40 protein-coding genes and 3 pseudogenes are annotated in these 42,922 nt (G+C 38.9%); 3 read left to right on the top strand and 40 right to left on the bottom strand.

Annotated features, from left to right (window positions below):
• Positions 1 to 156: 156 nt before the first annotated feature.
• From P7J49_RS08720 to P7J49_RS08640, 17 genes and pseudogenes are all read right to left on the bottom strand, one after another.
• Positions 157 to 1,497 (bottom strand): dipeptidase, encoded by a 1,341-nt coding sequence (locus P7J49_RS08720; RefSeq protein ID WP_408570451.1) that lies wholly within the window; start codon positions 1,495 to 1,497, stop codon positions 157 to 159.
• A 116-nt stretch (positions 1,498 to 1,613) separates the two neighbouring features.
• On the bottom strand, positions 1,614 to 3,119 hold the full coding sequence (locus P7J49_RS08715) for a YfcC family protein (RefSeq protein ID WP_408570450.1): 1,506 nt from the start codon (positions 3,117 to 3,119) through the stop codon (positions 1,614 to 1,616).
• 488 nt (positions 3,120 to 3,607) lie between these two features.
• Positions 3,608 to 4,555: a carbamate kinase gene (gene arcC, locus P7J49_RS08710; protein WP_408570449.1), complete on the bottom strand. Its 948-nt coding sequence runs from the start codon at positions 4,553 to 4,555 to the stop codon at positions 3,608 to 3,610.
• Positions 4,556 to 4,868: 313 nt separating this feature from the next.
• Positions 4,869 to 5,882: an ornithine carbamoyltransferase gene (gene argF, locus P7J49_RS08705; RefSeq protein WP_002941720.1), complete on the bottom strand. Its 1,014-nt coding sequence runs from the start codon at positions 5,880 to 5,882 to the stop codon at positions 4,869 to 4,871.
• A gap of 18 nt (positions 5,883 to 5,900) precedes the next feature.
• On the bottom strand, positions 5,901 to 6,341 hold the full coding sequence (locus P7J49_RS08700) for a GNAT family N-acetyltransferase (RefSeq protein ID WP_408570448.1): 441 nt from the start codon (positions 6,339 to 6,341) through the stop codon (positions 5,901 to 5,903).
• Positions 6,341 to 7,573: an arginine deiminase gene (gene arcA, locus P7J49_RS08695; protein ID WP_408570453.1), complete on the bottom strand. Its 1,233-nt coding sequence runs from the start codon at positions 7,571 to 7,573 to the stop codon at positions 6,341 to 6,343. The genes P7J49_RS08700 and arcA overlap by 1 nt, the downstream gene beginning before the upstream one ends.
• A 257-nt stretch (positions 7,574 to 7,830) precedes the next feature.
• Positions 7,831 to 8,526, bottom strand: coding sequence for a Crp/Fnr family transcriptional regulator (locus tag P7J49_RS08690; RefSeq protein ID WP_024379819.1), 696 nt, complete (start codon positions 8,524 to 8,526; stop codon positions 7,831 to 7,833).
• 410 nt (positions 8,527 to 8,936) lie between these two features.
• Entirely contained in the window at positions 8,937 to 9,854 is a 918-nt protein-coding gene (gene whiA / locus P7J49_RS08685; protein ID WP_408570447.1) for a DNA-binding protein WhiA, read from the bottom strand.
• Positions 9,851 to 10,825: a YvcK family protein gene (locus P7J49_RS08680; RefSeq protein WP_024400159.1), complete on the bottom strand. Its 975-nt coding sequence runs from the start codon at positions 10,823 to 10,825 to the stop codon at positions 9,851 to 9,853. Before P7J49_RS08680 ends, whiA begins: the two co-directional genes overlap by 4 nt.
• A complete protein-coding gene (gene rapZ / locus P7J49_RS08675; protein ID WP_105140787.1) occupies positions 10,822 to 11,709 on the bottom strand; it encodes an RNase adapter RapZ in 888 nt (295 codons plus the stop codon). The genes P7J49_RS08680 and rapZ overlap by 4 nt, the downstream gene beginning before the upstream one ends.
• Positions 11,710 to 11,730: 21 nt before the next feature.
• The gene (locus P7J49_RS08670) at positions 11,731 to 12,108 is read right to left on the bottom strand and encodes a RidA family protein (RefSeq protein ID WP_002941727.1); all 378 of its coding nucleotides are present in this window, start codon (positions 12,106 to 12,108) and stop codon (positions 11,731 to 11,733) included.
• A 50-nt stretch (positions 12,109 to 12,158) separates the two neighbouring features.
• Positions 12,159 to 13,482, bottom strand: a pseudogene (locus P7J49_RS08665) (MATE family efflux transporter).
• 405 nt (positions 13,483 to 13,887) lie between these two features.
• The gene (locus P7J49_RS08660; RefSeq protein WP_011922754.1) at positions 13,888 to 14,157 is read right to left on the bottom strand and encodes a type II toxin-antitoxin system RelE family toxin; all 270 of its coding nucleotides are present in this window, start codon (positions 14,155 to 14,157) and stop codon (positions 13,888 to 13,890) included.
• Positions 14,147 to 14,374: a type II toxin-antitoxin system RelB family antitoxin gene (relB, locus tag P7J49_RS08655; RefSeq protein ID WP_002938604.1), complete on the bottom strand. Its 228-nt coding sequence runs from the start codon at positions 14,372 to 14,374 to the stop codon at positions 14,147 to 14,149. The genes P7J49_RS08660 and relB overlap by 11 nt, the downstream gene beginning before the upstream one ends.
• Before the next feature lie 113 nt (positions 14,375 to 14,487).
• Positions 14,488 to 15,834, bottom strand: coding sequence for an asparagine--tRNA ligase (gene asnS / locus P7J49_RS08650; protein ID WP_408570446.1), 1,347 nt, complete (start codon positions 15,832 to 15,834; stop codon positions 14,488 to 14,490).
• Between the two features lie 14 nt (positions 15,835 to 15,848).
• Entirely contained in the window at positions 15,849 to 17,030 is a 1,182-nt protein-coding gene (locus tag P7J49_RS08645) for a pyridoxal phosphate-dependent aminotransferase (protein ID WP_408570445.1), read from the bottom strand.
• Positions 17,027 to 17,524 carry a DUF5590 domain-containing protein gene (locus P7J49_RS08640; RefSeq protein WP_408570444.1) on the bottom strand — a complete coding sequence of 166 codons (498 nt, stop codon included), beginning with the start codon at positions 17,522 to 17,524 and terminating at the stop codon, positions 17,027 to 17,029. Before P7J49_RS08640 ends, P7J49_RS08645 begins: the two co-directional genes overlap by 4 nt.
• 213 nt (positions 17,525 to 17,737) lie before the next feature.
• On the opposite strand from P7J49_RS08640, the gene P7J49_RS08635 reads away from it, so the two are divergent.
• Positions 17,738 to 18,187 carry a MarR family winged helix-turn-helix transcriptional regulator gene (locus tag P7J49_RS08635; protein WP_009909619.1) on the top strand — a complete coding sequence of 150 codons (450 nt, stop codon included), beginning with the start codon at positions 17,738 to 17,740 and terminating at the stop codon, positions 18,185 to 18,187.
• Positions 18,188 to 18,249: 62 nt separating this feature from the next.
• Positions 18,250 to 18,771: an NADPH-dependent FMN reductase gene (locus P7J49_RS08630; RefSeq protein WP_408570443.1), complete on the top strand. Its 522-nt coding sequence runs from the start codon at positions 18,250 to 18,252 to the stop codon at positions 18,769 to 18,771.
• A gap of 61 nt (positions 18,772 to 18,832) precedes the next feature.
• Here the strand turns inward: P7J49_RS08630 and tnpC are convergent.
• The 23 genes and pseudogenes from tnpC to yaaA all read right to left on the bottom strand — a co-directional run.
• Positions 18,833 to 20,080: pseudogene (gene tnpC, locus P7J49_RS08625) on the bottom strand (IS66 family transposase); the annotation flags it as partial.
• 148 nt (positions 20,081 to 20,228) lie between these two features.
• Positions 20,229 to 20,423 (bottom strand): annotated as a pseudogene (tnpB, locus tag P7J49_RS08620) (IS66 family insertion sequence element accessory protein TnpB); the annotation flags it as partial.
• 37 nt (positions 20,424 to 20,460) lie between these two features.
• Positions 20,461 to 20,646: a hypothetical protein gene (locus P7J49_RS08615; protein WP_408570442.1), complete on the bottom strand. Its 186-nt coding sequence runs from the start codon at positions 20,644 to 20,646 to the stop codon at positions 20,461 to 20,463.
• A 217-nt stretch (positions 20,647 to 20,863) separates the two neighbouring features.
• Entirely contained in the window at positions 20,864 to 21,976 is a 1,113-nt protein-coding gene (glf, locus tag P7J49_RS08610; protein WP_408570452.1) for a UDP-galactopyranose mutase, read from the bottom strand.
• A gap of 224 nt (positions 21,977 to 22,200) precedes the next feature.
• Positions 22,201 to 23,445: a nucleotide sugar dehydrogenase gene (locus P7J49_RS08605; RefSeq protein WP_408539646.1), complete on the bottom strand. Its 1,245-nt coding sequence runs from the start codon at positions 23,443 to 23,445 to the stop codon at positions 22,201 to 22,203.
• Positions 23,446 to 23,486: 41 nt separating this feature from the next.
• Entirely contained in the window at positions 23,487 to 24,527 is a 1,041-nt protein-coding gene (locus P7J49_RS08600) for an NAD-dependent epimerase/dehydratase family protein (protein ID WP_408570441.1), read from the bottom strand.
• 24 nt (positions 24,528 to 24,551) lie between these two features.
• On the bottom strand, positions 24,552 to 25,625 hold the full coding sequence (locus tag P7J49_RS08595; protein WP_222329920.1) for an acyltransferase family protein: 1,074 nt from the start codon (positions 25,623 to 25,625) through the stop codon (positions 24,552 to 24,554).
• Between the two features lies 1 nt (position 25,626).
• A complete protein-coding gene (locus tag P7J49_RS08590) occupies positions 25,627 to 27,126 on the bottom strand; it encodes a lipopolysaccharide biosynthesis protein (protein ID WP_105157668.1) in 1,500 nt (499 codons plus the stop codon).
• Positions 27,119 to 27,655: an acyltransferase gene (locus tag P7J49_RS08585; RefSeq protein WP_105157667.1), complete on the bottom strand. Its 537-nt coding sequence runs from the start codon at positions 27,653 to 27,655 to the stop codon at positions 27,119 to 27,121. The genes P7J49_RS08590 and P7J49_RS08585 overlap by 8 nt, the downstream gene beginning before the upstream one ends.
• The gene (locus P7J49_RS08580) at positions 27,652 to 28,887 is read right to left on the bottom strand and encodes an O-antigen ligase family protein (RefSeq protein WP_099807101.1); all 1,236 of its coding nucleotides are present in this window, start codon (positions 28,885 to 28,887) and stop codon (positions 27,652 to 27,654) included. The genes P7J49_RS08585 and P7J49_RS08580 overlap by 4 nt, the downstream gene beginning before the upstream one ends.
• The gene (locus tag P7J49_RS08575; protein WP_408564627.1) at positions 28,848 to 29,951 is read right to left on the bottom strand and encodes a glycosyltransferase; all 1,104 of its coding nucleotides are present in this window, start codon (positions 29,949 to 29,951) and stop codon (positions 28,848 to 28,850) included. The genes P7J49_RS08580 and P7J49_RS08575 overlap by 40 nt, the downstream gene beginning before the upstream one ends.
• Position 29,952: 1 nt before the next feature.
• On the bottom strand, positions 29,953 to 31,038 hold the full coding sequence (locus tag P7J49_RS08570) for a glycosyltransferase (RefSeq protein WP_408539650.1): 1,086 nt from the start codon (positions 31,036 to 31,038) through the stop codon (positions 29,953 to 29,955).
• Positions 31,035 to 31,343: an acyltransferase gene (locus P7J49_RS08565; protein ID WP_306542389.1), complete on the bottom strand. Its 309-nt coding sequence runs from the start codon at positions 31,341 to 31,343 to the stop codon at positions 31,035 to 31,037. Before P7J49_RS08565 ends, P7J49_RS08570 begins: the two co-directional genes overlap by 4 nt.
• Before the next feature lie 158 nt (positions 31,344 to 31,501).
• Positions 31,502 to 32,299, bottom strand: coding sequence for a glycosyltransferase (locus P7J49_RS08560; protein WP_408564629.1), 798 nt, complete (start codon positions 32,297 to 32,299; stop codon positions 31,502 to 31,504).
• A gap of 28 nt (positions 32,300 to 32,327) precedes the next feature.
• Entirely contained in the window at positions 32,328 to 33,545 is a 1,218-nt protein-coding gene (locus P7J49_RS08555; RefSeq protein ID WP_408570440.1) for a DegT/DnrJ/EryC1/StrS family aminotransferase, read from the bottom strand.
• Between the two features lie 9 nt (positions 33,546 to 33,554).
• Entirely contained in the window at positions 33,555 to 34,253 is a 699-nt protein-coding gene (locus P7J49_RS08550) for a sugar transferase (RefSeq protein WP_408570439.1), read from the bottom strand.
• A gap of 36 nt (positions 34,254 to 34,289) precedes the next feature.
• Positions 34,290 to 35,006: a Fic family protein gene (locus P7J49_RS08545; protein WP_408570438.1), complete on the bottom strand. Its 717-nt coding sequence runs from the start codon at positions 35,004 to 35,006 to the stop codon at positions 34,290 to 34,292.
• Between the two features lie 85 nt (positions 35,007 to 35,091).
• Positions 35,092 to 36,918, bottom strand: coding sequence for a polysaccharide biosynthesis protein (locus P7J49_RS08540; RefSeq protein WP_408570437.1), 1,827 nt, complete (start codon positions 36,916 to 36,918; stop codon positions 35,092 to 35,094).
• Between the two features lie 28 nt (positions 36,919 to 36,946).
• The gene (gene cps4B / locus P7J49_RS08535; protein ID WP_408570436.1) at positions 36,947 to 37,678 is read right to left on the bottom strand and encodes a capsular polysaccharide biosynthesis protein Cps4B; all 732 of its coding nucleotides are present in this window, start codon (positions 37,676 to 37,678) and stop codon (positions 36,947 to 36,949) included.
• A gap of 38 nt (positions 37,679 to 37,716) precedes the next feature.
• Complete coding sequence (locus P7J49_RS08530) at positions 37,717 to 38,403, bottom strand: tyrosine-protein kinase (protein ID WP_024377020.1); 687 nt, start codon at positions 38,401 to 38,403, stop codon at positions 37,717 to 37,719.
• A gap of 9 nt (positions 38,404 to 38,412) precedes the next feature.
• On the bottom strand, positions 38,413 to 39,102 hold the full coding sequence (locus P7J49_RS08525) for a Wzz/FepE/Etk N-terminal domain-containing protein (protein ID WP_398582259.1): 690 nt from the start codon (positions 39,100 to 39,102) through the stop codon (positions 38,413 to 38,415).
• A gap of 15 nt (positions 39,103 to 39,117) precedes the next feature.
• Positions 39,118 to 40,557, bottom strand: a complete 1,440-nt coding sequence (locus P7J49_RS08520; protein ID WP_408570435.1) for an LCP family protein — start codon at positions 40,555 to 40,557, stop codon at positions 39,118 to 39,120.
• A 97-nt stretch (positions 40,558 to 40,654) separates the two neighbouring features.
• The gene (gene yaaA / locus P7J49_RS08515) at positions 40,655 to 41,389 is read right to left on the bottom strand and encodes a peroxide stress protein YaaA (protein WP_408570434.1); all 735 of its coding nucleotides are present in this window, start codon (positions 41,387 to 41,389) and stop codon (positions 40,655 to 40,657) included.
• Between the two features lie 122 nt (positions 41,390 to 41,511).
• Here yaaA and P7J49_RS08510 point away from each other — a divergent pair, with 122 nt between their 5' ends.
• Positions 41,512 to 42,774 (top strand): PLP-dependent aminotransferase family protein, encoded by a 1,263-nt coding sequence (locus tag P7J49_RS08510; protein WP_408570433.1) that lies wholly within the window; start codon positions 41,512 to 41,514, stop codon positions 42,772 to 42,774.
• The last annotated feature ends 148 nt before the right edge of the window (positions 42,775 to 42,922 follow it).

Genomic DNA, 42,922 nt, shown 5'->3' with positions numbered 1-42,922 from the left:
TGGGACTTTTTGTATATACTTAAAAAGGCTCCATAATCTCCACGGTGGTTTTACCCACTACAGAAATTATAGAGCCGTTATTCTTCATAAGAAAAGCTCTTAGATATTTCACTAAGAGCTTTTAAACTGTAATTTACTATTCAATACTGATAATGGCTATTCCGCAGCTAGGCGATAGACTGCCTCAGCATAAATATCCATTGTTTTATATAAGTCTTCTAATGGCATGCGTTCATTTTCCTGATGCTCTGTTTGTTCTGTATCTGGGAAACATGCACCAAAGGCCACACAGTTTGGCATGGTACGAGCAAAGGTAGCCCCACCTGACGAGATTGGCTCGCTTGTTAAATCTCCTGTCTTATCTTGATAAACAGACATGAGCGTAGATACCAGCTGGCTGTCTAATGGCACATACAAGGAAGCAAGGTAGTCGTACTCTTCATAGGTCAAGCCACATGATTGCGCTTTGGCTTGTAAAGTAGAAACTAGGGCTTCTTTATCCGCAGTGACAGGAATACGAATGTCCAAGCGAATTTCTGATTTTTTTGCGCTAATGGTTAGACCTGCAATATTGAAACTGAGTGTCCCTGATGGTTCATCAGTCACATCACCAAAAAGCTTGAATCCTGTGGCATCTTCACCAACTGCATTGACGATAAAGTCCAAGGCTGGATGACTTTCGAAATGTTCCAAAGCCTTTGCCAAACGAACGATGGCATTGACCCCCTCGGCAGCATCCTTGGCGTGCCGCGAAATACCAAGAACCGTTACTTGATCATCTTTAGTTTCATAATCAAAGCCTAATTGATCTAATTCCGCAATAACTCCTGCTAATAAATGACCGGAATAGCTTGCCTTGGCAGGTACTACGTTATAGGCAGTTCCCGCTTCGATACTCAGACAAGGGTGACCTGGACCACGCAATTTGGCCTGCAGCAATCCTTTTTCAGCATAAGTCAAAGGGAAGGAAGAATCTGGCGCAAAGCCCATAGTTGCTACTTCTTCCAACTGATTGTAGCGGTTCATACACCGCCATAAGGTCTCTTCATCTGTTCCAAAAATGAAACGAATCCGTTTGTTAAATTGGACTCCCGCATCAAGAAGTGCTTTTACTGCAAATAAGGCTGCCATAGATGGTCCCTTATCGTCTTGAACTCCTCGACCAATAATGTAATCTCCCTCTACCACAGCCTCAAAAGGCGGCGTCTGCCATTGACTAAGATCACCAGCAGGTACCACATCTAAGTGGCAAAGGATTGCTAATAATTCTTCGCCTTGCCCAATTTCAGCATAGCCATAATAGCCAGCAGGGTCTAAATAAGTTTTAAAACCCATTTTTTCCGTCAAAGCCAACGTGTGCTCCAGAACATCCTGAATCGCTTGACCAAATGGCGTATCTGCTTGATGTTCGTGCAGGACAGACGGAAAAGCCACCAATTCTTTAATAGCCTGGACACACTCTTCCTGATGAGTGGATTGAATAAAACTTGTATTCATTGTTACTCCTTTCAACAGATTAAAATATTGCTCTTACTAATTCCATTCTATCACAAAAGGAAAAACTGAGCCAGATTTCATCTGCTTCAAAGATAGAATCTGACCCAGATTTTCGATTAGAAGAATGTCGCAATGACAAGAATAGCAATTGAGGCAAGGACAATACCTGCAATCAATTTACCAACAAACTTATACCAAGTACCGATTTCAACTCGACCTAAAGCCAAGGCACCCATTACAATACCTGAGGTTGGTGCCACTAAGTTCAGCACACCTGAAGCCGCTTGGAAGGCTGTGATAATCAAGTGAGCTGGTACATTGACAAACTCACCGAGAGGTGCCATGATACCCATGGATGCCCCTGCAAGACCAGATGTGGATGGAATCAAGAAGGACATTGGCAGGTAGAAGAGATAGGTCAAGATGATGAAGACTTGTGAAGACAGACCTTGCAAGCCAACTTCACCCCAATGCAGAATAGTCGCTGTAATCATACCGTCATTCATGATGACTTGAATACCACGCGCCACCGCACAGATAAGGGCAACACTGAGCAAGTCTGCCGCACCATTCATAAAGGCTTTTACCAGACGTGCTTCATCCATGCCATAGACAATACCGACCAAGACACCAGCAAAGGCAAAGAGCATAGCTCCTTCAGGGAAATACCACCAGCCAAATGGATAGGCTGAACTACCAATGACTTGACCGATTCCTGGCAAGCCAAGCAACCAAGTATTGAAATCAGCAAAGACAGAAACACCCAAGTCTTCCCAAGGAATAAAGCTACAAATCATGACAACAAAGGTCAAGACAAATACCCAAAGAACACGTTTTTGAGCAGGTGTCAAGACAGCATTGACTTCTTCACTTGATGTGTTGACATTAAAGTGAGCCATATCTGCTTCACGTTGTTTGTAAACGAGAGATTTAGTCGGGTCGTTTTTCACTTTTTCAGCATAGCTAGCAACAAACCAAACGCCCAAGCCTAAAATGACGATAAAGAAGATAATCCGCCATATCATACCATCTGCCAAAGACACGCCTGCTGCATCGGAAGCAACACCTGTCGCAAATGGGTTTACAGTAGAGGCCAAACAGCCAATTTGAGAACCAAGTAAGATAATAGCCACACCAGTGATACTGTCAAAACCAACTGCCATCATAACAGGAACAAGGAGCGGGAAGAAAGCCATGGTTTCCTCACCCATACCGTAGGTAGAACCGCCCAAGGCAAACAAAGGCATGAGAATGTAAATCAACATTTTCTCGCGACCCTTGAAGCGTTTCACAATGGAGGCAATCCCCACATCAAGCGCACCAGTTTCATTGACCACGCCTAAGAAGGAACCAACCATCAGAATAAAGAAGGCAACGTCAATAGCCTTACTAGTGTCGCCATGACCCAACATAGCACGGACAGGTGCCATCAGAATATCCCAAATTCCCTGCGGATTTTGAGCCACTGCTTGATAGGTGCCTGTGATAAATTTTCCAGCTTCGTCTTTTTCATACTGACCTGCTGGAATAACCCATGTCATCACTGCCATAAAGGCAATAATGAGCATCAAAATAGAATACGATGAAGGCATTTTAAAGCCTTTTTTCACTTTTTCGCTCATCGCAAAAACCTCCTATAATATTTTTTGAACGCAACCTGGATTGACAAGTAAAGTACTTTATATAAGAAATAGTTTTTCGCTCATCAAGGTAGTTTTTAAAGAAATACTGAAAAACTAACGATGAATAGCTCAACAACTAGTCTTAGATGAAAGTCCTGAACTGGGAATACAGGTTCTAAATCCCCTATTTAAGGGAAATTGTATCCGTAATAACCGTATCAAATATCCACCTATCTTCAAGAGATGTCTATCTCCTTCAGTCTATTATCTGAAATCATTGCTTATAGATAGATACTTGATAGGAAATGGATGAGAGGGGAGGGAGCTTAGACGCCCAGACCTTCATGTTTAGATTAAAGGGAACCCTTGTAGGACTATCAACATTCCCACTCCCCTAACTCCATCAATAAATAACCCGTCTAGTTTAAAAACTATATTTGCATGTAGAGTACATCAATAAAGAGAAGTCTCAACGAACATACAGCTGCTTAGCCTTTGACAATGATAGTGCCGCTATCGGATTCAATCAAAGCGCCTAAGTTTTCTAATGAGGTAATGACTGCTTTTGATTGCGGCTTATTGTTTACAAAAGCAATAGCTGCTTCAACTTTCGGTAGCATGGAACCTGGTGCGAATTGATTTTGTTTGATATATTCTTCCAATTCAGCCACAGTAACTGTTTCTAATTTTTCTTGGTCTGGTTTGTTGTAGTTAACAAAGACATAGTCTACACCTGTCAAGACGATAAACAAGTCTGCATCAACCAATTCTGCCAAACATTGAGAAGCAAAGTCTTTATCGATAACTGCTTCCACACCGGTCAGGGTGCCATCTGCTTCTTGGACAACTGGAATACCTCCGCCACCAGCAGCTACGACTACCTCACCTGCATTGAGAAGGGTACGAATGGTACCTATTTCTTTGATTCCTACAGGTTTTGGCGAAGCAACGACTTTGCGCCAGCCACGACCGGCATCTTCTTTGAAGGTTGCACCAGTCTTTTCTGCTTCTGCTTTCGCTTCTTCTTCTGTATAGAATGGTCCAATCGGCTTGGTCAAATTTTCGAAGGCGGGATCATACTTATCCACGATAACCTGGGTCACAACAGATGCTACATCTTTTTCAATGCCTTCCTTGAGCAATTCATTTTCCAAGGCATTTTGCAACCAGAAACCAATCGAACCTTCTGTCATGGCTACCAAACTGTCTAGTGGAAAAGCTGGGTTCTTTTCCGAATCAGCAGCAAGGTTCTGAAGAAGTAAGTTTCCAACCTGAGGACCATTACCATGCGTGATAATAAGGTCATCCCCATTTTTTATCAATTTTACAAGGTGCTTGGCTGTTTGTACCAAGGCCTCTTTTTGTGCTTTAGCCGATGGGTCGGACGATAAAATGGCATTGCCACCCAAGGCTACTACAATTTTACGATTTGCCATATCTCTTGCTTTTTCCTCACTTTCGCGAAATAGTAATCGCTTACACATCCATCCTCAAAATAAGGGGGCTGGGTGCCAGCCCCCGGAGGTTGCGATGACTAGAGAATATACTCAATGAAAATCAAAATCAGACTTGCTTCAAAGGTTCGGGGAACCTTTAGAGGTTGGAAATAGAGCAAGCGAAGTTCGCTTCACATATGAAGATAGAACTCCGTTCCTTTCATACTTCAAGGGAACAGGCTGAAAACCTCCACTGGAGCTTTTCAGTCATCAAATCGAGGCAACAACGTATGAGTTTGATTTTCGAAGAGTATTACACACGTGGAACAAATGGATCCCCTAAAGTAGCCGCCATCACTGCTTTAATAGTGTGCATACGGTTTTCAGCTTGGTCGAAGTGACGAGCATATTTGCTACGGAATACTTCGTCTGTTACTTCCATTTCTTCTACACCGAATTTTTCAGCGACATCTTTACCATAAACAGTGTTTGTATCATGGAAGGCAGGCAAGCAGTGCAAGAAGATGAGATTTTCATTTTCTGCTTTTTTCACCAATTCCATATTCACTTGGTATGGTTTCAAGAGGGCAACGCGTTCAGCAAATTTATCTTCTTCACCCATGGATACCCAAACGTCTGTATAGAGAACATCTGCGCCTTTGACTGCTTCGTCAGCATTGTCAGTAATGAGAACACGTGCTCCACTTTCTTTGGCAAAGCCTTCTGCCAATGCCACAACAGTTTCATCAGGGAAGAGTTCTTTTGGAGAGAAGATATGGACATTGACACCAAGGATAGCACCTGTCACCAAGAGAGAGTTGGCAACGTTGTTACGGCCATCACCACAGTAAACCAGAGTCAAGCCTTCCAACTTGCCAAAGTTTTCTTTAACAGTCAAGTAGTCAGCCAACATTTGAGTTGGGTGCCATGCATCTGTCAAACCATTCCATACTGGCACACCAGAGAATTCTGCCAATTCTTCCACCATTTTTTGGCTGAAACCACGGAATTCAATACCATCGAACATGCGTCCCAAAACCTTAGCAGTATCTTCTGTAGATTCCTTCTTGCCAAGCTGGATGTCATTTGCACCAAGGTATTCTGGATGAGCACCAAGGTCAATGGAGGCTACTGTGAAGGCAGCACGAGTACGTGTTGATGTTTTTTCAAACAAGAGAGCAATATTTTTACCTTCCAAATAACGGTGTGGAATATTGCGTTTTTTCAAATCTTTCAAATGAGCTGAGAAATCAATCAACCATTCCAATTCTGCGCGTGTGAAATCTTTCTCTGCAAGGAAATGTCTGCCTTTAAATACGTTTGTCATTGTCTCTTCTCCTAATGTTTAAATAAATTTTGTCAATGTCTGGCACCATTCTCCATCTTCTTGATAAACTTCAGAAGTTGCTTGGTAGCCAACTGACTCATAAAAAGTCTTTGCAGTTAACTCCGAATGTATATTCAACTGATGAAAGCCTGCTTCACGTGCATAAGCTTCCAAAGAGCTGATAATCATTTTTCCATAGCCTTTTCCACGAAAATTCGGTAGAGTGGCTATTCGGGTTAGACGAGCTTGACCAGGACCGACAGGAAGAAAACGTCCCGTTGAAACAGGCCCTTCACCAATAAAGAGATTGGCGTAAACTCTTCCTTCCGTATCATTCTGGTCAAATTCATCTTCCTTTGCAATACCACGCTCAAGGACAAATACCTTATAGCGGACATAGATAGAGGCTGCGCGTTGCCATTCTTCCGAACCGATTGTTGTTCGTTCTATACTCGGCATTAGATGTCTTCCCGTTCAAACGGCATTGACATACAACGAGGTCCACCACGACCGCGAACCAATTCGCTTCCGCCAATCTTAATCAAACGAAGCCCTTTGGACTCGAGGATAGCATTGGTAATCGTATTGCGTTTGTAAACAACTACCACACCTGGTGCAATGGTCAATGTATTTGAACCATCATTCCATTGCTCACGACCAGCAGCAACCATATCACCGCCACCACAACGGATCAATTCTACTTTTTCAAGACCAAGGTTCGCAGCCAAAAGTTCTGCCAAGTCACCATGTTCTTCTTCAATATGAAGCGTATCATTTTCATAGGTTACAGAGAAGACACGAAGGTCACCTTCAATTTCTGGGTGGATAGTAAACTTATCATAGTCAACCATGGTAAATACTGTATCCAAGTGCATGAATTTACGGTTGTTAGCAAATTCGAATGCCAATACTTTCTTGAAGCCAACATGCTGTTCAAAGATATTTACCAATAGTTTTTCAATTGATGCAGCATCGGTACGTTGTGAAATACCTACTGCCAAAACATCTTTTGAAAGAACCAATTCGTCACCACCCTCGATACGAGTAGTTGCTTCACGATTGTAAACCAATGGAACTTTTCCACCATATTCTGGGTGATGGGTGAAGATGTATTTACCATACAAGGTTTCACGGTTCCGTGTTTCTGAATACATGTGGTTAAGAGAAACAGCATTACCAATCGTAGCAAATGGATCCCGTGTGAAGTAAAGGTTTGGCATTGGGTCTATTGCAAATGGGTAAGAGGATTCAACCAAATCTGTCAAACCTTTTTCTTCAGAAGGGATTTCTGGCAATTCTGCCTTTTGAACACCAGCCATCGTTTTCTCAACCAGTTCTTGATTATCTTCAATAGACATCAACAGTTTACGAATTGCATTCTTAGTCGCCCGACCACGAATGTTAGCTTCTTCGAGATATTCATCAATAAATTGTTCACGAATTTCAGGTGTAACAAGTGACTCAGCAGCTAATTTTTCCAAGTAGAGCACTTCTACACCTTCATCACGAAGAGCTTGAGCAAAGGCATCATGCTCTTTCTGTGCATCTTCTAAGAATGGAATATCATCGAAGAGTAGGCGTTCTAGGTAGTCAGGCATCAGGTTTTCAATTTCCTTACCTGGTCTGTGTAACATAACTTTTTTCAGCTTACCAATTTCTGAAAAAACATGAATTGGATGGTTTGACATGATCTGTCCTCCTTGTAGATTGATACATGATGGGAAACGAGGAGGACCGTACGCTTTCCTGCCTCTCATTTCCTCTTTACATCCATAGTTTAACAGAGCAAAAAAACAAAAACTTGGAAACGCTCACATTTATTTTGAGAAATTCTTCACATTTTCAACCTTATTTATAAATAATTATCGATTATATCGCCTATATTCTGCATAATTCTTTGCATTATATCGTTATATGAATTTTTATTTTTTATAAAAAAACAGAAACTTCAATGAGTTTCTGTCAAATTTTCTAAGAAATAATCAATATCTAAATAAGTTAACTGTTTATGGCTATAAGCAATTTTACCATCCTGCTTCAGTTGCTTCAAAACATAGCTAACCGTTTCCCGTGTCGTAGCTGCTAAACGCGAAATCTCTTGAATATGAATTTCAAATGGCAAGGTAGCAAACTGCTCTCGCTGGCACATATCCCAATAAAGAAGAGCCAAGGCTTGAACGACTCGATCTGATGCCTTGGAACGCATCGCATTTCGCAAGCGCAACTCTTGAAAACGAAGCACTTTGGATAATTTTTGACAGATATAAGTCATTTGACTCGGATTTATCTTCGACAAGGTTTCAAACAAGACCATCGGTACAATAAAATACTCTAGGTCCGTTATGGCAATGGCGGTATAATGATAAGGTTTGTCCTGAAACATATCTCCAAAAGGAAAGGCACCACCCTGCCGAATATAGTCCAAATACGTAAAACTATCCGTCTCATCATATTGCTCAATCCGAGCATAGCCCTTATACAATACAAATAGATAATCTCTAGGATCCTCTGCGTAAAAAAAGATTTGTCCCTTAGGAATCTTTCGAAAACGAATATGCTTAGCTAATTGATCAAAGCTATCACGTGTCAAACGTTCAAAAGTTGGATGTGCCCTTAGATAATCATATTGTTCGTTGCTTATCATCAAAACTCCTTTCTAGCTAAAGTATCCTTCTATCCATTTTAACATATATTAATGTTATATGCTAATCATTACTGAAAAATTCATAAAACAGGGTCATTCCTGTGAAGAGGAATACTATAGTAGTTTTAATTAGGAAAAGGACAGTTTTGAGTTATAGTGTTAATAACCCACTCCTAAAATAACTTTAGAGTTCTCAAATTGACAAACTTAGATATATCCTGTTTCTAATTCACTCTACTATATCACAACCAATACAAAAAACTGGTCCTCTCGAACCAGTCTTAGTATCGTCGAATGAATTAACTTTCAGACAAGGAACTGAGGTGCAAGCAATACTAGAGTACGGCAAGCCGAGAGTGACGAGGTATCAAAGTTAATTCAAATGACTATAACATTCTATGTATACCTATCTAGTCAGTCAATTCATCCGCAATCTTATTGATTTTCCGCAAACGATGGTTGACACCACTTTTAGTGATCGGTACCGTTAGACTATCCGCCAATTGCTGAATGGAATAGTCTGGATGCTGAATTCGCAACTGGGCAATCTCCTGCAAGTCACCTGACAACTGATCTAGACCGATAGTATCCATAATTTTGATAATATTATTGATTGTTTTCATACTAGCATTGACCGTCTTTGCAATATTAGCGGCTTCCGCATTTGTAGCTCGATTTAGGTCATTGCGAGCCTCACGAAGCAATTTAACATTCTCAAATTCTGTCTTTGTCTCTTCTGCTCCAATCACCAAAAGAAAATCCATAATGTCCTCTGCACGTTGCAGATAGGTAATAGTTCCCTTACTTCGCTCAATGACTTTGGCATCCAAAAGAAATTTCTGCATCAGATTGGCCAGGTCATTGGCATGGTCACTATAGACAGAAGCTATTTCAAGCTGGTATTTTCCTTTTTCAGGATTTTTAACAGAGCCTGCCGCTAAAAATGCTCCACGAAGATAGGCTTGACTCCATGAATCATTTTCCAAAACCAAGGGAGAAATCCCCGTCTCTAATCCAAAGAAACTATCAGCCAAATGCAAATCGTTCAATATCTCATTCACACCGTCTTCTATCAAAACTGCATACACACGATTCTTTTTGAGATTAGGTTTTTGATGATGGCGAATCTCAGCCTTAATCTGGTAGAAATGGAGTAACAGTTCATAAATGTGACGGGCAATCTTTGCATTTTCCGTGCTGATAGAAAGAGTCAAACCTGATGAAGCTAAGCCCAAACTCCCTGATAATTTGATAATAGCAGATAGCTCGCTCTTATTTTGGCTAGACTGAAGCAGCAATTCTTCCTTTACTTGTACTGTAAAACTCATGACCGCACCTGCAAAATCTTTAGCAACTCTTCTACCACCAAGTCACCATCATGGAAAGCCCCGCCATTTTCCAAACGAAGAAAATTCGAAGAAATCACACGATTAGCTTGTTTTTGCAAACCTGCAAAATCGTGTTTTACCTGTACCAAGTATTCATCAAACTGATTGCTATTCATATACTCTTGTGGAACTGGCTCAATATTGACCAAAACTGTATCAATGAATTGTTCAGCTAGGTGAGCATTGAGAACCGCCACATGGTCTGCATCTGAGAAAAACTCAGTCTCTCCCCGTTGGGTCATAATGTTGCACACATAGGTCACTTCAGCCTTGGTTTCTTTTAGGGCTTTGCCAATGTCAGAAATCATCAGATTCGGCAAGATTGAGGTAAAAAGAGAACCCGGTCCAAGTACAATCATGTCACTTTCCATAATCGTTTCAACTACCTGGCGACTGGCTTTCGGTTCATCATCATTATAAGAATTTGTCACATAGACATGATCAATCATCCCATTATGCTTGGAAATCTTGCTCTCACCTGCTACCTCGGTCCCGTCTGTAAAAATAGCATGAAGGGTCAAGGCCTGTTCGCTAGAGGGATAAATCCGCCCTGTCGTATGGAAAAAGCGCGTCAACAACCTCATCGCATTGTAGGTTGAACCCTGCATTTCTGAAATGCCAGCGATAATCAGATTACCTAGGGGGTGTCCAGCCAAGGGACCATCTGAATCCGCAAAACGATACTGGAAAATTTGTTCATAAAGTTTGGGCATATCCGACATAGCCAAAAGGACATTACGCAAATCACCTGGAGGGGTCACCTGCAAAGCCTGACGAATTTCCCCCGAAGATCCTCCGTCATCAGCTACCGTCACGATAGCGGTAATCTCTACATCCTTATCCCGCAAACTCTTCAAGATGACTGGAATACCAGTCCCGCCCCCGATAACTGTAATCTTTGGTTTTCTCATGAGCGGTTGACCGTCTCCTTCCGTCTGTCCTTATCACGATGACTACGATTGACATTCCAATTTTTCTCTAAATCGTCTGCCAAACGTTTAGCAAAGGCTACGCTTCTATGCTGACCACCCGTGCAACCAACAGCAATGGTCAGTACAGACTTCCCTTCCTTCTGATAACCTGGCAGAATTGGCTCAATCAAGCCGATAAGGTGGCTGTAAAATTCTTCAGATTCCTGGTGGTCCATAACATAATCAAAGACGGGAGCATCCAGACCAGTCAGATTTCGTAATTCTTTCTGATAATAAGGATTTGGTAAGAACCGAACGTCAAAAACCAAGTCTGCATCCAGAGGTAGTCCATATTTGAAACCAAAGGACATCACTTCTATGCGAAACGACGGCTGATTATCTTGACTAGCAAACTGCTCTGAGATTGCCTTACGCAGATTACGAGGAGTCAGCTCTGTCGTATCAATAACATTTTGACTCATATTTTTCAAGGGAGCCAAAAGTTCACGTTCTAGCTGAATCCCGTCCAAAACACGACCATCAGCCGCCAAAGGATGGGAACGACGAGTTTCTTTATAGCGAGCAACCAATTCACTATCCGTCGCATCCAAGAATAGGACTTTAAAATCTAAATCCTCTGCCCCCTCAATCTCATCCAACACCTCTCGAATCTCCGAGAAGAAGGAGCGACTCCGCATATCTACAACAAGAGCAATCTTATTGTTATCCTGGCTATGGCGAATCAACTCTAAAAACTTTGGCAAGAGAGTCGGTGGCATATTATCAATGGTAAAATAGCCCAAGTCTTCAAAAGACTGAATGGCTACCGTCTTACCAGCTCCCGACATCCCTGTCACAATAACTAAATGGAGTTTGTCCGACATGACATTCCCTCCTTTTCTCTTCTAATCAATAACTGCAATAACTTCAATCTCAACCTTAACATCACGTGGCAGGCGTGCAACTTCCACCGCTGAACGAGCTGGAAAATCTGCTGAGAAAGCTGTTTTATAAACTTCATTAAAAGCTACAAAATCATTCATATCTTTTAGGAAACAAGTCGTCTTCACCACATGATCAAAGTCTGTTCCTGCTTCTGATAAAATTGCTGCGATATTTTTCAAGACTTGCTCAGTCTGCTCTTGAATAGTCTCTCCCACAATTTCACCCGTTTCAGGTGACAAGGGAACCTGACCAGAGGCAAAGAGGAAATTTCCAACAACCTTCCCTTGAACGTATGGGCCAATTGCTGCAGGTGCCTTATCTGTGTGAATCGTTTTCATCTGATGATCTCCTTTTTATCTTTCTATTGATATTATACCAAAAAACTGACCTAATCGGCCAGTTTTCGTGTTTGTACAATAAATCTCCAAGTCAGAAAAATCGCTCGCAAGAGCAGGTCAATCAAAATCGACAGCCAGACGCCGGCAATTCCTAAACCGAACATCTGACCTAAGACGATAACACCTACGACGGACGCGCAGCCCCCACATTCCTATCATTGTGGAGTAGAGTGGCGACTTGGTATCCCCCAAGCCCTGCAGAGCGCCAGCCATGATCAAAGAAACCGCAAGGCCTGGCTGGTTGAAAGCATCGATCCGTAAAGCTGTGACGACTTGTTTGACGGCTTCTAGGTCTTTGGTAAATAGCAGAGCAAAACTTGGAACTCCGAAAAATAAGATGGTACCGAGCAGGGACATGATGGTAACACCATAGGCAGAGCTGAGAAATGCGACTCGTCTAACTGTGAGGAGGTCCCCCTTTCCCAAGGCTTGACCAATCAAAACCGCTGCCGCTGTCGCAAGACCATAGGCTGGCATATAGGTAAAACTCTCGATATTGCCTGCAATCATGTGGGAAGCATAGACAGTCGTCCCCAGCCCCACAATCAAACTGAAATAGACCACCTGTCCCAACCGCATGCCCAAGCGTTCCAAGGCTGCAGGTAGGGTCAAATCCACCATTTCCTTAGGACTTCCGAAATGGAACAATTGTTTGAGATCAACTGCCAAGTCAGTCTGCTGTACCTTACGATACAGCAAGACAGTACCAAGCAAGCGAGCTAAGACGGTTCCCAAGGCCGTCCCTACAATACCAAAACCTGACCAAGAGCAAATACCAAAAATCAAGAAATAGTCCAAGACCACATTAAAACCATTGGTCAGTAAGCTCATTTTCATAGGGGAAACTGTGTCGCCAGATGCCCGCAGGATTGTTCCCAAAATGGTCATCAGAGCTTGGAAAATCGTCAAGCCACCAACCCAGTAAAAAAATGCCTGGGCGCCAGCCAAACTCTCCGCATCTGCTCCCATCAAGACCAGCATCTGCCGCCCAAAAATAAGGGATAGGAAACCCAATAGCAGACCTACACCTACTGAAAGCACTAAGGCTTGACGGACATGAAAGGTAAGAGATTCCCTATCTCCCGCGCCAATAGACCGAGCAATCAAAGCTGTTGCCCCAACTCCCAAAGCCATATAGACCGCCAAATAGACATTCAAAATCGTATTGGCAAGACCAACTGCCGTCACCGCTACCAGCCCCAGCTGTGCAATCAAGAGGGTATCCATAAAACCAACTAAGGGCTGAAAAATATTTTCCACCGTCGCAGGAAAGGCCAAACGAATAATCTCTTTTCCTAAACTTTCTTGCTTCATTTTCCTCTCCACGGATTTATTTAGAATAATTATAAATAAAAACAGGTGAAAAAACAAGAAAACAGGGAGTGGGGAAGAACTCGATAAGTCAAAAAGGAGTTCGTCTCCCCACCCCCGCATAGCTCCAAAGGTTCGGGGAGCCTTTGGAGGTTGGAGATAAGGCGAACTCCGTTCGCTTCAGTCGTATAAGGAAGATTTGGAGTGGAAAACACGAATTGCTGAGATTTGCTTCGCAAATCTTATCTCCAACCTTTTTACCTCGCTTTTCTGTTTCAAGGCTCGGGCTGAAACAGTTCCCAGAACTGTTTCACTCCACTGGACTGTTAAACCCAATCAACCACTGCGCTGAGATGTTGACACGAGCTCTGAGAAGTGCACCGATACCGAGCCTAGTTTCCTAAAGCTTCACTTTTTATAGATTTCTTTCCGGTGCCCGATTTCAAGAGCTAGGATGACCATTTTGTTATCAATAATATCGCAAATCACACGGTAATTCCCCACTCTATACCGCCACAGCCCCTTATAGTCTCCTACCAAGGCCTTGCCAAACTGTCTTGGATTCTCCAAACCGTCCAAACGTTTTTTCAAATCCTTTGCAAGCATCATCCCCACATGCCTGTCCATTTTTTTCAACTGCTTCAAAGCATCATCGCTGAGAACAAGTTTATAAGCCATCTTCTAACTCCGCAAGAACATCATCAATCGAGTGTGTAACAGGATTTTCTTGGAATTTCTTCAAAGCCTTGATACCAATTTCATAGTCCAACTGGTCTTCTATCTGTTCTGCCAGTGCAGTTTTAAATAACTCAGACAGGCTTTTTCCTGTATGAATGGCATAGCTTCTGAAGATTTCTTCTTCTGCATCGTTTAACCGCAAGGATACAATTCCCATCATTCTACCTACTTTCTTCTTGTAATACATTGTATAACAATTCGTTCAAAATGTCAATGGACACCAGAAAAACAGACCACGTTTGTAGTCTGTTTGTATATCTATTGATTTGCTTATGGATGCAAGCGGTGCAACATACGTGGGAACGGAATGGCTTCACGGATGTGTTTTGTACCAGCGACGAAGGTTACCATACGTTCAATACCGATACCGAAACCACCGTGTGGCACAGAGCCGTATTTACGGAGGTCAAGGTAGAATTCGTATTCTGACTTGTCCATGCCGAGCTCGTCCATCTTGGCTACCAAGGCATCGTAATTGTCCTCACGCATAGAACCACCGATGATTTCACCGTAGCCTTCTGGCGCCAAGAGGTCCGCACAGAGCACTCGCTCTGGATTGCCAGGAACTGGTTTCATGTAGAAGGCCTTGAAGCTTGCTGGATAGTTAACAACGAAAGTCGGCACACCAAAGTAGTTTGAAATCCAAGTTTCATGTGGTGAGCCAAAGTCATCACCATACTCGATGTGTTCGTAGTCTGTATCTTCATCAGCCTCATGCTCTTGCAGAAGGGTAATGGCATCATCATAAGCCACACGTTTGAAGGGCTCCGCAATGTAGCGTTTAAGGGCATCCACATCACGCTCAAGAGTTTCCAAGGCTTGAGGAGCACGGTCAATAACACCTTGAATCAAGGCTTTGACATAAGCTTCTTGCAAGTCAAGTGACTCTTCATGGCTGAGGAATGAATACTCGGCATCCATCATCCAAAACTCTGTCAAGTGACGGCGAGTTTTTGATTTTTCCGCACGGAAAACAGGACCGAAGTCGAAAACACGACCAAGGGCCATAGCACCAGCTTCCAGATAAAGCTGACCTGATTGACTGAGATAAGCTGGTTGACCAAAGTAGTCTGTTTCGAACAATTCTGTTGAATCTTCTGCCGCATTTCCAGACAAGATTGGACTATCAAACTTGATAAAGCCATTCTTTTCAAAGAATTCATAAGTCGCATAGATGATCGCGTTACGGATTTGCTGGATAGCGACCTGTTTACGAGAACGCAACCAGAGATGACGGTTGTCCATCAGGAAGTCTGTACCATGTTCTTTAGGCGTAATTGGATAATCTTGTGACTCACCGATGACTTCAAGGTCTGTCACATCCAACTCATAGCCAAACTTAGAACGCTCATCTTCCTTGACAATCCCTGTCACATAGACAGAGGTCTCTTGGCTGAGGCGTTTTGCTACATCGAACTTCTCCGCACCTATTTCTTCACCAAATTTTTCAATGAAGTTTGGCTTGAAAGCAACGGCTTGGAAGAAGGCTGTTCCGTCACGCAACTGCAGGAAGGCTAACTTGCCCTTGCCTGATTTGTTGGCAACCCAGGCACCAATGGTCACTTCTTGACCGACATAATCTTTTACTTGGTTGATGGTAATCAATTTTCTAGACATTATTTTTCCTCTTTTTATTTTTTCATAAATGTGTGTAGTCGTGCCACTGCTTCTTTGAGCGTGTCCATATCTGTCGCATAGCTGAGGCGGATATTTTCAGGAGCTCCAAAACCAGCACCTGTCACCATTGCAACTCCCACTTCTTCCAAAATGGCTGTGGTAAATTCAGTCACATCTGTGTAGCCCTTCATTTCCATAGCCTTTTTGACATTTGGGAAGAGATAGAAGGCACCTTCTGGCTTAATCACTTCAAAACCAGGTACTTCTGCCAACAAAGGATAAATGGTATTGAGACGATCTTCAAAGGCCTGACGCATGGTTTCTACCGTATCTTGCGGACCTGTAAAGGCTTCAATAGCCGCATACTGAGCAACTGTTGTCAGGTTCGATGTCGTCTGTCCGACAATCTTGCTCATGGCCGCAATGATCTCAGGATTACCAACGGCAAATCCAACCCGCCAACCTGTCATGGCATAGGCCTTGGCCACCCCATTGACAACAATGGTCTGCTGGCGAATGCTTTCTGAAATGCTCGAAATCGGTGTGAAGGTATTTCCATTATAGACCAAACGACCGTAAATATCATCTGCCAAGATGAGAATATCGTGCTCCACAGCCCAGTTTCCAATAGCTTCCAATTCCTCACGACTGTAAATCATGCCCGTCGGATTGGACGGACTATTGAGCAAGAGAACCTTGGTCTTGTCTGTTCGAGCTGCTTCCAGCTGGTCAACTGTTACCTTGAAATTGTGTTCTTCCGTCGCAGTGACAAAGACAGGCACTCCTTCATTCATCTTGATTTGGTCGGCATAGGATACCCAGTAAGGTGTCGGAATAATCACCTCATCACCAGGATTGATGACCGCCGCAAAGAAGGCATAGAGGACAAACTTGGCACCTGTCGCAAGAACGACTTGATTGCGTTCGATGGAGTAGCCGTAGAAATTCTCAAAGTAGGTATTGACTGCGTCCTTCAATTCTGGAAGTCCTGAAGCTACCGTATAAAAACTCGCCTTACCATTTTCGATAGACTTGATGGCTGCTTCTTGGATATTTTTCGGTGTGACGAAGTCTGGCTCCCCCAAGGTCAGCTCTAAAATATCACGTCCTTCTGCCTTCAAGGCTTTTGCACGCGCACCTGCTGCCAGAGTTACACTTTCTTCCATCTCTAAGACTCGTCTTGATAACTTGCTCATAAGCCCTCCCGTTTGATAAAGTTCCCTGTTTCAAATTCAACTAAATAGTAGGCAGTACCTGACTTGACTTCCCAAATCGGCTTCGCCTCTCTGTAGCCAAGAACTATTTTATCTACATCGCCAGCCCCATTATTTTTAGCGACAGCTTGCGCTTCTTCTTGAGTAATGCCATTTGCCATTGGATAAACGTACACAGTATTTGTCTCTTCAGGAATGATAACTGCAACCATTTCCCCCTGACTCGTCTTTCCTTGCACGCTAAAGTATGTTTCTGCCCCATTATAGATAGAGACATCATCAACAACCTCTATATCCGCATAATCTCGAGCTACAGAAATAGCGTGATTCTGTACATCAGAAAAAGGCTTAGCTGCAAGGTCCCAAATAACGAATATCGAAAAAGTCATAACACTTAGGAGTATAAAGGAACCAGCTATCAGCTGTCCCTTCTTCGTTGCCAATACTTCCAAAAGTTGAAAAATCTTTTTTTCCATAGTAGTCCTATTATACTACAAGTTAAAGCATATTTCCATTTTTTCCGTAATTGAATTGTGAATAAACTTTCATTCTCCTTCAGACAGAGAACGGATATAAGAACTAGGCCCCACTGTTCAGCTCCTCCATTCCATAGAAGGCAATTTACCAATGAATATAGGATCTAACTTTTTTTGCTTGATAACCGAACTATTTATTGCTAAAATATTCTCATGAGAACTGTTGAACAATCTTTAAATGAGAACAAGCATGCACTTCACAGTCTAGTCGTCTTTCGCAGAGCAGCTAATACTATCGCAAAATCAGAATTAGAAACAATCAAAAAATACGGACTGACAGTTTGTCAGTTTGGAGTGATGGAGGCACTCTACAACAAAGGAAATCTGCGGATTCAAGACTTAATTGATAAATTATTAAGCACATCTGGCAACATGACTGTCGTTATAAAAAACATGATTCGAGATGGCTATATCTACAAGACGATCGATACAAATGACCGTCGTGCTTCCTTGATTGCTCTCACTCCACTTGGACGCGAAACCATTGAAAAAATCCTTCCAGAGCATTATGATCACGTTGGAGAGATTTTTTCTGTCCTTAGTTCAGAAGAACAAGACCAATTAGCCGAGATACTTAAAAAATTCAAGAATCAGCAGACCTAGGATTGCCAACAAAAGACAAATACGATATACTAAATTTATGTTTTTATGAAAAGGAGGCCATCATGGCGAACGTATTGTTTTTAGTTGGTTCACTACGTGACGGTTCTTTTAACCATCAAATGTCAAAAAAAGCCGAAGCGTTCTTAGCTGATAAGGCTCAAGTATCTTACATTGATCTTACAAAAATTCCCCTATTCAACCAAGACATCGAGACACCTATCCTTCCTGAAATTGCAGAGCTACGTGCACAAGTAGACGCTGCGGATGCTATCTGGATTTTCTCACCAGTATATAACTATGCAATCCCAGGCATCGTAAAAAATGCTCTCGATTGGCTCAGTCGTTCGCTCGATTTATCCAATCTAAAAGGACCATCTATCCTACAAGATAAAATCACAACTGTCTCTGCCGTCGCAAACAGTGGTCACGACCACCTATTCAAAGACTTCCAACACCTTCTTCCATTTATCCGCACTCAGATTGCTGGTGAATTTACAGGTTCAACCATCAATCCAGAAGCATGGGGAACAGGTGTATTGGAGTTATCTGACGAAACTCTAACAAAACTCGAGCAACAAGCGTAACCGCCCAATAATAAAGTATATTGAAAAGGCTCTAAAGTCCTGTCGACTCTGGAACCTTTTTCTATTTACACGCTCTCTTAATTGTTTCCTTCCATGGCAAATAAGCCTCTAGCACCTCCTTTTTTGCGAGCGTCTCCTCATTAGGTAAGTGTTCTAGAAGATAAGTCATATATTTCTTTGCATCAAGACCATGTCGTTTAGCAGTTTCCAAAAGACTCAGAATGACAGCTGTCGACTTGGCTCCTTCAAAGCTTTGAGAGAACAACCAATTTTTGCGACCCATAACCAAGGTCTTCATAGCCCTCTCAGCCATATTGTTAGACAGGACTAGGTCACCGTCCGAGAGAACGGTTCGGAAGGTGGTTTCGTATTTGAGTCTATACTCCATTGCAGTGCCCAATTTGGAGCCTGGCAAGACAGCCTGATTGTGACACCAATCAAAGAACTCGTCCATCAAGGGAGCCAACTCTGTCTGACGTTTATGTAGCCGTTCCTCAGTAGACAAGTCAGCCCAGTCATTCTTCAAGGCAAACAGGCGGTCACAATAGGCTAAGCCCTTGGCTCCTAAAGAAGTCCTGTCTGTCTTCTTAGGAGTCGCCTCAAAAAACTTTCTCCTGACATGAGCCCAACAGCCAACCAGCTGTGCCTTGTCTAACTGCCGATAGGCCGACCACATATCACAGTGTACATAACCCGCATAATCTCCAAGAAATTCCTCCACAACCAAGCCACTCCGTCGTTTGTCATGATGATAGAGGGTAATTCCATTTTTCTCATGTTTCCCAGACAAGAAAGTCCAGTAGAAGGTCAACTGGCTATCATTTTCTAAGACCTTGTAGGAGGTCTCATCCGCATGGAGAATAGGCTGCTCCAACAATTTCTCGTGCAACAGGTTATAAATCGGCTCGAAATAATACTGACTAGACTTGATATGCCAGTTGGCTATTTCCTTCCGACTGATGGGCAGACCAAGCTTGTGCCAGTCCTCTTCCTGACGGTAATTAGGCACCTTAAGATTGAACTTCTGATGAATAGTATGGGCGATGATAGAAGCTGAACCCAAGCTGTGTGCCAAAGGTGCCTTAGGAACTGGAGCCTTGATAATCTTATCGCTCAGATTCTTCTGACTACAAGCCTGACACTTGTATGCGTGTTGAACATGGTCAATCCGCTTTAATTGTGCAGGAATGAAGACCAATTCTTGTCGTTGAACAGTCGAGCCAATCTCTTTCAACTGTCCATGACAGTCTGGACAAGTGCAATCTTCGCCCTGCAATTCGTGATGAACAATCTCTGGAGTGAACTGGGAGTGGGAAAGAACTCGACTGGTCTAGAAAAGAGTTCGTCTGGTCGAGTTCTTTCCCACTCCCACGACTTTTTGAAACATTTATTTTTGGACTGATAGAAAATCCTTTCATGAGCCAGTCTACCTGCTCGGAAGTTAGAACCTTGACCTCTTCTTCATTGTTTGGCCAGGTCAATTTTCCATTTTCAAAACGTTTGTAAAGTAACCAAAATCCTTGTCCGTCCCAGTAAAGAGCTTTGAATCGGTCTTTTCGACCTCCGCAGAAGAGATAGACCTGACCTGAAAAGGGATCCAGATTGAATTGACTTTTGACAAGGTAGGCGAGAGAATCAATCCCTTGACGCATGTCCGTTTTACCGCAAACCAAGTAGACTTGACCTAAATCACTGAGTCGGATGGTCATAGTGCAGTACCTTATCCAAGATTGTTTCTAATATTTTTTGGTTGATAGAGTGAAAGAATGTGACTTCCACTTTTCCGAGATGAATTTTCATCAGAATATCATTTCTACTTTTCTTTTCAAAGCATCTAGATTTGGGAACAGTCAATGGGACGATGGGCTGTGACATAATAAATCCTCCAGTTTTGTTTTTTATAACAGTATACAGGAGGAGGGAGTGATTGGGTAGGTACTTTGTTATGGGGCGGTTACCAACAAGCAGCTGACCTGTTGGCAGCAATTCAATAATCAAAAAAAACCAGAAATTCTGGTTTTTTTTGATTAACATTTTAAGAGCATTCCGATTTCTGACAAGAATCAATTACTACTTTGATGACTTCTCAAAATCATTCCCAAACTTCACTTCTCACACACTGCAAGGCTGCTCCGATGACTTGGTGCATATCGTAGTAACGATAATGACCAAGACGCCCACCGAATATAACGTTCTCTTGTTGTTCTGCGAGGCGCTTATAAGCAGTATAGAGTTTGTTGTTACGATCATTGTTCACTGGATAATACGGCTCATCGCCTCGTTTCCAGGTCTTCGAATACTCACGTGTAATAATGGTTTTCGGTTGTGTACCAAATTCGAAATGTTTGTGTTCGATAATACGAGTAAATGGCGTTTCACTATCTGTGTAGTTCACAACTGCATTCCCTTGATAGTTTTCCATATCCAACACTTCTGTCTCAAATCGAAGGCTACGATATTCCAATTCACCAAGTTGGTAATCAAAGAACTCGTCAATCATTCCTGTAAAGACAATCTTCGGATAGGTAGCTAAATAGTCTTCCTTATTGGCAAAGAAATCAACATTTGTCTCAACATCAATATTCTCATGTTCCAACATTTTTTCAACAATCTGCGTGTAACCGCCGATTGGAATACCTTGGTAGCTATCGTTGAAATAGTTATTATCATAGGTCAAACGCACGGGTAAACGACGGATGATAAAGGCTGGTAACTCCGTACATGGTTTTTCCCATTGTTTCTCGGTGTATGACTTGATCAATTTTTCATAGATGTCTGTACCAACTAATGAGATGGCTTGTTCTTCCAAGTTCTCAGGCGTTTTTCCTCCCAAAACTGCTCGTTGCTCTGCAATCTTGGCTTCTGCTTCAGCAGGGGTCACCACGTCCCACAGTTTATTGAAAGTATTCATGTTGAATGGAAGATTGTAGATTTCACCTTTGTAATTGGCGACTGGTGTGTTTGTATAGCGATTGAACTCCGCAAACTGATTCACATAATCCCAAATTTCTTTTTCAGAAGTATGGAAAATATGTGCGCCATATTCATGGACTTGAATACCTTCTACTTCTTTTGTATAGATGTTACCTGCAATGTGATCTCGTTTTTCGATAACCTTTATTTTTTTACCCTTTTTAGCTGCCTCATGAGCAAAGACTGCACCGAACAGCCCTGCACCAACAACTAGATAATCGTACGACATTATTTACCTCTGAAAATTACATTTATATATTAACTAACAAGAAACAAAGTAAGTCTTTATTTCTGTTTATCAGCAATTATATCAATCTAACACACCTATTTCAATTACAATTAGTGACAGCTAGATTACCAGACTTATTGTTCATACAGTCAAAAAAGAAAGAGAAGAGCAACGAGCCTTCTCCCCTAGAAATCTAAATACACAATTAAAAATGTAGCTTTAGAAGGCTAGTCTCTTCTAAAAATATCACGCGTATACACTTTATCTAATACATCATCCAAGACAGAGTCGTATCTATTTGCAACAATTGCGTGACTTTTAGATTTAAACTGATTCAAATTATTAATCACTTTTGAACCAAAGAAGGTGGAACCATTCTCTAAAGTCGGTTCAAAAATAATCACTTTTGCCCCTTTGGCTTTTAGACGTTTCATAACTCCCTGAATAGAACTTTGACGGAAATTATCCGAATTACTCTTCATTGTCAAGCGATATACACCGATGATCACTTCTTTTTCTCCCAATTGAGAGTATTGATCATGTGACGAATAATCATAATAGCCAGCTATCTTCAAAATTTGATCAGCAATAAAATCCTTACGAGTCCTATTTGACTCTACAATAGCTGTCATCATGTTCTGTGGAATATCATTGTAATTAGCCAATAATTGCTTTGTATCTTTTGGCAAGCAATAGCCTCCATATCCGAAAGAGGGATTATTATAATGATCGCCGATACGAGGATCCAAACCAACTCCTCGAATAATCGATTCTGTATCTAATCCTTTTAGCTCAGCATAGGTATCCAATTCATTGAAGTAAGAAACACGCAAGGCCAAATAGGTATTGGCAAAAAGCTTAACCGCTTCAGCTTCTGTCGATCCCATATGTAATACATCGACATCCTCTTTCAAGGCACCTTCTTGTAGTAGCGAGGCAAATAGTCTTGAACCTTCTACTACCGAATCTGGAGCTCCTTCTTCACAAGACACAATAATCCGTGAAGGGTAGAGATTATCATAAAGTGCTTTTGACTCTCTAAGAAACTCTGGACTAAAAATAATATTTTCCGTAGCAAACTTTTCACGCATAGACTGGGTGAATCCAACAGGAATCGTTGATTTGATGACCATTAATGCCTTAGGATTGACCGACAATACTGTTTGAATCACAGATTCCACATGACTAGTATCAAAATAATTCTTAGCACTATCGTAATTAGTTGGAGCAGCAATTACAACTATTTCTGCCTCTTTGTAGGCTGTTTCAGCATCTAATGTTGCAAATATATTTAAGTCTTTTTCAGCTAGATATTTTTCAATATAATCATCCTGAATCGGAGACTTCTTAGAATTGATTAAGTCAACTTTTTCTTGGATAATATCCACAGCTGTAACCTGATGATGCTGTGCCAATAAGACTGCGATAGATAGACCGACATAGCCTGTTCCTGCGACGGCGATATTTTTCATTTCTTACTTCCTCTTTCCTTTACAAGACAAGAAAATAGTGCTTATGCATAATAATTTTTATACCATTGAGCAAAACGATGCAAACCTTCTCTAAGACTTGTAGACGGTTTAAAGCTAAAATCCCTTTCCAGTGCAGAAGTATCCGCAAATGTTACAGGAACATCTCCAGCTTGCATAGGCACCAGTTTCTTATGTGCTTCAATATCAAAATCTGCTGGTAATACTCCTGCCAAAACTAGTTCCTCACTCAATATGTGAACAAAATCCAATAAGTTTTCAGGATTGCTATTGCCAATATTGTAGATTGCATACGGCGGAATAGGGAGACCATCACTTCCACTTCTCTTCTGCGGTGCGCCAAACATGACACGCTTGACACCTTCCACAATATCATCTACATAGGTAAAATCACGTTTGCAATTTCCATAGTTGAAAATTTCAATCGTTTCACCTTTTAACAGCTTGTTAGTAAAACCGAAGTAAGCCATATCTGGACGACCTGCTGGACCGTAGACCGTAAAGAAACGTAGTCCCGTTGTTGGAATATCATAGAGCTTGCTGTAGGCATGAGCAAACAATTCATTTGACTTTTTAGTTGCTGCATAAAGCGATACTGGATTATCTACCTTATCATCCGTAGAAAATGGTACTTTCTCATTTCCACCATATACAGAAGATGAAGAAGCATATACTAAATGCTCAACTGGGTAGTGACGACAGGCTTCTAGGATATTCTGAAAACCAATAATATTGCTCTCTATATAAACATCTGGATTGGTAATCGAGTAGCGAACACCAGCCTGAGCGGCTAAATTAACGACAATATTCGGATGGTAATCTTCAAAAATTGAAGTGACCAAATCCTTGTCTGCCAAGTCTCCCTCTATGAAAGTCCACTTGCTTTTACTATGGATCAACTGTTGCTCAATCTGTTCAAGACGATATTGCTTGAGCGACACATCGTAGTAATCGTTCATATTATCAAGACCGATAATATGATATACTTCGTCACTCCTTAACAGTTCTAATACTAGGTTGCTGCCGATGAAACCAGCTGAACCCGTGATTAAAATTTTTTTCATGATAAACCATCCTCCCTAATTATATTATTCTGGAAAAAACTTACGAAAAATTAAATTACAATTTGTTGAAATCTTCTTAATCTTGTCTTCTAACAGCATCTCAAAGACTACCTCTCGTAAATTCTCTAGAATAACACCAATGAAAAATATCAACAATATACTAAAAATATAATGCCAAATAAAAATACTACTATGTCTATAGTTGCTTACTTTCAATAAATCTTTCCATAACCACTCTCTAATAAAATCATTATCATGAATTAAATATATTGCAAATGTTGCTTTCGCTACTTTATTTACCCAATAATTTGTAAAACTTTTGAGTGACAGCATCCCATTGAAAAAGAAAACTGTAAAAAAGAATGTCAAAATACTATGTGAATTAGTAAAAAAATAAATTTTAGTTTCAAAAAATTCACTTTGTAAAGAACATAATTTTAATAGCTGTATAGAAATAAAAATTAACAAATAAAAAACTAAAGATATTATAAACGACTTAGCTGTATCAACATATAAAAATTTATATTTTTTTATTCCAGATCCTAAAATATACAAAAAAATAAACCAAACAAAATTAGAAAAATTTAAGTCCTGATTAAAAAAAGTTGGAATAAAGCACCATAAAACAAACCCCAATAAAAGTAAGAACTCCAATTGTTTTTTATTCAAGATAGTAATTGCATAGTTTAAATAAGGCATAAACACTAGAATCAGAAAATATGTAGTAACAAACCAGTATCTATCAGTGATAATAGGAAAAAAGGACTTTATTATATCTATTACAGATATATCATTAAAAACTATCAATCCAAGTAATAAACCTATAGTTGAATAAAATAAAGTTATCAAAGCTGTTTTTAATAGTCTTTCGGTTTTATAAATACAGTCACATAACAGATAACCACTCAACATAATAAAAAGATTAGCCCCAATTTTACCACCAATATATAAAAAGTCTGACGTTAATCCATTAAAATCAAAACCTGTTACTTCGTTCACTATCCCGCCATGCAAAACATAGTGACTAGATACAATAAATAACATGCTAAAAATTCTAATTAACTCTAATTTTGAATCTCGTTCAATACTTTTTTTCATATTATAATTCATCCTTTAAAATTAATGACTTAAAGAATCCCAAAAGTAATCTCCTGTTAAATATTAAATTACTTAACAAAAGAGATAGAACAGATAAAAGGACATAACCCATTGTATAATAAACCAAATGCATAAAAGTGGTAATTTTAGGAGCTAAATAACTTCCCAGATAAAACATTGCTACAACATTACAACTCCCTGTAAAAATATATAAAATAGACCCAATAATACTAGCCCCAAGTTGAACTTTCTTTGAATAATTAAGTAAATATAGAAGTCTATATAGCATTGCAATTAATGTGCCTATCGCTAATCCAACCATTCCAAAAAGAGCTGTAAAAATAAAGGTAGATGCAATATTTAAAATTGCCTCAATAATAGCACTCATCTGAGTTTCTTTGTAATGACCAACAGATTGCACATAGATATTATAACTATATCTCATACAAAACATGTACTGTGATAAGCACATAAATAATGCAAATCCATACAAAATATAATCTGCATCGGTTATATTTTGAGTATACAACGTAATAAACGGAATAATTGAAGCTGCAACAACTGAAAATATTAACGTAATGAGCGTATTGAGACCCCATTCTAAATACCTAAATTTTTTTAAAACTCCTTGAGTTGACTCTTTTGAAACTACCCTACCAAAATAAGGAGTTAAACTTGTAACAAGTGCATAAATGATTCCCCTTATCCCAGAAAAAATCAGAGCATAGACGGAATATATTGAGATATTTTTCAAACTTGATAAAAGAGTTAAGACAATAATATCGGTATTTCCAAGAACAATACTTGAAAGATGATGATAAAAACCATTAAACTTTTGTTTTATTGGTTCCTCAGTATATCTAATATTATAATCGATATTATAACACTTCCTTACATAAATATCCATAGCTAAAGGCCGCGCTAAATAAATAAATGATGTTGAAAGAAAAACAATATGAACGTTTTTTGAATAATTAACTATCACTGCTGTAGCAAGAGTATTAAGTATAACAGTCACCATTGATAGCCCCTGAGGAATATAATTCTTCTGATCTGCTGTTAGTAAAAGTTGATTAACAATTCCAAAATAGTACTGACTATACAAATTTAATGAGAGTATCACCATAAGGATACTAACGTAAACAAAATTAAATTCTACAACAAATAATGGATAAGTAAAAACCAACACTACTAAAAAAAAGGTAAAGTATAAAACTAATTTATTAAAAAATCTCTTGGACGAAACAATTATTGCACTCACTTTTTCAGTATCTTGTTTAAAGAGCGGTTCATATAAGGAGCTTGAAATTACAACTCCAATTCCCATTTCTAAAAATGTTATAAAATTTAAAAATTGCCGAATTGAGGTCACTAAACCATTTACCGTTGAACCAAAGGATTCTAAAAGTACCCTTGGTAAAATAAAACCACAAACGATAATGACCAATTGGTTTAAAATTGAAATTAAAATATTCAAAGAAAGTTGCTTATTATTAGTCATTAATTACCTCTGGATACTTCTTCAATAGAAACTTCATTTTTTCATCGGAGGACATCGTCTTAGTCATTTCAAATTCTCCTCTATGCTTTAAAATATAATCATCTATTGTACTAATAAATCTAGCTGGTACCCCTCCCCAAATTTCATTACACGGAACCGAGTGCGTAACAACCGCCCCAGCCGCAATAATGCAATTATTTCCTATGGTTACTCCTGGCAGTATGATAGCATTGACACCGATATGAACATTAGAACCAATTTCAACTCTATCAAACAGGTCAATTTCCTGATTTCCCACTAAATGACGAGCGACCCAAACTCCGCCATCATGTGTAGTAATTTTTACATCCGCCGAAATTCTAACATTGTCACCAATAGTCACCAAATAAGGTTCACTTCCAAATGAAGCACTCTTATATATTTCACAGTTGTTTCCAATCACGATTCCTTGTTTTCTTAGATAATCTTGATATAATGATTGGGATGAAAATCTCTTTATCAATTTTTCAAAAAGATTTAAAAATCTCATTTTTCTACTCTTTCTTTAATAAACTGAATATAATATAACAGCATTGCAATGATGATTATTTTAAAATAAGGTAATAGCTGACCATAAAACGTAACTGTTGAAAAATCAATTAAAAGATTTGATACTATCAAAAGAATTGCAACTTCCTTTTCCTCACATTTGGGCAATGAAAACAACTGCAAAGACAACAATACGTAGATAAAATAATATGCAGTGCTAAATACAATCCCTCCTGATACTAGGCTTTCTATAAAATTATTATGAGAATAAACTCCAAAGCCAGATATCTGAGCAAATGCCCCAATCCCCCAGCCCAATATTGGTTTTTCCCATATCATATTTTCGGCAAATTCTATCATATGAATTCTCTTCAAAGTCGAGCCGGCATCAACTGGTACTGTGCCAATTCCAAATAACCCTAAAAAACTATTTAATCGTTTACCAATCAACGTATATAATACGGGATTATTTTGAACTTCATACCAAAAAATAAAACCCACCAACAGAATAACAATTACATTAGAAATTTTTGCCTTTCGTAAACTCTTAAAGAAAGCAAATATTACGGGGATAAAAGCAGTCAACAAACCTGCTTTAGAACCTGTAAATAATATACAAACTAGTTCTACTGCAAATAAGAAGACATACCTTATTTTTTTAGATTTTAACAGAAAATATAGGGTCAACATCGCAAAAAAACCATAGAGCCATGCAATACTGTTGGGGTTTATATTACTTGAAACTCCCAGTCTATAGCCAGAATTGGCATTTAAAAAATCTCTCCATCGAGATTGGATAATATCGATTTCTTTTAAAAAAATAACCGGTGTACAGAGTAAAACTCCGTATTGAACAACTAAATCAAGATACTTTAAAAGATAATTCACAAGTCTCGTGAGCCCGATCATAAAGAAAATCATGGTGATATTTGCAAACAATACTAAATTATAATAAAAGGAAAAAAAATCTTCATTGCCTGTCCGAATCATTCCTAAGATTAGAATTTGTAAAAAAATAAATATTAACCATATCAAAAAAATTATTAAATATTTGGAAATATGCCCTTTAAACTTCGGATTATAATAAAATAAATAACCTAAAAAAACAAAGGGGGTACAGAAAAGATACTTTCCGTTAAAAAACAATTCTATAAAGAATACTGCCACCGTAAGCAACGCTGCAAGATGATAACTTAATGTCCGTTCATCGTTTCTATCAAGAATCTTTCCCATTGATCTGTTATCTCCTCTATATTGTGTGTTTCAAATATCTTGATAGAGTTCCTAGAAACCTGCTCTACTAAGGACTCATCATCATACATTGTCATTTTTTCTATTAAATCAGACTCGGTGATATCACAGATTAAGCCATTTACGCCATGAACAATTAATTCTCTCACTGTTCCTGGGGAAAAATCTGTTGAAACTACTGGAACCCCTAATGCCAACGCCTCCATCAATACATTCGGCATTCCTTCATATTTTGAAGTAAGAACAAACATATCCGAACTGGCAATCTCTTCTAAAATTTGAGAAGTTGTTCCTCTAAGGATAATTTTATTTTCCATATTCAACATCTTAATCTGTTTCTTTAAATCTTGATATAGTGCACCTTCCCCGAATATTTCTAAGATAGAATCAGGGTGCGTCTCATTATATTTTGAAAACGCTCCAATCAACATGCTGTGATTTTTTTGTTCTGTTAATCTTCCTACCGAAATAATCCTCTTAAAATTTCTTACAACACGCTTTTTATTTGGGGTATCCTTTTTGGTAAATGATAGTGGATTATGAATTACTGTGCTATTTTTTATTGATTGCTTAGGAAAATATCGTTGAGCACCTTGATTTTGAAAAACATATCCGTTACAAAAATAAGATATAACTGTATGGAAGAGCTTGGCAATACCTGTATACTCTCTGCTAGGATCATTCCTCTCAGAATATATCATTTTTATTCTTTTTATTTTTGTAAATAGTAGTGCATAAAAAGTCGGATGAGGCCAAAAAGAAATAATTAGATCAGGTTGTACATTCCGGATACTTTTTATAGTATTGAAAAACATATCACCGTGCGTTTTTAACTTATTTTTATAACTTACTTCATTGGTCAGCAATTCAACATCACTATCTAATTGATAGGGTAAATGACTTCCTTCAACAGAGCACAGACAGATATCATAACCTCGCTCAGCTAGAGAATTGGCTAACATGGCCATATTCCGTTCCGCCCCTCCAAAACTTTTATTGCCTGTTTTGGATTGTGTTAAACACCCTAAAATCATTATTTTTTTCATTCTATCCCCTTTCAAATTTCTTCAATTCCTCATATGAAATCTGAGCAATCCTTTTCCAAGAATATTCAGAACTAACATGATTGACACAATTTGCAAAATACTCTTCCTGGCTAGTCAGGTAGTCATCATATGCTTTTAGCATAGCAGAAGCAATTGATTGTGAGTCTAAAGAACAAGCCCATCCTAAATTGTTCAGAACCACTTCATCAAGAACATTTGTTTCTTTTGTGACAATACATGGATTACCATAAGAAAGAGCTTCTAAAACGGTCATTGGAAAGCCCTCATGGCGTGAAGTTAAGACCATAATCTTTCCACACAAATGTTCAACCTTCTCTTTTCCAAGTAATGGCCCTCTATAAAATACATTTATATTCCTTAACCGGTGAATCCTATTTTCAATATACTTGACTTGACTATGATTTCCAACACCATAGAAAGAAAATGTAATCATCCGATCCTCGCTTAAATTATCCAACACCTCTAAAGCATCTATTAATATATCTAATCCTTTAGGTTTTATATCAAATCTACCTAAATAATAAAACTCAACACTAGAGCTACTCTTATATTTATAGCCATTCTTTCTCAAAGAATCTTCAATTGTAATTCCATTGGGAATAATCAGATTAGTTTCGCATTTGTACAGTGAATTTTTTTTTTCAGATTGATTTAAATAAATTATCCCCTCAGAGTTTCTTACAAATTTATCAAAAAATAAAGCTCTTGCAACAGTTTTCTTTATTTTTGATTTCTTCATTGACTCAATCATAAACGAACCATGAGGTTGAATAAAATATGGAATATTATTTTTTTTTAAAATTTTGTATAGCTTTATGTATTCCCAAAAATAGAAACTATGAAAAATAACTATATCCGGTGAAAAAAACTTTATATAATCTTCAAATAATCTATCACCCAAAAAGTCAAAGTATGCAGAATTGATATCTTTCACTGGTGATTTTATAGACAAAACTCGTGCTTCAAATCCTGTTAATGCATTCTGATGAGAAGCCAACTCACTTAAAACAACAGGTATACTTCCAGTAGGTTTTAAATGGGTAGCTGTAACATGTAACAATTTCATTCTTGATACTCCTTGATAAATTTAGCAGGATTTCCTGCATATAGGGAATTTTTTTTAGTCAAACATTTTGTGACGACTGACCCAGCGCCTACGATTACACCGTCAGCAATATTCACTCCTGGTAGAATTATGACATTTGCACCAATCCAAACATTATCCCCTATTTCAATTCTAGCACCTTTATGTAGCCGTTTCATATAGTTTTCTCTATTTGTAACATCATAGGACTCTGTAATTAAAGTTGCCCCATAAGACAATGTTGAATTTTTTCCAATAGCAATTCCATTTACAGCGTGTAAAAACACCTTGTCATTGATCCTTACATTTTCAGAAAATTCATTTTTTTCCCAAATAAAATCCTAGGTTTTCCGTATATTTGTACTCTCTTTGGAAAATACAACGAAAAATTAAAAAGATAATGTATGATTGATTCAATCTTAACCACAGCCCTACCTATCATTTTCTACCCTCTCAAAAAATGTTTATATAAAAATCGTTGGAAACTTTGAGGCAAGATGTAGACAGCAATTTGGGCAGCTGTTATCTCTAAAAACTCGCCCAAACTATTAAATCCTCGTTTCCAAGCATTGTATCGAATGTGAATAAGCGTTTTGGTGTTAAACCAGTTTTTTCGTTTTTCAAAAGTATTTTGTTCAAATCTGAATTTGAATACAATTTCATCAAGATTCTTAGTTTTTGCACCAGATTCTAGCATTCTTATCCAGAGATCGGTATCCTGATTTTTACGATAGTCTGAATATCCACCAATTTTATCTAAAAACGATTTACGATACATCACTGTCGGATGATTAAACGGATCCCTTTTTTTAGCAAACTTATAGATTTCATCATGAGTGGTTGGTACTATTCTACGTCCGACTATATTATCCAACTCAGAAATAAACTCCTCTACCGACGAACCAATAATATCTAGAGTACTGTCTTTTTCGAATTCTCTAAGTTGTAACTCACATCTTTGAGGAAGAGAATAATCATCCGCATCCATTCTTGCAATAAGTTCGTTTCGGCATTCTTTTAGACCCACATTTAATGCCTCTCCAAGTCCAACATTATTTGGTAGTTGAATTTCATTAAAGTAAATGTCACAACTGTTTTGTACATTAACAATGACCTGTTCTAATAGATTAGGAATCGGGCCGTCCTTTACGATAACGATTTCATCAGGTTTTATTGTTTGCTGAACCATACTATTCAATGCAATATAAAAATAATCAGCATTATCATTTTTATACACAGTCATTAAAACACTATATTTCACGAGAATTACCTCATTTTTTTATATAAACAATGCGTTTAATCGTTTCTATCACATACTCCACATCTTCATCACTCAAGTTGGTATGAAGAGGAAGTGTAATTTCATTTTCAAAATACTGATAGGCATTCGGAAAATCTTTCATATCAAAACCAATATTTTTATAGGCTGTAAGAAGAGGCAGTGGCTTGTAGTGAACATTACAAGCAATCCCTGCTTCAGCCATTTTTTGAATCACTTCATTTCGTTGTTCCAAAGTAAAGCCTTCCAGATGAGTGATATACAAGTGCATAGATGATTGTCTATCTTCGGTCTGATGTACCAACGGCTTAATCAATGTTCCTTCAAAGCCTGCATTGTATTTTTCGACAATTTCTTTTCGACGTTCCAACAGAGATGGGTAACGTTCCAACTGTACCAAACCGATACCAGCCATAATATCTGTCATATTACACTTGTAACCAGGAATAACAATGTCATATTCCCATGACCCTAATTGTGTCTTAGCTAATGCATCCTTTGTCTGACCATGAAGAGAGTAAATCTGAAACTCTTTATACATCTCTTCATCATCCAAACCAGGATGTGGTCTCCATGTCACACTACCTCCTTCAGCAGTTGTAAAATTCTTAACTGCATGGAAAGAAAATGAGGTAAAATCTGCTAGGGAACCCGCTGGTTTCCCCTTATAACTAGCTCCTAGAGAATGTGCACTATCCGATAGAATAATAACTCTGTCGAAAAGTTTCTGCCATTTATTATCAGAAGCAGCATACAAAGAGCGTTTGTTTTCTACGATGGTATAAATCTTATCATAATCACAAGGAATACCAGCTAGATCAACAGGAATGATAACTTTTGTTTTCGGAGTAATCGCTTTTTCCAAAGCATCATATTCCATCTCAAAGCTATTTTTTTGAATATCAACCATCACAGGAGTTGCTCCTACATGAGTAATGACACTACATGAGGCAGTATAGGTCATAGCAGGAACAATAACTTCATCTCCGGGTCCAACACCAAGAATTCGTAAGACTAGTTCCAATCCTGCAGTGGCAGAATTTAAACACACAGTTTTATTGGTTCCTGTAAATACTGATAACCGACGTTCTAGCTCTTTTGTCTTTGGTCCTGTTGTAATCCAACCAGATTTCAATGTATCGATTACTTCATTAATTTCAGCTTGAGTAATGTCTGGTGGTGAAAATGGAATATTTTGTCTTTTTGTCATTTCAATCTCCTATTTTATTACATTAATTACTGTATCTATCATTACCTTAAAATCAGAAACAATTCCAAAGTTTCTGATATATTCCAAATTGTATTTCATTTTTTCTGGTAACACTTTTTGAACATATGCTTCATCAGGACTATAGCCTTGAGAACAATATTCTTCTAAAACAGCATCTTCATCCTTATATGCAATACTTGCTGGTGAAGTAATTCCTGCTGGCAATAGCAAAGTCGCAAGCATTTCATCAGTGTAATGGTCAACATATTTTTGTACTTCTGGTCTTACGCCAACAAAACTCATATCCCCTGTCAAAACATTAAAGAGTTGAGGCACTTCATCCAGCCTATATTTTCTGATAATATGACCGACTTTTGTAATACGATTATCTTGACCGACTGTGACAAGACTTCCGACTTTATCCGCATCAGAAATCATCGTTCTAAACTTAAATATTCTAAAAATTCGACCATATCTGGTAACTCTCTCTTGACGGTAAAAAACGGGTCCCTTGCTATCTAGTTTTATCCAAATAGATAAAGCAATGATGACTGGCGATAATAATACTAATAGGATTAGTGCTAGTAACTTATCCGTAGTATATTTAAAAAATAATTCTAACTTTCTTGACCCAATTTTTTCAAAATATTGGGCTGTTATTTCATTCGCTTTTAGATATTCTTTTGTTATAGTTCTTCTGCTATACATTCATTCTCCTATTTGCAAGGTTAGCTGGTTTTGTCACTAATCCTCAATCCTAAAATACTCTAAATAGTCCTTAAATCGATCTTGTGCGGCTAAGCAAGTATCTAATAAGAAACCATTCTGTTCTCCCCACTCGGCTAAGCCACGATAGTAAAAATACTTCATGTCATCTCCGATGATAAAGGGGACATGGCCATGTTTGAGACATTCTTTAAACATAATCAATCGACCTACTCGCCCGTTACCATCTTGGAAGGGATGAATGCGTTCAAATCGAACATGAAAGTCAAGAATATCCTCAAAGGAAATCTCAGGCAAGCGATGATAGCTGTTTAGCAATTCTTGCATATCGGATTCTACTTTTTCTGGCAAAGTCGTTTCACGTCCGCCAACTTCATTTGGGTACGACTTATACTCTCCGACTTGAAACCATGACTTCCGCGAATCAGATGTTCCACTCTTTAAAATAGCATGAACATCCTTGATCCATATCTCGTTCAAGTCTTCTTGAAAGCTATCCAAAAGAAAATCAAAAGCTGTAAAATGATTGGTGGTTTCAATAATATCATCCACCCTTATAGTTGGACTTTCCTCGAAACCAATGATATTGGTCTCATAGATATACCGTGTCTGGTCATGCGTCAGTTGACTCCCCTCTATGTGGTTTGAGTTGAAAGCTAGCTCTATCTGAATCTTATGATAGAGACCACCTTTCGTTCTGTTTTCTTTCTCTCTTAATAACCTATGACCTAGCATATTTTACCTCAGGAAAGTATTTCAACCTTCCTAGAATCTAAATCCTATTTAGACTCTAGGAAAGTAAAAACAACTTTTACTTTCTTTATTCTTGTTTTGCAAATTCAATCAACACATCTTTTAATTCATTTCTATCTTTTTGGAGTAATCCATTGATAAATGAATTGACAATGTCCGATTGTTTATTTGTAACGCGACCTACAAATATTTTTTCATAAATCTGTTCGCTGACACGTTCTTCTGTTGATAGTAATTCCTCGTAGAGTTTTTCCCCAGGACGAATACCTGATTCAACAATTCCAATTTCTTCCTCAGTATGACCACTCAGCAGAATAACTTTTCTTGCCAATTCCAAAATTTGTACAGGCTCGCCCATATCCAAGACAAAGATTTCTCCGCCTTTTGCCAAATGTCCAGCTTGGATAACCAAACGACTTGCCTCAGGAATCGTCATGAAATAACGAGTCATTCTAAAATCAGTAACGGTAACAGGACCGCCTTTTTTGATTTGTTCTTTGAATAGCGGAACAACACTTCCACGACTACCTAGAACATTCCCGAACCGTACTGCAGCAAATTGAGTCTGACCTGGCTCGTTTAAACCTGTAACAATCATTTCTGCAACACGTTTAGTCGCTCCCATTACATTTGGCGGATTAACAGCTTTATCTGTTGAAACCATAACAAATTTGGCAACCTTTGCAGTTTTAGCCGCCTCAGCCACATTCTTTGTCCCAAAAATATTATTCTTTACTGCTTCATGAGGGTTATATTCCATCAAAGGAACATGCTTATGTGCTGCAGCATGATAAACAACATCGGGTTGATATTCAGCCATTATGCTAAAAATCAATTCTCTATCTTGAATATCTGCAATGAGCGGGACCAACTCAATCTTACCTTGGTACTTTTCCAGTAACTCTCGATGAATGAGATAGATTGAATTTTCTCCATGTCCAAGCAACAACAAGCGTTTAGGCGTAAACTTAGCAATTTGACGACATAGCTCTGAACCGATAGAGCCACCTGCTCCTGTGACAAGGATTGTTTTCCCTTTGAAAAACTGATTCAATTCATCCTGATCTAAAACAACCTCTGGTCGACCAAGAAGGTCTGCTACGTCAATTTCCTGAAAGGCACTGACAGACATGTTCCCCGCCATAATGTCTTCAATGCTCGGCATATTATTGACGGTCACTCCTGTAGTGTTACAGATTTCAACAATCTTCTCTCTCTCCTTACCATTTAAAGAAGGGATGGCAATCGTCACTTGGTCAACAGCTAATTCTTCTACCAATCGTGGAATATCATTACGATTCCCTAAAACTTTGGCAGTACGGATAAATGTTCCAAGTTTATTTGGATCACGATCAACTATACCGACAATTTCAAAATTCAATTTTCGATCTTCGACGGTATTGATAAAAATATTCCCACCATCTCCAGCACCTACTACTAAGATTCTTAGTGGGCTATCCTTCTTTCGAATGGCATTTTTTCTCGTCTCATGTAAGACTTTCCAAATAATCCTCGGAGTAATGAGCATTACATACGACAAAAATAAGGATACTAAGATGAAACGATAACTAAAGGTCTGCCATAGAATCATTGAAATGATTAAAAATAATGAATAAGCGGATATCAAACTCAGTCCTATTTTCACATAACTTTGATACCCAGTATACCTGGTAATTAGCGAAAAAACCTTTAGTCTAACTGAGATAATCAGGTAGAATATTAAAACAAATAAAACTGCAAGAATGAAGCGTTCATCTGGAATATCAATAATAACATCCAAAAACAGCCTGCTCAAAATCATGGAAACTGTAATAAGACACGTATCCATGCACATGAGTATCAATCGTTTACTGTTGCGCTCTAACAGTTTATCGGTAACAGTTCCTAAATCCATTTTCTCTCCACAATCTAGAGTAACCAGTTTAAATCGCCTGGTTTTTTAATAGCATAAGAGGATTCTTTTTCAGCAACGCTTTCGCTTTATCTTTCCCAAATTCCTCTGTTATTAACTTATAAGCCTCCCTCATAAACGGAGGTCTACTAGATAAATTATGCATATCACTGGCAACACAATGTACTAAATCCTGCTCTAAAAAATACCGAGTGCGTTTTTTAAATTCTTTTGCTCGATCGCCAATTAAAGCGGGCTTCAGCACATGATTACTATTTACTTGAGTATAGCATCCCTTGTCAATTAACTCTTCTACTCTCTCTGCATGAAACGCTAGTGCATCATATCGTTCTATATGAGCAAGTACGGGAGTTAGCCCAAGTAGCGTCACTTCGTTCACTGCTTCTTGAATCTCTTTCCAAGGAGTATTCATACTGAATTCCAAGAGAATATAGCGCGAGCCATTAAGTGTGGGTACTTTCTTTTTTTCAAGTTTGCTTAAGATATCTTTACTATAATACAATTCAGCACCATAGCACAATCGTATTTCAGGATAAACTTCTGCTACTGCTTCTTTAAGTTGAAGAAAGTTAGCCATGATAATTTTTTCAGGAGTTTCAAACATCCCCTTACGTCTATGTGAAGTCGCAACGATGATGCGAACACCTTGACGATAAGCTTCGCCTATCAAACTTAAGCTCTCTTCAATAGTTTTGGGACCGTCATCCACACCAAATATGATATGCGAATGAATATCAATCATACTAATACCTACTTATCAAACTTATATTATCTGAGAAATTAAGCTTTTTTGCCGTAATGTCCGTAGTTTCCGTATTCACTATACTTCTCATTGGCAATATCATATTTGTTCAAGATAACGCCTAAGAACGGTGTGCCTGTTTGATCCAACTGCTCTTTTACTTTTTTCAAAGATGAGCGCTTAACACTGCCTGCTTCTACTACTGCAACCATCGCATCACATTTTTGTGCAATGATAGCTGCATCAATTACCAGTCCTAATGGTGGACAGTCAACGATAACATAATCATAATAGCGACGAAGAGTCGCAAGTAGATTTTCAAAATTCTTACTTTGTAAAAGGGCAGTAGGGTTAGGTGAAACCTTCCCTGACTCAATGACGGTCAAGTTTGGAATATCTGTATCGCATAATCCTTGAGACAAGTCTGTTGTCCCTGCTAGGTAATCCGTCAAGCCTGTAATCTTTGTAATTGGCTTGAAGAAACCAGGCATGACTGAATTTCGGATATCTGCATCCACCAAAACGGTCTTATAACCTGAACGAGCATAGGCAATAGCGAGACTAGCCGCAGTTGTACTCTTACCTTCATTTGATTGAACAGAGGTAATGCCAACAACCTTAATATCCGCTCCGCTAAGCTGAATGTTGGTACGGATGGCATTGAAATACTCCTCGGTTTTATTTACTATCTCTCTTTTTGTACGCGCAATTTCTAACGTTGCCATATTGTTCTCCTATTTCAATTTCTTCGAATCTGGTACCACACCAAGCAAGGTCAAGCCCATTACCTCTTCAATATCCTGAGGGCGTTTGACACGGTCATCCAAAACTTCCATAGCCAAGATAATTCCCGTTGCCAAGATACCTCCAGCTAATAAACCAAGCAAGATATTGCGTTTTATATTCGGAGTGGTTGGTTCTTCCGCTGGGACTGCTTCTTCAAGTGTCGTCACATCGCTTACCTTGGTGACCTCGACAATCTTTTGCGCTGCAAAGGTGCGAAGGCTATTTGCAATACGTGCCGCTTCATTTGGATCCGCATCACGCACGGAGATAGAAACGATACGAGTATCGACAGGGATAGAAACTGAAACCTTTTCTTTTAAGTTCTCGTTCAAGTTCAACTCTGTAGCTACCTGCGTCAGTACATCTTGGGACAGGATAATTTCCTTATAATCTTTTACCAAATAGGTACCTGCTTGTAACTCTTGGTTGGTCAACCCGGCACCAGCTTCTACATTTTGACTCACTACATAGATACGAGTTGTCGAGTCAAACTGTGGTGTTACCAAGAAACTATTGTAGACAAAGGCAATTCCTGCACCCAAAAAGGATGTTAGGATAATAAGAAACTTCTTTCTCCACAATGTTTTTAATAAGTATAATACATCAATTTCGATTGTATTTGATTCTTGATTATTCATGTTTTCTCCTATTTTTTAATTTCCATCCAATACTGACTGAATCGCTGCCTTTGCTTGCTCCAGACTGTCTTGGTTAATTTCCATCATATAAAGTTGTGAACCAGGCATCGCATAAGAAGGTAAATCCATACGACCTGAACCTGTCAAGGCCTGAGACTCAACTGTAAACTGGGTTCCTGACTCTAATTGGGTATTTACCAAGCCCATAATTGTTTCTAAGCTCAAATCTGTTTGGATAGACCCTTCCAAACCAGTTAGAATAGCTTGATAATTGCGTAAATTCTCTGGTGAACTCAATTTTTTTATGAGGGCTGCAATGACTTTTTCTTGGTTTTGACCGCGATCATTATCACCATTAGCCAACGAATACCGCTCACGAACAAAGATTAGCGCTTGCTCTGCATCTAGATGCACTGTCCCAACCGGAAAATTATACCCTCCGCTTGTAAATTCTTGGGTATTTTCAACATCAATACCACCAACCAAATCAATCAACTGTAAGAAGGAAGTAAAGTTGAGTCGGATATAGTTACTAATGTCAATACCATAAAGATTTTCTAAGGTGTGCACTGAGGCGTTCACACCATAAATTCCAGCATGTGTTAGTTTATCATATTGATTTTGCCCACCATCTGCGATAGCAACGTATGAATCTCGTGGAGTAGTTGTCAATAAAATCTTATGTGTCGCACGATTGACAGTCATAATGATATTGACATCGGAACGCGAAACAGATGAAATTGGACCGTAGGTATCAATACCACTGATATAGATATTGAAGCTGTCCCCACTCGCTTGTTTGACTGCTGTTTCAACAGTCTGAGTCACTTTGAAACTATATATTTTTTTCACTTTTGAAGAAAAGTCTGGGTCTTCATTTTCTAAAATATTGCTAAAAACTCCGTTGAAGACCATCGCTTGACTCTCACCATTCAACATAGATTGATATGCTGTCAGGTAAGAGGTTGTGGGGCTAGTTGCTAGTTGAGTAGATTCCATTTTGGATATGTCATCCAACAAAGCGGTGATGTTATCTTGGTCGTATTCGGCTGGAGCAAGAACATTCGTAAGCTGACGAACATCTGTAATATCACTATTTGCAGGGACAAGAATGCTCATTTCATATTCTGAAAATGTCGAATTTGAATTTAGTCGTGTTGAAAATTTTACAACTTCTTGCATTCCATAGATTCCAACAGACGTGATGACTAGTGAAAAAACAAGTAAGAGCGCTGTAAATATGCGCGCTTTCTTACGCCACATCAATAATCCAGTCAATACTGCCACTCCTACTAGCAAAAGCGTCACAATATAGTTTAAATACCGGAAATCTAGGATGTTATAGCGATACATGGTCACTAAAAACAAACATAGAGTAATGGCGTAAAGCCCCAAAAGGGCAAAATTTACCAATTTGAGCTTGGACGACTTCCTTCGCCCGCTTCTCTTTTTCATAAACAACCTTCCTTTTACTTATAACGTACCCATTATATCATAGAAATTAATATTTTACCCTTCTTTAGTGCTGGAAAACGTTATCTTGTTCGTTTTTTCACATTTTGATTGATTGTATGAAGGTAAGTTGGTTTGCCGTTGATTCGGAAGCACAATATTCAAAGCCATCCACCTTAAAATCTTGAATGTCCGATAATTTCTGAATATTGTTCTTAGCCAACCAGGACAGCAATCTTCCTCTACCTTTTTTTGATATAGTCGAATGAACTTTTAGCTGCCCTGCTTTTTCTTCCATGAAAAGAATTTTAACTAATCTTTTCTGAATCTGTGGAGAAAACACCTGCTCAAATTCTGACGAAGCCAATGAGAGAATCAGTTCATCATCACCAACTTCTTGGTCATAATACGGTCGCCAGTACTGTTTCAAAGACTGATTGCCTATCTTTAAGCTCCCTTGAAAATCTAAGCGGTGAGGTGAAATGAATTCAAAAGGATGAATCAATCCGTATAAGGCTGTCGCAACACGAACGTGGTCACATAGGTAATTTTCTTCTTTCGAATCTATACCTCGCCTATCCATATAACGATACATGAGACCATCATATAACTGCCAGGCTGGATAGGTTTTTGCTTGACCTGTCCTGATTCGATGCCAACGATCAGCTTCTAACTCAGCCTTTTCTTCATTCAATTTATAAAAGGCAGCCATCTTTTTTACATCAAATTGACTTATGGCATCCAGTACCTGCTTGCTTCGATCAGACAGGGGATAAAACGGGGCATTCTCTAGATTTGTATTTACTTCTTTTGCATTAGGTATAATTATTTTCATCACTTAATTATACCATATAGTAGCTTAATTCCTGAACCTCAACCCCATCATTCATATATTGTATTTCTGCAACTTTTCCTATATACTAGCTAGTAACATAGTCTATAAAAAAGGGAGTCTAGATGAAAAAATATCAAGTTATCATCCAAGATATTTTGACTGGAATAGAGGAACACCGATTCAAACGCGGAGAGAAATTACCTTCTATCCGTCAACTCAGCGAGCAATATCATTGTAGTAAAGACACTGTCCAAAAGGCTATGTTGGAATTAAAGTACCAAAATAAGATCTACGCTGTCGAAAAAAGCGGTTATTATATCTTAGAAGATAGAGATTTCCAAGACCATACTGTAGAGCTCAATCCTGCAGACTTTCAAGAATTACCCTATGAAGATTTTCGGATTTGTCTAAACGAAAGTCTTATTGGGCGGGAAAATTACCTATTCAACTACTATCACCAGCAAGAGGGATTGGCAGAATTGATTTCCTCCGTTCAAAGTCTGTTAATGGACTATCATGTCTATACAAAAAAAGACCAGCTGGTTATCACAGCTGGTAGTCAACAAGCTCTATATATTCTCACACAAATGGAAACCTTGGCTGGAAAAACGGAAATCTTGATAGAGAACCCTACCTACTCACGAATGATAGATCTCATTCGACATCAAGGAATCCCCTATCAAACAATTGAACGGGATTTAGATGGAATTGACCTAGAAGAATTGGAAAGCATCTTCCAAACTGGAAAAATTAAGTTTTTCTACACAATTCCTCGCTTGCACAACCCTCTCGGTTCAACCTATGATATAGCAACAAAAACAGCCATCGTAAAATTAGCAAAGCAATACGATGTCTACATCATTGAGGATGACTATTTAGCAGATTTCGACTCTAGTCATAGCCTACCTTTACACTATCTTGATACAGATAATCGTGTCATTTACATAAAATCTTTTACACCGACACTCTTTCCTGCCCTCCGAATCGGTGCAATCAGCCTTCCTAACCAGCTACGTGATACCTTCATCAAACATAAGAGTCTAATCGACTACGATACCAATCTTATCATGCAAAAAGCTCTCTCGCTCTACATTGATAACGGTATGTTTGCACGGAACACACAGCATCTTCATCATATTTATCACGCTCAGTGGAATAAAATAAAAGATTGTTTAGAGAAATACGCTTTGAACATCCCATATCGAATTTCCAAAGGGAGCGTGACCTTTCAGCTAAGCAAGGGGATTCTTTCGCCTAGCGTCCAACACATGTTTGGAAAGTGTTATTATTTCAGCGGACAGAAAGCTGATTTCTTACAGATCTTCTTTGAACAAGATTTTGCAGATAAGCTGGAGCAATTCATAAGATATAGTCGAATGAATTAGCTTTTAGACAAGGAACTGAGGCGCAGGCTGTACTAAAGTACGGCAAGTCGAAAGTGACGATGTATCAAAGCTAATTCAAATGACTGATATGTAAAGCCCTTTGTCAAGTAAAAACAATCGAACTGATTAAAAAATGAAAAGTATCTAG

This window comes from Streptococcus suis (genome assembly GCF_046032515.1).
Taxonomy (GTDB): Bacteria; Bacillota; Bacilli; order Lactobacillales; family Streptococcaceae; genus Streptococcus; species Streptococcus suis_AL.
This window is presented reverse-complemented; position numbering and strand designations above follow the sequence as displayed.

Coding starts and splice junctions, on each gene's coding strand:
- P7J49_RS08720 (WP_408570451.1), bottom strand. CDS start 1,497: ATGAATACAAGTTTTATTCAATCCACTCATCAGGAAGAGTGTGTCCAG.
- P7J49_RS08715 (WP_408570450.1), bottom strand. CDS start 3,119: ATGAGCGAAAAAGTGAAAAAAGGCTTTAAAATGCCTTCATCGTATTCT.
- arcC (WP_408570449.1), bottom strand. CDS start 4,555: ATGGCAAATCGTAAAATTGTAGTAGCCTTGGGTGGCAATGCCATTTTA.
- argF (WP_002941720.1), bottom strand. CDS start 5,882: ATGACAAACGTATTTAAAGGCAGACATTTCCTTGCAGAGAAAGATTTC.
- P7J49_RS08700 (WP_408570448.1), bottom strand. CDS start 6,341: ATGCCGAGTATAGAACGAACAACAATCGGTTCGGAAGAATGGCAACGC.
- P7J49_RS08690 (WP_024379819.1), bottom strand. CDS start 8,526: ATGATAAGCAACGAACAATATGATTATCTAAGGGCACATCCAACTTTT.
- whiA (WP_408570447.1), bottom strand. CDS start 9,854: ATGAGTTTTACAGTACAAGTAAAGGAAGAATTGCTGCTTCAGTCTAGC.
- P7J49_RS08680 (WP_024400159.1), bottom strand. CDS start 10,825: ATGAGAAAACCAAAGATTACAGTTATCGGGGGCGGGACTGGTATTCCA.
- rapZ (WP_105140787.1), bottom strand. CDS start 11,709: ATGTCGGACAAACTCCATTTAGTTATTGTGACAGGGATGTCGGGAGCT.
- P7J49_RS08670 (WP_002941727.1), bottom strand. CDS start 12,108: ATGAAAACGATTCACACAGATAAGGCACCTGCAGCAATTGGCCCATAC.
- P7J49_RS08660 (WP_011922754.1), bottom strand. CDS start 14,157: ATGGCTTATAAACTTGTTCTCAGCGATGATGCTTTGAAGCAGTTGAAA.
- relB (WP_002938604.1), bottom strand. CDS start 14,374: ATGGGAATTGTATCCTTGCGGTTAAACGATGCAGAAGAAGAAATCTTC.
- asnS (WP_408570446.1), bottom strand. CDS start 15,834: ATGTCTAGAAAATTGATTACCATCAACCAAGTAAAAGATTATGTCGGT.
- P7J49_RS08645 (WP_408570445.1), bottom strand. CDS start 17,030: ATGAGCAAGTTATCAAGACGAGTCTTAGAGATGGAAGAAAGTGTAACT.
- P7J49_RS08640 (WP_408570444.1), bottom strand. CDS start 17,524: ATGGAAAAAAAGATTTTTCAACTTTTGGAAGTATTGGCAACGAAGAAG.
- P7J49_RS08635 (WP_009909619.1), top strand. CDS start 17,738: ATGAGAACTGTTGAACAATCTTTAAATGAGAACAAGCATGCACTTCAC.
- P7J49_RS08630 (WP_408570443.1), top strand. CDS start 18,250: ATGGCGAACGTATTGTTTTTAGTTGGTTCACTACGTGACGGTTCTTTT.
- P7J49_RS08615 (WP_408570442.1), bottom strand. CDS start 20,646: ATGTCACAGCCCATCGTCCCATTGACTGTTCCCAAATCTAGATGCTTT.
- P7J49_RS08605 (WP_408539646.1), bottom strand. CDS start 23,445: ATGAAAAATATCGCCGTCGCAGGAACAGGCTATGTCGGTCTATCTATC.
- P7J49_RS08600 (WP_408570441.1), bottom strand. CDS start 24,527: ATGAAAAAAATTTTAATCACGGGTTCAGCTGGTTTCATCGGCAGCAAC.
- P7J49_RS08595 (WP_222329920.1), bottom strand. CDS start 25,625: ATGAAAAAAAGTATTGAACGAGATTCAAAATTAGAGTTAATTAGAATT.
- P7J49_RS08590 (WP_105157668.1), bottom strand. CDS start 27,126: ATGACTAATAATAAGCAACTTTCTTTGAATATTTTAATTTCAATTTTA.
- P7J49_RS08585 (WP_105157667.1), bottom strand. CDS start 27,655: ATGAGATTTTTAAATCTTTTTGAAAAATTGATAAAGAGATTTTCATCC.
- P7J49_RS08580 (WP_099807101.1), bottom strand. CDS start 28,887: ATGGGAAAGATTCTTGATAGAAACGATGAACGGACATTAAGTTATCAT.
- P7J49_RS08575 (WP_408564627.1), bottom strand. CDS start 29,951: ATGAAAAAAATAATGATTTTAGGGTGTTTAACACAATCCAAAACAGGC.
- P7J49_RS08570 (WP_408539650.1), bottom strand. CDS start 31,038: ATGAAATTGTTACATGTTACAGCTACCCATTTAAAACCTACTGGAAGT.
- P7J49_RS08560 (WP_408564629.1), bottom strand. CDS start 32,299: ATGACTGTGTATAAAAATGATAATGCTGATTATTTTTATATTGCATTG.
- P7J49_RS08555 (WP_408570440.1), bottom strand. CDS start 33,545: ATGACAAAAAGACAAAATATTCCATTTTCACCACCAGACATTACTCAA.
- P7J49_RS08550 (WP_408570439.1), bottom strand. CDS start 34,253: ATGTATAGCAGAAGAACTATAACAAAAGAATATCTAAAAGCGAATGAA.
- P7J49_RS08545 (WP_408570438.1), bottom strand. CDS start 35,006: ATGCTAGGTCATAGGTTATTAAGAGAGAAAGAAAACAGAACGAAAGGT.
- P7J49_RS08540 (WP_408570437.1), bottom strand. CDS start 36,918: ATGGATTTAGGAACTGTTACCGATAAACTGTTAGAGCGCAACAGTAAA.
- cps4B (WP_408570436.1), bottom strand. CDS start 37,678: ATGATTGATATTCATTCGCATATCATATTTGGTGTGGATGACGGTCCC.
- P7J49_RS08530 (WP_024377020.1), bottom strand. CDS start 38,403: ATGGCAACGTTAGAAATTGCGCGTACAAAAAGAGAGATAGTAAATAAA.
- P7J49_RS08525 (WP_398582259.1), bottom strand. CDS start 39,102: ATGAATAATCAAGAATCAAATACAATCGAAATTGATGTATTATACTTA.
- P7J49_RS08520 (WP_408570435.1), bottom strand. CDS start 40,557: ATGAAAAAGAGAAGCGGGCGAAGGAAGTCGTCCAAGCTCAAATTGGTA.
- yaaA (WP_408570434.1), bottom strand. CDS start 41,389: ATGAAAATAATTATACCTAATGCAAAAGAAGTAAATACAAATCTAGAG.
- P7J49_RS08510 (WP_408570433.1), top strand. CDS start 41,512: ATGAAAAAATATCAAGTTATCATCCAAGATATTTTGACTGGAATAGAG.